Here is a 54,839-nt window from a genome sequence, read left to right as displayed (position 1 = left end):
GCTGCGCCAGCACGCCCAGCAGCGAGGACGACAGCAGGAATGGCTCGATGCCCATGTCCAGCAGGCGCGTCACGGCGGATGCCGAATCGTTGGTGTGCAGGGTGGCCAGCACCAGGTGGCCCGTCAGCGACGCCTGCACGGCGATCTGCGCCGTTTCCAGGTCGCGGATTTCGCCGATCATGATCACGTCCGGGTCCTGGCGCAGGATCGCCCGCAGCGCCTTCGCGAACGTCATGTCGATGCGCGAATTCACCTGCGTCTGGCCGACGCCGGCCAGGTCGTATTCGATCGGGTCCTCGACGGTGAGGATGTTCGTCGTCGTCGAGTTCAGCAGCGACAGCGCGGCATACAGCGTGGTGGTCTTGCCGGAGCCGGTCGGGCCGGTCACCAGCACGATGCCGTGCGGCTGGGCCAGCAGCCCGTTGAACTCGGCCAGCATCGGCTCGCTCATGCCCAGGTGCTGCAGGTCGAGGCGGCCGGCTTCCTTGTCCAGCAAACGCAGCACGGCCCGTTCGCCGTGGCCGGTCGGCAGCGTGGATACGCGTACGTCCACCGGCTTGCCGCCCACGCGCAGCGTGATGCGGCCATCCTGCGGCAGGCGCTTCTCGGCGATGTCCAGCTGCGCCATGATCTTGATGCGCGAGATCAGCGAGCCGTGGATCGCCTTTCTCGGCTTGACGATGTCGCGCAGCGCGCCGTCGATGCGGAAGCGCACCACGGAAATCTGCTCGAACGGCTCGACGTGGATATCGGATGCGCCATCGCGCAGCGCCTGGGTCAGCAGGGCATTGATCATGCGGATGACCGGCGCATCGTCCGATGATTCGAGCAGGTCCTCGATGGCCGGCACGTCCTGCAGCAGCCGGGTGAGGTCCAGGTCGGCATCGAATTCATCGGCCACCTGCGATACGTCGCCGCCGGCGCCGGCATAGGCCGCCGCGATCGCTTCCTCGAGCTGCGCGCGCGGCAGCGGTGTCAGCTGGATGCGGCCGAAGCGGCGCGACACCTCGGCGATCGCCGACGGTGCGGTGGCGTTCGACACCAGCACCTCGACCGTGCCATCGCGCTCGCCGCCTCTCGCCAGCACGAGGAAGTCGCGGGCGAATGCGTAAGGGAGAAGATTATCCATGATGCTGCCTGCTCATGTGCATGTTCATGTGAGCCAGCATCACTGCTGCGGCGTCGGCTGCTGCGTCGGCTGCTGCACCGACTCGGCCGCTCCCGGCGCGCCGGCCGGCACGGGCGCCGCCGGCACCGGCGCGGCCACTGTCGGCGAACCGACCGGCACGCCGTTGTTCAGCGCCGGCAATTGCGGCTGGCCCAGCTGGCGCATCAGGATCGTGTCGCTCGGCGTGAATTCGGCGCCGGAGGCGCGCATGTAGTCGTAGCGGTCCGCGGCCAGGCTCATGCTCTGCTCCTTGTTGCGGATCACCACCGGGCGCAGGAACACCATCAGGTTGGTCTTCTTGCGCGCCCGCGTGTTGTACCTGAACAGGTTGCCCAGCACGGGAATGTCGCCCAGGCCGGGCACCTTCTCCAGGCCGTCCGATGCGGTATCCTCGATCAGGCCGCCCAGCACGATGATCTGCCCGTCGTCGGCGATCACGTTGTTCTCGATGACGCGGGTATTCAGGATGATGCCGGAGGCGGCGGTCAGCGACGACTGGTCCACCGACGACGATTCGTTGTAGATCGCCAGCTTGATGGTGCCGCCTTCGGAAATCTGCGGCTTCACCTTCAGCGTCAGGCCCACGTCCTTGCGGTCGATGGTCTGGAACGGGTTGCTGTTGGTGCCGGAAGTGGTGGTGAACTGGCCGGTCAGGATCGGCACGTTCTGGCCGACGCGGATCGTGGCCACTTCGTTATCGAGCGTGATCATGTTCGGCGTCGACAGGATGTTGCCATTGCCTGTCGATTCCAGCGTGTGGGCCACCGCACCCAGGCCAAGCTTGCCGCCCGCCAGTTGCTTGAATATGCCGACGGTGAGGCCGTTGCTCGGTGCCGCATCGCCGTTGTAGACGTTGACCAGGTTGTTGCCGCCGCTGGAGAACGACTGCAGGCCGCCGATCCGGTAATCGCTGTTGCTGTTGCCGGATGCGCCAACCCACTGCACGCCGAATTCGGATGCCTTGTCGACCGAGACTTCGACGATCAGTGCCTCGATATAGACCTGGGAGCGGCGCACGTCGAGCTGGTCGATCACGGCCCGCAGGTTGCGATAGATCGCTTCCGGCGCCGTGATGATCAGCGTGTTGGTCGAGGCGTCGGCCTGGATGAAGCCGGCCGTACTGTTGCCCGCCGTGCCCTGCGTGCCCGTGCGGTTGCCGGACAATAGCGGATTGGTCGGGCCTGTATTCTGCGACGAGGTGCCGGTCTGGCCGATCGTGTTGTTGGCGCCCGTCTGCATCGTCGCCTGGTTGTTCAGCGCATTGCCCGACGTGCCGCCATTGGCCGGCGTTTCGCCCGACATCACGGCGCGCAGCGTTTCCGCCAGTTGCGTGGCGTCGGCGTTCTTCAGGTACACCACGTGCACGTTGCCCGACTTCGACGTCGGCAAGTCCAGCTTGGCGATCAGCGAGCGCGCCAGGTTGGCACGCGCCACCGACGGCGCGCGCAGCACCAGCGAGTTGGTGCGCGGGTCGGCCAGCACCGATACCTGCCCGCCGCCATCGCCGCCCTTGCCCGGCTCCATCAGCTTGTTGATCATGGAAGCGATATCGCTGGCGATCGCATAACGCACCGGGATCACATCCATATCCGCGCTGGCCGGGGTATCCATCGCCGCTATGATCTTCGACAGGCGCTTCAGGTTGTCGGCATAGTCGGTGATCACCAGCGTGTTGTTGCCGGGATTCGCGTTGATCGTGTTGTTGACGGAAATCAGCGGGCGCAGCACGCTGACGAGGTTCGACGCCGATTCATGATTGAGCTGGAATACCTGGGTGGCCACCTGGTCGCCCTTCGGCGCGGCCTGCCCTTTCACGATGGTGGGCGTGGCCTGCAGCTTGGCTTCCGCTTCCGGCACCACCTTGGCATAGCCGTCGCCGCTGACGATCGCATAGCCCTGCAGCCGCAGCGCGGAGGTCAGCAGGGCGAAAGCCTGCGACTTGCTGATGGATTTCTCCGATACCAGCGTGATCGTGCCTTTTACGCGAGGATCGATCAGGAACGTGATGTTGGTGTAGTGGCCCACCGCCTTGATGACGGATTCGATATCGGCACCGACGAAGTTCAGCGCGGCTTCATCCTGCGGTGCGGCCCAGGCCGGGCCCACGGAAGACGACAGCACGCAGCACAGCAGCGCACCGGCGGACAGGCGCCGCAGCGCGGGAAGTTGATATTTGCTTGCAGTTTTCATTATCTGAACTCGAGTGCGATGATGTTTTTACCGCCGATATTACGGCGCTGGCCCAGCAGGTTGAGCAGGTTGCCCAAGGTGTCTTCGTAGCCGGCGGCAGCTTCGGCCTGGCCGGAGAATTGCAGCCGGCCGTTGCGCAGCTGGCCGCTGCCGGACAGCAGCAACGGCCCTTTCGTGGAAGTGAGCGCCACGGCGGCCTGCTGGCCTTTCCAGTCCAGCGCCAGCTGGTAGCTGCCCAGCGGCCGGATCGGCGCCAGCCGCGACGATACGTCCTGCATCTGCAGCGTGGTCACGCCATTGACCAGGATGTTCCTGTTTTCCAGCGCCAGCGCCAGCGATGTCCACGCCAGCTGCAGCCGGCCGGACAGCGCCAGCGTGTTCAGCGGCGCGCCCAGGCCGGACAAGCCGTCCGCCGGCAGCAGCAATGCCGCCGGGCTCAGTTGCCAGGCGCGCCAGCTGCCCGTGAAGGTGACCGGCTGCGTCAGCGCTTGCGGATTCTCCAGCTCCATGCGCACGCTGCCCAGCAGCGACAGCGGCGACAGTTTCCACGCGAAGCGCCCCGGCAGCAGCGGCGTCACCGCGCTGTTGCCGCTGGCGGAACCGCCGACAAAGGCGGAGCCGCGCCACAGCGTGCCCTGCGCGTCGCCCAGCGTCAGCCGCCCGCCGGTCTGCTTTTCCACCAGCGCGGCGACCCATGTGGCGGGAAAGAACACGATCAAGGTCAGCATGGCCGTGGCCGCGATCGCCAGCAACCACAAGATGAAACGCTTCATCGGCTGCCCGCTTCCTGGCGCAATGTCAGCGTGGCGTCGACCAGGCCGGCACTATCCTCCTTGCCGCCCTGTGCGCTGATTTTCGCTTCCTGCACCGCCAGCCGCTCATCGCGCCGCGCGGCGTCCAGCCATGTGACGAGGCCGGCGAACTGCACGCCCTTGAAGTCCACTTTGACGTAGTCGCCGGTCACGGCCAGGTTTTGCGGGTTCAGGCCGCGGGCGGCCAGCGCCGCGTTCAGCGTCTCGCGCGACAGCGGCTGCACCTGCGTTGCCGGCTGCGCGCCCAGTTGCGCCGCCTGGGCCGCCAGCGCCTGCATTTCCGCCGTTTCCTGGCGCAGCAGCGGCAGGTCCTTGCGCAGCTGTTCGCGGCCCGTCAGCGCCGGGTCGATCAGCACCGCGTAGACCAGCGCCAGGCCGACGACGATGCCGCCTACGGCGAGGAACCGGCGCTCCTGTTCGGTGCGTGCGCTCCAGAATCCTTCAACCGATGCGCGCAGGCCGGCGAGGCGGTTGCCTGCCGTTCCCTTCAATGTTTCGCTCATGACTTGCCTCCCGTGCGCAATTCCCATGTTCCCGCGCCCGTTTCCGTCAGCGTCAACCCGCGCGGCGCCAGTTGCGCCTGCACCTTTGCCAGTGCCGCGCCATCGACGCTGTTCGGCTTCAGGCGCACGACCAGCGCGCGCTCGCGGTAGTCGAGCCCGGCCACGACATCGCGCCGTGGCAGCGCTCCCAGCGCCTCGCCGAACGCGGCGGCCAGCGCCGTGAAATCGTCCCCCGCCATCTCGCCGCCGCCCACCCTGGCGCGCGCAAGGTTGCTGCGCAGTTGCGCGGCCGGGTCGAGCACCACTTTTTCATTCGGGTAGGCGCCACGGAAAATCTGCACCATCGACAAGCGCAACGCTTCGGCCTCGCGCTTCATGCGCAGCCATTCCACGTTCAGGCCGACGATATTGACCAGCACCGCCAGCAGCGCCAGCCGCAGTGGCCAGCGCCATTGCTTCCAGGCGCGCGCGCGGGCGCCGCTGGCGGCGCCGAGGCCGGCCGCCAGGTCCAGCTGCACGGCCTTGCCGGCGGCGATCCGGTGCGCCCAGTGATCCTCTTCCAGTGCGATACCCGGCGCCGGCGCGGGTACCGCCGCCAGCAGCGATTCATAGTGCGCGCGCTGTGCGGCCGGTACGTACAGCGTGACGGGCGCCTCGCCGGCCAGCGCGCGCAGCACCTGCAGCGCGCCTTCCGGCTGTGCCGGCAATGCCAGGCCGATGCCTTCGTACTGGCCGGTGCGCAGGGTCAGTTCGATGCCGCCTTCGTCATTGGCCAGCAATGCCGACACGCCGCCGGGCGCCAGCGGCAGGCACAGTTGCGCCGGCAGTGCGGACACCGCGCGCGCGCCCTGCTGCACCAGGGCCTTGACCAGCACGTCCAGCCAGGCGCGCTGCACCACGGCCACCGTGCGCTCGCTGCTGCCCGGCTGCACGGGGCCGAGGGCGAACACGCAGTCGTCCGGGTCGCCCAGCAATTGCTCCTCGACGAGATTGGGGATGGCGGCCTTCAGGCGGCTGCCGGACAGCGGCGGCACTGCCACGCGCAGCAGTGTCACGTCGGCGGCCGCCAGCAGCAGCACGACCTTGCGGCTGGCCGCCACCAGGTCGCCCAGCTTGCCCAGCGCGCCGGCGCCCTGCTGCATCACGTTGCCGCCATCGCCCACCTGCGCGTAGGTGCACGCGGCGCCGATGTCGGCCGCGGCCGCGCGGGCCGGATAGTTTATGTAGAGAGTGGTCAAAACGGTTTGCTTTCCTTAGATTTCCCGGATCCACACGACCGAGGTCTGATAACCCCGCGACTGGTCCCCGCGGCGGATCAGGGACCATGATTCCAGTGCCGCACGGTCCAGGCGCACCTGGCTCAGCACGAGGAACCAGTCGCTGCGCGCGACCAGATCCGTCAGCACCTGCCGGCCCGGGTCCTGCTGCTTCACGCGTGCGATGAACTTATCCTTGTCCATCGGGTTGCGCTTGAGGCTTGCGACCAGCGACTGCGCCTCGGCAATGGACATGCCTTCGACAGCCGCGGCAAGCACCTCGGCCGACGCTGTATTCAGATTCACCCCGGTCGGCACCGGCAGCACGACCACATAATCGCGCAGCCGCTCGACCGCCGCCTGCGGGAAGCCCGCCGCCAGCAGGTCTTCCACGCGCTGGAACGCCATCGGCGCACTGCCCGCACCGGCCTGCTGTGCGGCGGCACGAGTGGCGTACTGGGCGGCCGCCTGCGCCAGGCCCGCGTCGAGCTGGAGCAGCGACAGCAGTTGCCCGAATGCCCTGACTTCCGTGGCGGACGTGGCGCCGGCCTGGCCCAGGTTCGTCAGATTGTAACGCGACTGTGCATCGAAAATCTGACCCTGCAAGGTCGCATCGTAGTCCTCCCCTTCGACCCGCTCGCGCTCCACGTACTGGTCCAGCCGCGTCTCGGCCAGCGGCGTGGCCCACACGCCATCGGCGCGCGTGATGCTTCCCTGGCTGTCGATACCATCCTGCCGCAGGATCAGCCGTGCCCAGTCCAGCGCGCCGCGCAGGATCCAGCGCGTCTGCAGGTGCAGGCGCTGGTTCTCCACCGAGCGCACCTGCACCTGCTGCTGCCAGAACAGGCTGGCGACGATCGTCACCGCCAGCGTTGTCAGCAGCAGCGCGGTGACGACGGCGACGCCGCGCTGGCGCCGTCCGGTTGGCGGCCGGCGCATCATGTCGCCCCCAGCAGCAAGACCTTCACCATCGGGTTCGGTTCGTTGATCAGTTGCAGCGACATCTCCAGGCCGGTCGGCTGAGTCACCCCGACGGTGCCGGTGCCTGTGCCGCTACCAGTGCCGGTGCCGGTGCCGGTGCTGGTCGTCGTGCCCGCATTATTTTGCGGCAGTGTCCAGGCACCGTTGGTCCACAGCCGCACGCCCATGCCCGCCACCCCGGCATGCAGGCCCACGCCGGGCACCGGATCGGCATCGGAGACGGCGACCTGCCACAACGCGTCGAGCTGCACGAGATCGCGCGTGGCGGGCGATTCGCGCCGCGTCAGCACGCCGTTGCGCAGGCGGTAGCTGACCACCACCAGCTGCGTGGGCCCATGGTCCGGCGCATGCGTGCGCACGAAGATCAGGCGCAGGTTGTCAGCCACCAGGTTCTGCCGCGGCCCGATCACATCGTTCCTGGCCAGCTGTTCCAGGTCGTTCTGCAACTGCGCAAAGGCGAGCTGGATGCCGCGCGTGTGTTCCATCTGCTGCGTCAACACCGCGCGCGACCGCAGGATGCTGTCCAGCCCGCGCCAGCCCAGCACGGCCACGATCGCCAGCACGGTGATCGCCACCAGCAGTTCGATCAGCGTGAAGCCGCCGGCACCGCGCGCGCGCCGCATCATTTCAGCACCAGCTGCACCAGCTTGATGATGCGGCGCTGCGGATTGGCGGTGTCGTAGACGGAAACTTCGACGCGCCGCAGCAGCGGGTTCGGCGAGATGATCACCTCTTCTTCGCACTGCAGCTGCAGGTCGCCCTGAGGGCAGGCGAACGAGGTCTTGCCGACCGATGGGAATACTCCCGCCAGGCGAATCTGCACGAGCCGGTTCTCGGCCGACCAGGTGGCCATCATGGTCGTGCGCAAGCCTTCGCTGTTGCGGGTCAGGCTGCCGATCGCCTGCAACGCCGCAACCAGGGCGGTGCCGACGATGAACAGCGCCACCAGCACTTCGAGCAGCGTGAAACCCGCCTGCGCCCTCTCCACCGTTCGCTTCATGTCACTCCACCGTGAAATGGCCGATGCCGTCGGCGCGCACCGCGGTGCGCACATCGCCGTAGGCCAGCGTCAGCACGAACGGCTTGTCGACCGGCTCGCGGCCGAACACGATGCGCATCGGCGCGCCGGGGAGATTGGTCGGGGGATCGAGCAGCAGGGTCATCGGGGTGCGCTTGAAGGCGCGTTCGCGCAGCATGTCGTCTTGCGGCAGCGTCTTCCATTCGCGGCCTTCGCGCACCAGGAAGCGGTAACCCTGCGCGCCGGCCTCGAAGGCGATCGGCCGGTTGCGCACGATGGCTTCGTCGCGCGCCAGCTGCAGCAGCAAGGCCACGCGCTGCGCTTCCTGCTGCATGGCCTGGCGACCGCTCGGCGCCATGTTCGCCATCACCAGCCCTAGCGTGAGGCCGATGATGACCAGCACCACCAGCAGCTCGATCAGGGTGAAGCCGCGCTGGCGCATGCTGCGATCCGCTGCTTAGTTTTCCCAGGAGCCGATGTCGGCATCCTCGCCGGTACCGCCCGGCTGGCCGTCGGCGCCGGTCGAGAACACGTCCACCTCGCCCTTGATGCCCGGCGACAGGTACTGGTACTGGAAGCCCCACGGATCCTTCGGCATCTTTTCCAGGTAGCCGCCTTCCTTCCAGCCGTTGGCGGCCGGGCCCGACGTGGGTTTCACCAGCAGTGCCTGCAGGCCCTGCTCGGTGGTCGGATAGCGGGTATTGTCGAGCTTGTACAGCTTCAGCGATTGCATGATGGTGGCGATGTCGACCTTCGCCGCGGCCACCTTCGATTCGCCGGTGCGCGACAGCAGTTTCGGCACCACGAGCGCGGCCAGCACGCCCATGATGACGACGACGACCATGATTTCAATGAGGGTGAAACCACGCGCGCGGCGCGTGAGATGGAGACCTTTTTTCATGAAGCTTCAGGACACGGTGAAAAAGCGAAAGTGCTGAAGTATAAGCCCGAATTGCTACACGACGGTGAAAAAGGAGGTAAAGAGAAGTTACCGGAAGCCCGCCCGCGGCCTACATGGCGCACACCGGGCAGCCGGCGGCGCGGCCTACACCGATACTGGTCCACTCCATGCGCAGGCCGTCGAGCATCAGCAGCCGTCCGGCCAGCGAATTGCCGATGCCCATCACGATTTTCAGCGCCTCGGCCGCCTGCATGGCGCCGACCACGCCCACCAGCGGCGCGAACACGCCCATCGTCGAACAGGCCACGTCTTCGAAGGCCTGGTCCTGCGGGAACAGGCACGAGTAGCATGGCGCATCCGCACTGCGTGGATCGAACACGCTGACCTGGCCGTCGAAACGGATCACGGCACCGGATACCAGCGGCACGCGTGCCGCCACGCAGGCGCGGTTGACGGCATGGCGCGTCTTGAAGTTGTCGGTGCAGTCGAGGACGACGTCGCTGGCCGCGGCCAGTTCGGCGAGACGCGCATCGTCGACGCGCTCGATCAGCGCGGTCACCTGCACGTCGGGATTGATCGCCGCGACCGCCTCCTTTGCCGAGAGGGCCTTGGATTGTCCGACGCGGGCGGTGGTGTGGGCGATCTGGCGCTGCAGGTTGGTCAGGTCGACTTCGTCGTCATCGACGATGGTCAGGTGGCCGATGCCGGCCGATGCGAGGTACAGCGCGGCGGGCGAACCGAGGCCGCCGGCGCCGATGACGAGCACGCGCGCCGCGAGCAGCTTCTGCTGGCCTTCGATGCCGATCTCGTCGAGGAGGATGTGCCGCGAATAACGCAGCAGCTGTTCGTCATTCATGGATTACTTCACCTGCGATGGCGGCGCCTTCTTGTCTTCCGGCTTGACCACGTCCGTCTTTGTTTCCGGCTTGACGAGGATCTCCTCGGCCCCCTTTTCCGCCGGCGTGTCGGCCTTGGCCAGTTTCACCGGCAAGCCCTTGAAGTGATTCAGGGCCTGGGCCAGCTGGAAGTCGTCCTTGCTGCCGAATTCGACCGGCTTCTGCTTTTTCGCCAGCGCCAGGATGCGCTGCTCTTCTTCCAGCTCGTCGTGGCGCACGGGGCGGGTTTCATTGTCGTCGCCGGACAGGTGCTTCTGCAGGTCCGCCTCGCGCAGCCGCAGGCTGTTCAGGCCATCGCCTTCGGCCGTTTCATCGACATGCACGTCCGGTTCGATGCCCTTGGCCTGGATCGCCCGGCCTTTCGGCGTGTAGTAGCGCGCGGTCGTCAGCTTGACGGCGGTATCGGCGGTCAGCTGGCGCAGGGTCTGCACCGAGCCCTTGCCGAAGGTGGTGCTGCCCATCACGATGGCACGCTTGTAGTCCTGCAGCGCGCCGGCCACGATCTCGGAAGCGGAAGCGGAACCGGCATTGACGAGCACCACCAGCGGCACGGTCTTCACGGCCGCCGGCAGCTTCGCCAGCGGATCGCCCGGATGCCGGCCGGCGTAGTACTCGGGGCGCGCGTAGAACGTCTGTTTCGAATCGGCCAGCTGGCCGTTGGTGGACACGACCACCGAATCCTTCGGCAGGAAGGCCGCCGACACGCCGATCGCGCCCGGCACCACGCCCCCCGGGTCATTGCGCAGGTCCAGCACGATGCCCTTGATATCGGGGTTCTTCTCGTACAGCGCAGCGAGCTTCTTGACCATCTCCTCGACGGTGGGCTCCTGGAACTGCGAGATGCGCAGCCACGCGTAGCCGGGCTCCACGAGCTTTGCCTTCACGCTCTGCACGCGGATTTCCTCGCGCATGACCGGCACGATCATCGGCTTGTCCTCGCCCTTGCGGGAAATCGTCAGCACGACCTTGGTGCGCGGCTCGCCGCGCATCTTCTTGATCGACTCGTCCAGCGACATGCCTTTCAGCGGGACGTTGTCGATGCGGGTGATCAGGTCGCCGGAGCGGATACCGGCCTTGAACGCCGGCGTATCCTCGATCGGCGACACCACCTTCACATAGCCATCCTCGGTGGAGACTTCGATGCCGATGCCGACGAACTTGCCCTGCACCGATTCGCGCATTTCGCGAAACGCCTTCTCGTCCAGGTACACCGAGTGCGGGTCGAGAGACGATACCATGCCGGCGATCGCCTCCTGCAACAGCTTCTTGTCATCCACGTTCTCGACGTAGTCGCTCTTGATCAGGCCGAATACGTCCGACAACTGGCGCAGTTCTTCCAGCGGCAGCGGGGCGTCGATCCGCTGCGCCAGCGCGGAAAAATTCATGGTGGCAGCCATGCCGGCCACCATGCCCAGGCCGATCAGGCCGATACTCTTGAGTTTGTTACCCATTGATGTTCCACTGAGGTACGACAGAGTTGCGGAGAGGCGCTGGTGCCGAGCACCTTCCCGGGCGTTTTCCCCGAAAGATGCCTGGCACCGGTCATGTTGTCAGAACTTCACCCACCCGGCGGGATCGAACGCCCGGCCCTGATGACGCAGCTCGAAGTATAAACCCGATTCCTCGTTGCCACCGCTGTTGCCGGCGGCGGCGATGACGTCGCCGCCTTTCACCACGTCGCCGACGCGCCTGAGCAGCGACTGGTTGTTGCCATAGATACTCATGTACTGGCCGCCGTGGTCGACGATGATCAGGTTGCCGAAGCCGCGCAGCCAGTCGGCGAACACGACGCGGCCCTGGGCCACGCTGCGGATTTCGGTGCCCTCGCCGGCCAGGATGAAGACGCCCTTCCAGCTCGGGCCATCGCCGCGCTTGCTGCCGAAGCGCGCTGCCACGCGGCCGGACACCGGTGCGCGCATCTGCCCTTTCAGGCTGGCGAACGCGCCGGCCGGCGCAGCCGGCGCCAGCGCCACGTCGGCAGGCCGGGCAGCGGCTTCCTCGCGCGGCTCGGGTTTCACCGGTTCACGCTGGGCGATCCTCGGTTCCGGTTTCGGCTCGGGCCTGGATTCGGGCTTCTGGGCGATCCTTGGTTCCGGCTTCTGCGTGGACTTCTGTTCCCGGCGCTCGCGCGCCAGGCGCTCGCGTTCGGCCTTGGCCTTTGCTGCCGCCAGCGCCCGTGCTTCGGCTTCCGCCTTGGCCTTCGCGGCGCGTTGCGCGGCCAGCCGTTCCTGGCGCGCCTTCTCGGCCGCGGCGGCGCGCGCCTGCTCCTCGATCAGCTTGTTGAGGCGGACGACCAGCGCGCCCATGCGCTGTTCGTCGCGCTCGATGCGGCCGACTTCCTTGCGCTGCGTATCGAGCTTTTGCGACAAGGTCGCCACCAGTGCGGCGTGCCTGGCTTTCTGCTGTTCCAGCAGCGTTTTCTGCTGGCCTTCTTCCTGGGCGATTTCCACCAGCTCGTCACGCGCGTTCTGCGCCTCGGCCTGATTGGTTTCCACGGCCGCCAGGTTGGTGCGCAGCGATTCGATCAGGCTTGCCTGTGCCTGCGACACGTAGGACATCAGTTGCAGGTCGCGGTTGATGCGGTTCGGATTGTCGCCGGAAAGCAGCAGCTTGATCCGGTCTTCGTTGCCGGCCACGTATTGTTCGCGCAGCAGTTTCGCCAGTTGGCCCTTCTGGCTGGCGATGGTCGCCGCCAGCCGTTCGCGTTCGGCGGACAGCTCGGCGATTTTCGACGTGGTGGCGGCGGTTTCGTCGGCCAGCTCGCGCAACTGGCGGTTGGCGTTCGAGATTGCCTGTTCGGATTCGGCCAGCGTGTCGGCGGCATCCTCGCGCGCGCTTTCGGTCTGGCCGATGTCGCGCTTCAGGGCATTGAGCTTCTGCTGCAGCGCGGCGCGCTCCGCCTCGGCGACGGCCTTCTGCTTGCTGCGGTTGGTCTGTTTGGCTGCGGCGAGGGCATCGCCCCCGCCGAATGCCAGCGCCGCGGCCACGCCGAGTGCGGCAAGCCAGGCGCCGGCGCGCCGCGAACGGTTGACTGGCATCGAGCGTTACTTGGCCTTGCCCTGGTTGGCCACCGCGGCTTGCGCGGCGGCGATCGCTTCCGCATCGCCCAGGTAGTAGTGGCGGATGGGTTTCAGGTCGGCGTCCAGTTCATACACGAGCGGCTGGCCGTTCGGGATGTTCAGGCCGACGATTTCCTCGTCGCTGATATTGTCCAGCATCTTGATCAGGGCGCGCAGGCTGTTGCCGTGGGCGGAAATCAGGATCTGCTTGCCGGCCTTGATCTGCGGCGCGATTTCCTCGTTCCATGCCGGCAGCACGCGGGCCACCGTGTCCTTCAGGCATTCGGTCAGCGGAATCTGCTCTTTCGGCAGGCCGGCGTAGCGCGGGTCGTTGAACGAGGCGCGATCGTCGCCCTCTTCCAGCGAAGGCGGCGGAATGTCGTAGCTGCGGCGCCAGACCAGCACCTGCTTGTCGCCGAACTTGGCGGCGGTCTCGCCCTTGTCCAGGCCCTGCAGCGCGCCATAATGGCGCTCGTTCAGGCGCCAGTCGTTCTTGACCGGCAGGTACATCAGGTCCATTTCATCGAGCGTGAGCCACAGGGTGCGGATGGCACGCTTGAGCACAGAGGTGTAGCACAGGTCGAACGTGTAGCCTTCGCGCTTGAGCACCTCGCCGGCGGACTTCGCTTCCTTGACGCCTTTTTCGGTCAGGTCCACATCGGTCCAGCCGGTAAAACGGTTTTCGAGATTCCATGTGGACTCGCCATGACGCATGAAAACAATTTTGTACATAGAGCAATCTTCTCAGGAGGGTAGGATAGGAAATCGTCGGCCAGGGCCGTTGTTCGTCTTCTATTTTATAATGCGCGGATTGACTTCAACCAATGGAAGCTAAGTGAAATTCATCATCGACCATATCTTTCTTGTTGGCATTGCCCTGTTGTCCGGCGGCGCCCTGCTGTGGCCCGCGCTGACGCAACGGGGTAAAAAGGCGAGCCCGCAGCAGGTAACGCTGTTGATAAACCGCGCCAAAGCCACCATTGTGGACGTACGCGACGCTGCTGCTTTTGGTGAGGGCCACCTGCCGGATGCCAGGAATATTCCGCTGGCCGAACTGGCCAAGCGTAGCAGCGAGCTGGACAAGCTGAAGAACAGGACGGCCGTGGTCGTCTGCCAAAAAGGGACGCGCGCCTATGGCGCCGCAAAGATTCTGGAAAAGGCGGGATTCGCCGATGTGGTCGTTCTCGACGGCGGCATCGAAGCGTGGAAAACCCAGGGGTTGCCAATCACCAAATAAAGAAAGGATTACCGCCATGACCGCTCAAGTAACCATGTACACCACCGCCATCTGCCCTTACTGCATCCGCGCCGAGCGGCTGCTGGAAAGCAAGGGCATCAAGAATATCGACAAGATCCGTGTCGACCTCGATCCGGAGCAGCGCCAGGTGATGATGCAGAAGACGGGCCGCCGCACGGTGCCGCAGATTTACGTGGGCGAGACCCATGTCGGCGGCTTCGACGACCTGTATGCGCTGGACCAGGCCGGCCGCCTGGATCCGCTGCTGAACGGCTGACGGATCGCGGATTAATAAAATCACAACGCTGGGCAAAAAAAGGCTGGCAGGCATATTTGTTTTGCTACAATTGCCCACGCGTTTGATCCAGGCCAGCACAACCGGCTCGGGGCGGACGACGATAATCATCTGTCCATTTCATTGAAAGCGTTCCATGTCTGACGAAAACCTGCAACCCGTATTCCAAATCCAACGCGTCTACCTGAAAGACATGTCGCTGGAACAGCCGAATTCCCCGGCGATCTTCCTGGAACAGCAAGCTCCGTCGATCGAAGTGGCCCTGGACGTGGGTGCCGTGCCCCTGCAGGAAGGCATCTTCGAATCCACGGTGACGATCACCGTGACCGCCAAGGTAGCCGACAAAGTGGCGTTCCTGGTGGAAGGCAAGCAGGCAGGTATCTTCGAAGCACGCAACATCCCGGCCGAACAGCTCGATCCGCTGCTGGGCATCGGCTGCCCGAACATCGTGTACCCGTACCTGCGTGCAAACATCGCCGACCTGATCACCCGTGCCGGTTTCCCGCCAGTGCACCTGGCCGAGATCAACTTCGAAGTGTTCTACCAGCAGCGCCTGCAGGCGATCGCTGAACAGCAGGGCAAGGCTGCCGAAGGCACCAACACCGTTCAGTAATCGGCTGAACCGAAGCGGCCCGGCGATCTCGCCTGCCGCTTTCCCCCATATCAAAGGCCCATTGCGGCCTTTGATCATTTTGGACGAAAGTTTTTTGCAATGAGTATTACCCGCTTGATAATAGGGGCCGCTCTGCTGCTGAGCACCGCCAGCTGGGCTGCCGATTTCAAGACGGTTGGCGCGGCTCCCGCCGTGCTGTACGACGCGCCTTCTACGAAGGGCGTCAAGCTGTTCATCGTGCCGCGCGGCGCGCCGCTGGAAATCGTGCTGACCTATGGCGACTGGGTCAAGGTGCGCGATGTGTCCGGCGACCTGGCCTGGACGCCCGCCCGCGGCCTTTCTTCCCGCCGCAACGTCATCGTGCGCGTGCCGAACGTCAAGGTTCGCACGGCCGAGGACGACACGTCCGCCGTGGTGTTCACGGCCGACAAAGGCGTGCTGCTGGAGCTGGGCGAGCCCGGCGCGAACGGCTGGATCAAGGTTCGTCACCGCGACGGCCTGGCCGGTTTCGTCCGCAGCAGCGACATCTGGGGTATTTGACATGCAAGAGAAACAACCGAGCCGGCGCCGTATTACCGTACTGGGCGCCGGTGCCTGGGGCACGGCCGTCGCGATCGCGGTGGCTGCGCGCCATGATGTGATGCTGTGGGGCCGCAACGCCGAGGCCATGGCCGAGATTGCCGCTGCACGCGACAACACGCATTACCTGCCGGGCTTCCCGTTTCCTCCCGCACTACAGGTCACGGCCGATTTCGACGCGGCGGTTGCCCATGCCCAGCGCGATAGCGACGGCCACGATGGCCTGCTGATCGCGGCAACGCCGGTGGCCGGCCTGCGGCCGCTGCTGCACAGCCTGAAAGGCCGGCCGATTCCCAACCTGGTCTGGCTGTGCAAGGGGTTCGAATACGAAACGGGACTGCTGCCTCACCAGATCTTCCATGAAGTGCTGGGCGACGATATCGCCGGCGGCGCGCTGTCCGGCCCATCGTTCGCGCAGGAAGTGGCCCGCGGCCTGCCGTGCGCACTGACCATTGCTTCCACCTCGGCTGCCTTGCGCGACTGCGTGGTGGCGGCAGTGCACGGCGGCACGATGCGTGTCTATTCAAGCGACGACCTGATCGGCGTGGAGGTCGGCGGTGCCGTCAAGAACGTGATGGCCATCGCCACCGGCTGCGCGGACGGCATGGGCCTGGGCCTGAATGCCCGCGCGGCGCTGATCACCCGTGGCCTGGCCGAAGTGACCCGGCTGGGAACAGCGCTGGGCGGCAATATCGAAACATTCATGGGCCTGACCGGCATGGGCGACCTGATCCTCACCTGCACCGGCGACCTGTCGCGCAACCGCCGCGTGGGCCTGGCCCTGGCGCAAGGCAAGGCGCTGGAGACGATCGTGGCCGAACTGGGCCACGTGGCCGAAGGTGTGCCGTGCGCCAAGGCCGTACGCGAACTGGCGGCCCGGCTGGGCGTGGACATGCCGCTCACCAACGGCGTGGCATCGATGCTGTTCGACGGCGTCAAGCCGGAAGTGCTGGTGGCCCGGATGCTGGCCCGCGATCCCCGCGATGAGACACTTGCCCCTGCTTCCAAGTAAGCTTTGATCCAATCGAAGTCGTTCGCTGAAAGGCATGGATAGACTTGACGGGTCCGCTTGCCCGTTTGTCATCCATGCCCACTCGCCTTTTCTCTGCCATGACCGGCGCCCGCGCCAATTTCTCGGTGCGCAGCCTGCTCGCCTTCCTGTGCGTCGGCGGTGCGTCCACGGCGGCCCATTACCTGGTCATGCTGTTGCTGATGCGCGCCGGCTTGCCGGCCGTGATTGCCTCCGGCATCGGCTTCACCCTGAGCGCGCTGCTGAACTACCTGCTCAACGAGCAGCTCACCTTCCACAGCGATGAACAGCGCCGTGTCACCGCGCCCCGTTTCGCGGTCGCGGCGGCGACCGGGCTGTTGCTGAATCACCTGTTGCTGTCCGCGCTGATGCGCGCTGGCCTCACCACCGTACCTGCCCAACTGCTGACCACCATGGGAGTGATCATATGGAACTACTGCATCCATGGCGCCTGGACTTTTCGAAGCCACCGGAACTGCGGCCGCAACTGAGGCCGGCGCCTGTCGTCAGCCTTGTACTGCCGTGTTTTAACGAGCAGGAGGTGCTGCCGGAAACCACGCGCCGGCTGGTTGCGCTGCTGGCCCGGCTCGAAGCCGGCGGCTGCGCCGCGCCGGGCAGCGCGATCTACTATGTCGACGATGGCAGCAGCGATTGCACCTGGCGCCTCATCGGGGAATATGCGGCGGCGTATCCCGCCGTCTGCGGCATCAAGTTGAGCCGCAACCGCGGGCACCAGAACGCGCTGCTGTGCGGCCTTCTGACGGCACCGGGCGAAGTGCTCGTCAGCCTCGATGCCGACCTCCAGGATGACCTCGAAGCCATTCCCCGCATGCTGGACAGCTATCTCGCCGGCAGCGAAATCGTCTACGCGGTGCGGCGCTGCCGCGCTGCGGACAGCTTCTTCAAGCGTACCAGCGCGGAAGCGTATTACCGGCTGCTGGGGCTGCTCGGGGTGCAGGTACAGTTCAACCACGCCGATTTCCGCCTGATGAGCCGCCGCGCGATCGAAACCCTGCGCGGCTACGAGGAAACCCATCTGTTCCTGCGCGGCCTGATCCCCCAGCTCGGGTACCGCACATCGGTGGTCGAATTCGAACGCGCGGCGCGCTTCGCGGGCACATCGAAGTACCCGCTGCGCAAGATGCTGTCGCTGGCGTGGCAGGGCGTGACGTCGTTTACCGCCTATCCGCTGCGCCTGATCACCGGCGTCGGCGCACTGGTGTCGCTGGGTAGTTTGCTGCTGGCTGCGTGGGCGCTGGGCATCCGCATGTTCACGCACGAGGCGCTGCCAGGCTGGGCTTCCGTCGTCATTCCGATGTACCTGCTGGGCGGCGTGCAATTGCTGAGCCTGGGCATCATCGGAGAATACCTGGCCAAGGTGTACGAATCGACGAAAAAACGGCCCCGCTTCCATGTCGAAGCCGTCTGCGGCAACAACTTCGGCAACAGCGTCGGCAACAGCGTCGGCAAGGATAAATCATGAGCCGGCTTTCCACGGCACTGGTGTCGAAAGTGCCGGCCGGTGTGTCGGCGTGTTCCGCCACCGTGTACTTCGCCTGCAGCGAGGGCATTCGCAACCACTTCGCAATGCTGTGGCAGGCAATGCGCGCGGTTGCGGAACACCTGCGGTGAGCGCGTTCTGCTACCTGCTGCTGGGCGCGTGGACCGCGGCGCTCGTGGCGCGGCGCTTTGGCAACGAACGCGATCTGGTGGCCGTAACGGTCTTCTTCGGCGCACTGCTTCTTCCTTTCCATGGTTTGGGCGTGCTGGAACTGTTGAACGGCCAGCCCGTCGCAAGCCTCGGCAATGCAATACTGTTGCTGCTGGCGCCGGCATTGGCACTGTCGTTGACGCTGTCGTTGACGCCATATCGGCTTCCCTCCACTTCCGCTGTACCTGCGCCGCCTCGCGTGCGCCCGGGCTTCCTGCCGTGGCTGACCCTGGCCGTTTTCGTACTGGCTGGCCTGATGCTGGCCTTTGGCCGGCCCCAGGGATACGAGGTGGCGGCCTACCACCTGCCGCTGTCCGTCAACCTGCTGCAGACGCATTCGCTGATGGCATGGGACAGCAACTTCCCCCATACCTTCCCTGCCAATGCCAGCGTGCTGTGGGCAGTATTGCTCGACGGGCTGCCGGAACGCCTCGTGTCGAGCGCGAACGTGTTGCTCCTGGTGCCGCTGCTCCTGGCCGTGTTTACCCTGTGCCGGCTGGCCAATGCGGATCGCAAGGCTTCGCTGTACGCCTGCTGCGGCTTGCTCGGCGTGCCGATGATCGCGTTTTCCTCGGTGGAGCTGGGCGCCGATATCGGCGGTATCGCCTTCGCGGCACTGGCGATGTGCTTCGTCCTGTCGCCGTTGCGCCCGGCGCCGTCGATGGCCCTGGCGGGGCTGTGCATGGGGCTGGCGATCGGATTCAAGAGCCTGCACCTGTTGAGCGCCGTGGCGATCGGTCTGGTGGCCTGCGCACGCGGCGGCAATGTGACGGGCGCACTGCGCAATGCGGCAGTGTTCGGCGTGGTGGCATTGCTGGCAGGCGGCTTCTGGCTGCTGCGTAACGCAATCGAGCTCGGCAATCCACTGCACCCCGTCGGCGTGCCGCTGGTCGGCAAATGGCTGGGCTGGCTGCCGTCGGCGGATTTCAATCCATCGCTGCGCAGCATCACCGAGCGCGAATGGGTCAGCGATGCATGGCAGTGGCTAATTTATCCATGGACGGAATCGCAGCACTTTGGCCAGAACTTCAAACACAGTTCGGGTTTGGGGGCCTTCGTTGCCGCAGCCATTCCGGGCACGGTGGTGGCGCTCGGCGCGGCGATGGCGCGCGACGGCCTGCGCTTGCATCGCGTGCCCCTGTCATTGTTGTTCGCGGTGCTGTTCATCGTGGCCGCGTGGGCGCTGCTGGGCGACCGGCAACCGCGCTACGTGCTCGCTGCGCTGCCGCTGGCGCTGCCACTGCTGGCATGGGCAGTCACGCAGGCAGCAGGCCAATGGCGGCGCGTGTTCGATATCGGCCTCGCCGTCTGCATCGTGGCGATGCTGGGCGTATTCCTGTCGCGCCAGGTGTTGCAGTTCGGCGACCGCATTGTGCTGTCCCGGCAGACGTCACGGCCGGCATTCTATGAATATCCCGCCCTTGTCGATTCCTTGCCGGCCGGGTCGACGATCCTGAATACCGCGGACCGGAGCTGGCACTATCCGCTATTCGGCGCGGCGCTGTCGAATCGCGTCGTCAGCATGCCGGAAGGCCGGCGCATGCTGGGTGTACCGCCAAGCCTGAGCGCGCCGCCCGAGCTCGGACTGGCAGCCGGACCTTTGCGCGCGGCCGGCGTGACGCATGTATTTGTGGCCGGCAGTCATGTCACGGCCGGCGATTGCCTGCAACTGGAAAACGTTGCCCAGGTGGACCGTAATCCCCTCAACGGCAAACCGCTCGGCAGTCCGCGCGTGCTGTACGAGGTACGCTATCTGTGCCCGTAGCGGCCGCAGGCGAATCAGCTCTTCAGCAAGATCGTCAGCAGCGCCACCGAATCGGCCACCGCCGTCAACGCGTGCGGCGTCGCGCCGGCAAGGTACAGCATTTCGCCGCCATGCAGCGTTGCCGTGCGGCCGTGCGCATCCACGGCGATTTCGCCGGACAGGCATTGCAGCGTGATTTCACCCTTGACCCAATGTTCGGGCATGGTTTTTCCGGCCGGCAGTACCAGGCGGATCAATTCGACGTCGTCGGTCTTGGCCAGGGCGATCGAGGAAAATTGCGAGCCGTCTTCATCGCTGCGCTGCAATGCGAAGACCTGGCCGGATGAGGCGTGTTGCAGAGCCATGAGCACTCCCGTGTGTGAACGTTGTGCTCATCTTATCAAACCGGCAGGCGATGCCGCGCTGCATTGAAAAGGGCTCAGGAACCGGGCTGTGCCAGCGCCCGGGCATTTTCCTTCAAGGCACCGCAGGCAATCAGCGCGTCGATATCCTTGGCCCGGCCGCGCAGCGACTGCGTCGACGATTGCGCCAGCACGTCGCGCCAGTGCGCCTCTTCCACTGTATCGCTTTGCTGCGCCGCGCCTGGAACGGCGTCGCGCGTGGCGTTCTGCCTGGCTGACGCGGCGGTGAATGGCCAGCGGGTTTCCCTGGGTACGTATGCGGTACGCTCCGTCAGCAATTGCTCCATGCGCCCGGCTGCCGCCTTCATCTGCTCCGGCGCCGGCGCGCCGCTGGCGTGCAACTGGAGAATTTCCCTGGCCACCGCCATTTCGGGAATGATGAAGTCCTTGAGCAGAAAGTAATACCGGTGCTGGGCTGTCACTGCCGCCACGCCGGCCTGCTTCACGACAGCGCCATCGCGATCGATTGACGCCCCTGGAGCGCATCCGTCTTTCATCGACTGCACCACCGCGGTATCGAACGCATGCGCCACCGATGTGACCGCCACCGATTCGCGCACATCCTCGTGGAAAATCGCCAGCAGCCGGGCCAGCTCGGCCTGTACCTGCGCATCGAATCCGGACTTCTGCCTGTCGACCTTCTTCGACAGCGCGGCGAGCTGGCTTGCCGCTGGATCGCGGCAGGTTTCCACCAGTTCGCCGGTGAACGTGAAGACGTTCTTTTCCAGCAGCGCCTGGCATTGCCGGTAGGTGCCGGTCAGTTCCTCCAGGTTGGCGGCGATGCTGCCGACGTTCGCCGCCGCGTTCGGCGGCTTCGCGTTCGACGCATCGATGGCATTCTTGCCGAGGAATAGCGAACCGGCGCCGCCGGCCACGATCAGGAAGGCGGCGGCCAGCAGGGCCAGCTTGCGCTTCGGCGAGGACTGGACTTCATGGCCATAGAAAACATTCCGTACTTTCGGCCGCTGCCCGAGGTGCAGGCAAATCGTCGGCCAGCCCCAGACCAGCACCGATGACTGGCCCGCGGCTTGCCGGCTGGCGCTCAGCGCGGCCGCATGCGCCTGCACCCGGGCATCGTCCGGCCCGGCCGACAGCACGATGAATGTATCGGCCGGATGGGGAAAGTCCGCCGCATCCGCCAGCGCGGCATCGATATCGGCCGGCGTCAGCGGCTGGCCGTAGCGCTCGGTCCGCCCCTCGATGCGCAAGGCGATCACCCGGCCGTCGGCTGACTTCGCCCATGCGTCCACGCCGTTTTTCCGCTGGCCGGCGCTACCCCAGCGGCGCATGCGGGTCTCATGGACGTCGGACAGCAGGGCGATGGACAAACGCTCGAAATCCTGCCAGTTCGACGGGCGGGAAAAGTCGTTCGCAGGAAGGGTCATGGGAACTCCGGTACGGCCTGTAAAGACCGCGATATTAGCAGGCAGCCGGACATTGGCAATGTGCCCGCGCGCATGGCTGCCACGCCAGGCCCGTGGCAACCATGAAAAAAAGCGGCCCGCGGGCCGCCAAAGCGAGATCGGGCAAGATGGTCCTTGACGCCGCCTTGCCCGTGGGACATCTCAAGAGGTCGGAAGCGGCACCTCAGAAGCGGTACATCACCGATGCTTCCCAGGTACGGCCGAACAGCGGACGCGCGTTGATCGGGCCGCTGCCGCCGGTGGTCAGGCGGGAATTGCCTTCGGTCAGGCCCAGTTCGTTGTTCAGGTTGCTGCCGCTGACACGCAGTTCGATCTTCTCGCCCAGCCGGTACACGGCGCCCAGGTCGACCGTTTTATAGGATGGCAGGTACTGCAGGTTGGCCTGGTCGGCCCAGCGCTCGCCGATATACGTGTAGGTGCCGTACAGCCGCAGTTCGTTGTCGCCCATCGGGATCCGGTACGACGGCGTGAAGCGCCCTTGCAGTCTCGGTTGCCGCTGCACCTGCTTGCCGGCCGTTGCCGGGTTGTCCTTGTACTCCGAATCCTGCCAGTTGCCGGTCAGCGTCAGGGTCAGGTCGCGCACGGGCCGCACGGCCAGTTCGAATTCGACGCCCTGCCCTTTCGAGCCGCTGGTGGAATTGAGGATGGTGCCATCGGCCAGGATCTGCTGGAACGCGATGCCGTCGAAATCGGTACGGAAGTAATTCACATAGGCGCTGTACAGCGGCGACGCGGTCTTGAAGCCCACCTCGAACTGCTCGACGGTCGGCGTCGGCAACAGGCCGCGGTCGTTCACACTGGCCTGCGTGCCGGCGTTGCGCAGGTCGTCGAAGGCGATGAACGTGTGGCCGCGGTTGGCGCGGGCGAACACGCTGGCGTCGCGGGCCAGCTTGAAGTTGCCGCCGATCGTGAACGAGTTGGCCGTGTCGGTACGGGTCAGCGCCGTGTTCGAACTGGTGGGCATCGACGTACCGTTGTTGTACACGGTCAGCGGATTGTTGTCGGTGTCGCCGGTGGTCAGGTTCGATACCGTGGCATCGAGCTTTTGCCGTTCGCGGCGAATGCCGCCATCGACCTTGATGCGGTCATTGATCTTCCATTCGTTGGCGATGAACAGCGCCGTGTTGCTGCCGTCGTAGGAGGCCACCGGCGCATAGTTGACCGGCCCTTCCTTGCCGCCGTTCGACACGACGACACCGTTATCCAGGCGCACGTCGATCAGCCGGGCATTCGGCGTGGCCGTCATCAGGTGGCTGTTGCCCAGGTACCAGACGTCGTCCGACGAATAATTGGCGAAGTAGCCGCCGATCGTCACGGTGTTGTCCTTCATCCACTCGCGGCTGACACGGAGCTCGTTGGTGGCCGATTGCAGCTGCTTTTCGACCGCCCACAGGCCGGCCTGCACCACCTGCTGCGTGTCGGCGACCGGCGTGCCATCGAGGTAGGTAGCGGTTGCCGTGGTCGCGACACTGCCCGCCACGGCATTCCGATACGAGGACAGTGCCCCGGCGTTGTATGCGGCCATCGCCAGCGGGTTATTCCCGGTGAACATGGCGATCGTGTTCAGGTCGCCGTCGAAATAATTGAACTTGTTCGACACATTCCAGCCGCCGATCGTCTGCGCGAAGTCGATGCCGAACACGGTCGACTTCAGGCCGCGGCCGTCGCCCAGGTCGTAGTTCAGCGTGCGGCCGGGGCCGGCTTCCACCGTGAAGCGGCGCATTTCGCCGCTCATCAGCGTGCCCGTCAGCGGATCGAAGCCGGGGAATTCCGTGATCGTGCGGCCTTCGTTCGACGAGATCAGCGGTACACCCGTATAGAAGGCGTTCTTGTCGTCGGTGCGGCGCGCGTAGAACGTGACTTCGCCGCCGTCGAGCTTGCGGGTCAGCGTACCGGTCAGCTGCGTGCCCTTGTCGGCCGGGAAGCCGGCGTCGCGCACGCCGTTGGTGTTGCGGTAGAAGCCGCCAATGGTGCCATACCAGTTGTCGGCGATCTTGCCGCCATAGAAGACGTCGACGCGGCGCAGTTCGCCGGTGCCGGTCGAGAAACGGATCGAGCCTTCCGGCGTGTCGGTGCCCTTCTTCAGGATGAAGTTCATCGTGGCGCCGGGCTGGCCGTTCGAGAAGATCGTGCTGGGGCCGCCCCGCAGCACTTCAACGCGCTCCACCGTGTCGTCGAGACGGAACGCCGACGAGCCTTCGAAGAACGACAATGTCGGCACCGGATAGATCGGGTTGCCCATCAACTGTACGGACACGAAAGGCGAATCCGAGCCGGACGGGAAACCACGCACTTCGATATTGGCGCCCGACTGCCCGCCGGTCGCTTCCGCGTACACGCCCGGCACCAGCTTCAGGATGTCGGCCGTGCTGCTGGGCGCCGCCTGCCGCAGTTGTTCCTCGGTGGCGGTGGTGATGGAGAACGCCGAGTCCAGCTTGCGCACGCCGCCGGTGGCAACGCCCGTCACCACCACCTGTTGAATTTCAGCCTGGACGGCCGCACCGCCTTCCTGGGCACCGCCGCCGGAGGCACCGGATGCGTCCTGGACCGCTGCGGCCGGCTGTGCCGCTTCCTGGGAAGCAGCCACCGGTGACGCCACTTCCTGCGGCGCCGCCGGTGGCGCCACTTCCTGCGGCGCGGCGGCGCGCGCCTGGCTTGCGAGCGCGAGGATGGCAAGGGAAATCGAGGACAGCAGGAACCTGTTGTTCATGGCAATTTTGCTTTCATTGTGAATTGTCGTCTCCGGACAATGCGCCCCGATGGCGCCGCCGCTGGTCTGTGTGACAACATTGAAGCGCACAAATGACATCGATGTCAATCGAAATGCTATCGATGTCATTTCGCGTGACAACAGTGTTGGATCTGTCATAATGCGTCCAACTTTTTTCAGGAAACATGATGCCCGCCGCTAAACCCGACACCGGATTGACGATGGAAGACCTGGCCGCGCTGGCGGGCGTCTCCAAGATCACCGTGTCGCGCGCGTTGCGCAACAGCCCGCTGGTGACGGAAGCCACCCGCGACAAGGTGCGCCGCGTGGCCGAAGAGCAGGGCTACCGCTTCAATGTGAGCGCTCGCAACCTGCGCATGGGCCGCTCGTACTCGGTGGCGGTTGTGGTGGAAATGACACCTGCGAAGGGCCGGCCGATGTCGGATCCCTATCCGCTGGAACTGCTGGGCGGCATTACGCAGGAATTGACGACGGCCGGCTACAGCGTCGTGCTGACGTCGAAACAGCTGCTCGACACGGCGCCGGTACGTGGCGCCGACGGCCTGATCCTGCTGGGCCAGGGCTCGCACGGCGAAGCCGTGACGGCGCTGAAGAAAGCCGGCCTGCCGCTGGTCGTCTGGGGCGCGCCGGAAGCGGAGTCCGATACCGTAGTGGTCGGCAGCGACAACCGCAAGGGCGGCATCAGCGCGGCGCACCGGTTCCTCGAACTGGGCCGCAAGAAGCTGGTGTTTCTCGGCGATGTCGACCACGCCGAGGTGCAGGAACGCTGTGCCGGCTTCATCGAGGCGATCGGCAGCCAGGGCAGCGTGCACATCATGCGCCCGAAAGCCTTCACGTTCGAGGCCGGCTTCGACTGCGTCTCGGCCCTGCTGAAAAAGAAAAACCAGGGCTTCGACGGCGTGTTTGCCGCCAGCGACCTGCTGGCGATGGGCGCGATCCGCGCGCTGGCGGAAAAGAACCTGCGCGTGCCGGAAATCGTGTCCGTCATCGGTTACGACGATACGCCCGGCGCCGCCAGCTTCGTACCGCCGCTCACCTCGGTTCACCAGTACCTGCGCGACGGCGGCGTGCTGCTGGCGAAAAAAATGCTGGACCTGATCAATGGCCAGCCCGTCAGCTCCGAAATACTGTCCACCACACTGATGGTGCGGCAGACCTGATTTCCCATCGAACGGCCCCGCGGGGCGATTTTTTACATGGTATTCAAACCGGTTTGAAGGAGACAAGATGCAAGCCCAGAAGCACCGCTTTCCCCCTGACCCCTGGTCGCTGCGCGAGGCGGCGCCGGACCCCGCGACCCACTTCCTGAACGAGACGCTGTTCGCCCTGGGTAACGGGTATATCGGCGTGCGCGGCACGGCGGAAGAAGGCTGGAGCGGGCCGGCCGGCACGTCGCGCGACGGCACTTACCTGAACGGCTTTTACGAATCCGAGCCGATCCATTATCCGGAAACGGCGCATGCGCTGGCCCGGACCAATCAGTTCATGCTGAATGTGCCGAATGCCAAGGGCATCGCGATCTGGCTCGACGAAGAATGCTTCGATCCGCTGCAAGGCGAACTGAAGGACTACCAGCGTTCGCTGGACCTGCGCCAGGGCGTGCTGGAACGCTCGCTGACATGGACGTCGCCATCCGGCCGGTCGATCGCACTGCGCAGCCGCCGGCTGGTATGCCTGGACAACCGCCACCTGCTGGCACTGGAAGTGAACGTCACGCCGCTGAACTTTTCCGGCACGCTGCGCATCGTGTCGTCGCTGGAAGGTGCCGTGCAGAACCTGGAAGCAGGCGACGATCCGCGCATCGGTTCGGCTGTCTCCGGCGCGTCGCTGCAATTACTGTCGGCGGAACAGGAAGGCGATTTCAGCGCGCTGGTGCAGCGCACCCGTAACAGCGGCTTCATGCTGGTCAGCGCCACGCTCACCGAAGCGCCAGCGGAGGCACGGTGCAGCCGCGACGACCTGCGGCTTGAACAGTCGTATGCGATGGCCGTGACGCCGGGCGAAAAGATCACCGTGCGCAAATACGCCTGCTATCACACGTCGCGCGACTATCCGGAAGCGGAACTGATGCCGCGCAGCTGCGAGCTGCTGGACGGGGCCAAGCGCGAAGGTTTCGAGGCGCTGGCCGCGCGCCAGGCCGCTTACCTGGCGGACTTCTGGCAACAGTCCGACGTGGAAATCGATGGCGACGACCTGCTGCAGCAGGGGATCCGCTTCAATCAATACCACCTGCTGCAATCGGTGGGCCGCGACGGCAAGACCAACATCTCGGCCAAGGGAGTCACCGGCGAAGGGTATGAAGGCCACTATTTCTGGGACACGGAAATCTACATCTTCCCCTTCTTCCTGTACAACAAGCCGGAAATCGCCCGGGCCCTGCTGGAGTACCGTTGGGCTGGCCTGGACTCGGCACGCCGCCGCGCGCGCCAGATGTCGCACCCGAAGGGCGCGCTCTACCCGTGGCGCACCATCGCCGGCGAGGAATGCTCGGCCTACTTCCCGGCCGGCACCGCGCAGTACCACATCAATGCGGACATCGCCTATTCGATCCGCCAGTACCTCGACGCGACAGGCGACGACGACTGGCTGCGCGCGCACGGCGCCGAGATCGTGATGGAAACGGCGCGCATCTGGACCGGCATCGGCGGCATCGACCGCCACGGCCGCTTCGTCATCAACGAGGTGACGGGGCCGGACGAGTACACGGCCCTGGTCAACAACAACTACTACACCAACGCGATGGCGCAGGCCCACCTGGAATTCGCCGCCGCCATCGCGGCCAGGCTTGCCGCGCAGTTCCCGGAAGACTACGCGCGCATCGCCCGATCGATGGCGCTCGACCCGGCCGAACCGGAAGAATGGGCCAACGCCGCGCGGCTGATGTTCCTGCCGTATGACGCGGAACTGCGCATCCACGAGCAGGACGACAGCTTCCTGTCGAAGAAGCCGTGGGACTTCGCCAACACGCCGCCGGCCAATTACCCGCTGCTGCTGAACTATCACCCGATGGTGATCTACCGGCACCAGGTGTGCAAGCAGGCCGACGTGGTGCTGGCGCTGCTGCTGCTGTCGTCGCGCTTCGGGCAGGACGACAAGCGGCGCGATTTCGACTACTACGAGGCGGTGACCACGCACGACTCGTCGCTGTCGTCGTGCATCTTCTCGATCGTGGCCGCGGAAGTGGGTTATGCCGACAAGGCCTACGACTACTTCATGGAAACCGCCCGCCTCGACCTGGACGACACGCACGGCAACACCTGCCACGGCGTGCACACGGCGGCAATGGCGGGCGCCTGGCTGGGCGTGGCCTATGGCTTCGGCGGCATGCGCACCGATGGCGGCAACCTGCGCTTCTCCCCCACCCTGCCGGCACGCTGGCAGGGCTACCGGTTCCGCATCCAGTTGCGCGGCTGCCTGCTGCAGGTCGGCGTGAGTGCTGCCGGCACCACCTACCGCCTGATTCAGGGCGAATCGCTGCAGTTCACCCACCATGGCAAGCCGGTCGCGCTGACCGCCGCCCAACCCGAACACCAGGAGGCCGCATGAGCCCATTGTCCCAGTTCAAAGCCGTGATCTTCGACCTCGATGGCGTGCTCACCGATACCGCCCGCTATCACTACCTGGCCTGGAAGCGGCTGGCCGAAGCGCAGCGCGTGCATTTCGACGAGGCGTTCAACGAACACCTGAAGGGGATCGACCGGATGGGGTCCCTGGAGCTGATTCTGGCGTCCGCCAAGCGCAGCTATAGCGATGCGGAAAAACTGGCGCTGGCCACGGAGAAGAACGAACATTACAAGGAACTGATCGCCACGATGACGCCGGCCGACCTGCTGCCCGGTGCCGTCGAGGCGCTCGACGGCGCGCGCGCGGCCGGACTGAAAATCGGCCTCGCCTCCGTCAGCCGTAACGCGTTCGAGGTGCTGGACCGGCTCGGCATCACCGGCAAGTTCGATTACGTGGTCGATGCCGGCACGATCGCGCGGGGCAAGCCCGATCCGGAGATCTTCCTCAAGGCGGCGCGTGAACTTGGCGTGGCGCCTGGCGACTGTTTCGGCGTGGAAGACGCGGTGGCCGGGGTGGCATCGATCAAGGCGGCCGGGATGTATGCGATCGGTGTCGGCGATCCCAAGGTGCTGGCGCAAGCCGACATCGTGATCCCGGACCTGGCGGCGTTCTCCCTGAGCTGACCAATATAAAAACAACCGGGAGGAGACACCATGCAACGCCGCCGTATCCTGTTCATCCTGTTCCTGATTTACTTTGTTTTCGCGATCCTGCTCAACAGCGTGGGGACCGTGATCCTGCAGGTCATCAACAACTACGGCGTGGCCAAGTCCGCCGCCAGCGTGCTGGAAGGGTTCAAGGACCTGCCGATCGCCGTCGTGTCGTTCCTGGTCGCGTCGTTCCTGCCGCGGCTGGGCTACAAGCGCGCGATGCTGGCCGGCCTGGCCATCGTCACCTGCGCCTGCGTGGCGATGCCGCTGGTGCCGGGCTTCGCCACCGCGAAGCTGCTGTTCCTGTGCGTGGGCGTGGCCTTCGCACTGGTGAAGGTGTCGGTCTACTCGACACTGGGCCTGGTCGCCACCAGCCGCAAGGAGCATGCCGGCATCATGAACACGCTGGAAGGCTTTTTCATGGTGGGCGTGCTATGCGCTTACTGGGTCTTCAGCTTCTTCATCGATTCCGCCGACCCGCGCTCGCAAAGCTGGCTGAACGTCTACTGGCCGCTGGCCGCGCTATGCGCGCTGACCTTCCTCCTGCTGCTGGGTACCCGCTTCGACGAACGGCTGGCGGCGCCGCCGGCAGGCAGCACGCCGGCGCAGGATTTCGCCGCCATGCTGAAGCTGTTCTTCAAGCCGCTGGTGTGCGTCTTCGTCGTCACCGCCTTCCTGTACGTGCTGATCGAGCAAAGCGTGGGCACCTGGCTACCGACCTTCAACAACGAGATCCTGCACCTGCCGGCGGCGATGAGCGTGCAGGTCACCAGCATCTTCGCGGCCTGCCTGGCGATCGGGCGGCTGTCGGCCGGCGTGGTGCTGCGCAAGCTGCACTGGTACCCGGTGATGAACGGCTGCCTGATCGGCATGGGCGCCGTGGTGCTGGTGGCGCTGCCGCTGACGCAGGGCGTGGTACCCGATGCCGGCATCACCTGGTTCAACGCGCCGGTGGCTACCTTCCTGTTCCCGCTGATCGGCCTGTTCATGGCGCCGATCTACCCAGGCATCAATTCGGTGATGCTGAGCTCCCTGCCGCAGCACCAGCATGCGCCGATGACGGGCTTGCTGGTGATTTTCTCGGCGCTGGGCGGCACCACGGGATCGCTGGTCACGGGCTACGTGTTCGGCGCCTTCAGCGGCCATTTCGCGTTCTACCTGACGCTGGTGCCGATTGCCGTGGTGCTGGTGATGCTGTTCCTGTTCCGCCGCGCGGTGGAGGGCGCCAACGGCGGCGGCACGCAGGGCTCCGCTATAATCGGCGGCGAATCGCCCCCGCTCGGGCACTGACCGCCGTCCCGCTCCACTGCCCTGCCGCCGCATGAACCTGAAAGCCCTGGCCGACACGCTCGGCATGTCGAAGACCACCGTCAGCCGCGCGCTGAACGGCTATCCGGAAGTGTCCGCGGCCACGCGCGAGCGCGTGCTGGCCGCGGCGGCGGCCAGCGGCTACCGTGCCAATCCGGTGGCGCGCCACCTCGCCGTCGGCCGCAGCAATGTGCTGGGCATTCTCTACCCGCTGCTGCCGGCCGACCTGGGCGACCCGATGTTCCTCGACGTGGTGGGCGGCATTTCCGCCGCGCTGGAAGCGGCCGGCATGAACTTCATTATCGCGCCGGTATCGCCGTCGAACGAACTGCCCTCTTACCAGCAGATGGTGCTGGGCCGGCGCGTCGACGGCCTGGTTGTCAGCCGCACGCTGGTGGACGATCCCCGCATCGCGTTCCTGTCCGAGGCAGGGTTTCCGTTCGTCGCGCATGGCCGCACCAACGCCAGCGAACACCATGCCTGGTTCGATTACGACAACGCCGCCGGCATCCGCCTGGCGCTCGATGCCTTGCTGGCGAAAGGACATCGGCGCATCGCCCTGCTCGGCTCGCCGCAAACCCTGAACTTTGCGCGGCAGCGGCGCGACAGTTTCATCGATCACCTTGCCAACGCCGGGCTGGCCGTCGATCCCCGTTACCTGATCGAATCGGCGATCGACCGGCGCAGCGGTTACCAGGCGATGCAGCAGTTGCTGGCCTGCGCCGAGCGGCCGACGGCGGTGATCGTCGACAGCCACCTGTCCGGCGTGGGCGCCGTTCGGGCCCTGCTCGATGCGGGGATCGACATCGGGCGCGACATGTCGCTGGTGGTGTGGGGGCGCATGGCCGATGCGCTGGCCGGGCTGGACGTGGCGACCATCGATCAACCCGATGCGCGGGCAGCCGGTGCGAAGATGGGGGCAATGCTGCTGGCGCTGCTGGAGGGGGTGCCGGCAGCGTCGCTGCAGGAATTGTGGCAACCGGTGCTGGTGCCGGGGACGACGATCGGGCAGCGCGCGTAACAATGCAGGCCATGGCCGGGCGAACCTGGGCGGGAGCAGTTCAGGGAACCTTGGCCCGTGCACCCGCCAGCCCTTGCCGGTTCGTCACTGCCCGGTCACATGCACCCGTTATGCTGATGTCGATTTTTTGTCTCGTTCCATACCGGAATTTCGAACGCCGCTCGTCTATCAATCAGAGATGCTCAACGACCTGGACGAATGGTTTACCCGAGAAGTGCTTCCGTTGGAAGGCATTCTGATGCGCTACCTGCGCCAGAACTGGCGCGACGGTTCGGAATGGCTCGACCTGCGCCAAGAGGTCTACGTGCGCGTGTACGAATCGGCCCGTGGCGGCCTGCCCGAGCGCACGGCACCGTTCCTGCTGGCGACCGCACGCAACCTGCTGATCGATCGCGCACGCAGGAGCCACGTCGTGTCGATCGAATCGTATGCCGAACTCGACGACCTTTCGGTTTGCGAACTGACGCCGGAACGCCATGCGAGCGGACGGGCCGAGCTGAACGTGCTGCTGGAGGCGCTCGAATCCCTGCCGCCGCGCTGCCGCGAGGTGGTGGTGCTGCGCAAGGTGGAGGGCTTGTCTCAACGCGACGTGGCAACCGAGATGGGCATCAGCGAAGATACCGTCGAAAAGCAGATCGCGAAAGGCATGCGCTACATTGCGGATCGCCTGTTCGGCCGCGGCATCGGCGCCGACATCGTCAAGCTGGAGCGCAAGCAGCGCAATCAGCGCAAGCAGGCCGGGTAAACGTCATTGGATGAACGAAGCGGAATGAACGAAGCGAACGAATCTGCGCAGGCGGTCGAGGCTGAAGCTGCGCAATGGCTGGCCCGCCAGCATGGCGAACGGTGGAACCCCGGCTTGCAACGGGAACTGGATGCCTGGATAAGCGCCGACCTCAGGCACCGGTTGGCCTACCTGCGGCTGCACGCTGCCTGGGAACGGGCCGATGCCCTGTCCGGCCAGGCCGTTGTGCGTCCCGTTGTGCGTCCCGTTGTGCGCCCCTTCCTGCAGCGCTTCCCGATCTGGCGCCAGGCCGCCGGCGTGCTGCTGGCCTGCGGCCTGGCCGCCACGCTGGTGCCCAGGTTCGACTGGCGGCAGGGCGAGCGCTACGCCACCCGCACCGGCGAGAATCGGACCATCGCGCTGGCCGACGGCTCGCGCCTCACGCTCAACACCGCCACCCGCCTGCGCACCGCACCCGACGGCCAGCGCAAGGTATGGCTCGATGGCGGCGAAGCCTATTTCGATATCGCCCACGATCCCTCCCATCCATTCGTGGTGGAAGCGGGCAGCAGCCGCGTGACGGTGCTGGGCACGCGCTTCACGGTACGGCGTGACGGCGACAGCACGCGCGTGCTCGTCGAACAGGGTCGCGTGGGGCTGAGTGAGCACAACGCCTCGGTACAGGTCGGCCGCAACCAGGAGGCCACTGCCGAGGCAGGCCGCATCACGCGCACCGAGGTCGGCGCGTCGCGGACCGCGCAGCGCCTGGCGTGGCGCCAGGGCCGCATCGTGTTCGACCAGACCACGCTCGGGGTCGCGGCCGCCGAATTCAACCGCTATAACGACCGGAAGCTCGTCATCGCCGATCCTGCCGCTGCCGGCATCCTTATCGGAGGCAGCTTCGCACCGTCAAACGTCGATGGCTTCGTGCGCCTGCTCGAACAGGGATTCGGCCTGCACGCAAAGCGCAGCAGCGACGAGATCGTCATCACTCAGTGACATGGATGCGCCGTGCATCGCCCGCACAGGGTGATGCACCATTTCAAGAACGCGTACCGGATTTTGCAGCCTTGTCCGTCTTACTGGGAGGCAGCACCAAATAGCCCTCGGCAAACCGCGGCGGGCTCCCCTACGCAAGGAACAAGGAAAATGGCGAATCCAAAACTGATCGGCGCACTGTGCGCCCTCACCTTCTGCGGCACCCTGCATGCCCAGATGCAGGCAATCGATATTCCCGCCGGCGAACTCAAGTCTGCACTCGACCGCTACGCGCAGCAGACCGGCGCACAACTGCTGTATCGCACCAGTGACGTGGCGGGCCGCCAGACGAGCGGCGCGCGTGGACAGCTGTCCTCCGATCAGGCGCTCGAAGCGCTGCTTGCCGGCACCGGCCTTGCGGTGCGGCGCGACAACGGTGCCATCGTGGTCTTTCGCGAAGGGGCCGGCTCGACCGCAGCAGCAGCAACCGATGGTGCAGCGGATCAGGACACGGAACTCAACACGGTGACGGTAACCGCCCAAAAGCGCACCCAGTCAGCCCAGGATGTGCCGATCGCGATGACTGCGCTGTCGGCGCGAACGCTCGACTCCCACCGCGTCCAGAATCTGCAGGATGTCGCTCGCCTGACGCCGGGCCTGCTGGTGTCGGCCTTCAGCCAGGCCAATCCGACCATTGCGATCCGCGGGGTCAGCAATACGTTCTCGCAGATCGGCGTCAACAAACCGGTTGGCGTGTTCGTCGATGACGTCTTCATCCCCCGTAACAGCGCGGCCAGTTTCGAACTGTTCGACCTCGAATCGGTCGCCGTCCTGAAGGGTCCGCAAGGTACCCTGTTCGGCCGCAATGTGACCGGCGGGGCGATCGTGATCACCACCCAGCGCCCGGATCCGGGCGCGCTTGGCATGGAAGCCGAACTGGTGGCCGGCAACCATGGCGAGCGCCACGCCAAGGGCCTGATCAACATCCCGCTCGGCGAGCGGACGGCCGTCAAGTTCTCGGCCTCGAGCCGCCAGCGCGACGGGATCGGGCACGACCGCCTGACCGGCCGCGAGCAGGACGACATCGACAGCCAGAACTTCCGTGCCCAGCTCCTGACGCGCCCCGCGCCGGGCCTGGAAGCCACCTTCAGCGCCGACTACGGCAAGGACAGCAATGGCGGCCGTACCCTGTCGTCCGACACGCTTGGCGACGACGGCGACATCCGCACCTCCGAATTGGGCGTCGAACAAGGCTACGAGCGCACCATCAAGGGCGCATCTGCCAAGCTGGCCTGGCAGTTGCCGGCCGGCGAACTGACTTCGATCAGCGCCTGGCGAAAGTCGGCGGCCAGCGAAGATTACTCGGGCGTCGGCGCAAACTACAGGTTCCTGACGAGTGGCAGCCAGAGCATCACCCGCGACGAAGACGAGATCTCGACTTTCTCGCAAGAGCTGCGTTACGCCAGCCCAAAATGGGCGCGAGGAAACTTCGTGGCCGGCCTGTACTACGCGGACGAAGACGGCGAGCGCCTGCTCGGCACCCGCGGCCTGGCTGCCCGCAGCGGTGCCCTGGCCACGTCCACCCTGGCTGAGCAGCGGGTCGACAGCCGCAGCGCCGGTGTGTTCGCCGACGGCGTTCTGCACCTGCAACCTTCGCTCGACCTGACGCTGGGCGCGCGTTATACCCGCGACCGCAAGACCGCCAGCCTCGTGCGCAGCGATGTGCTGCGCCCGGCCAGCAGCTTCAGCGTGCAAGACTTGAGCCACACCTGGAGCGAAGTGACCCCGCGCGCTGTGCTGACCTGGCGTGCGGCGCCCGGGGTGATGACGTACCTGAGCGCGACGCGCGGCTTTACCAGCGGCGGCTTCAACGCCGATGCGGCCACCGCGGCCGCCTTCCGCTCGCCGTTCGAGCCCGAAACTGTCGACAACTACGAGCTGGGCATGAAATCGCAGTGGCTGGAGAACCGGCTGCGCGTGAATGCCTCGTTGTTCCGCATGAAGTATCGCGACAAGCAGGAACTGGTCTTCAACAACCTGACCGGTTTGCTGAACATCTTCAACGCCGGCAAGGCCACCGTCGACGGCAGCGAAATCGAACTGGCCTGGAAACCGCTGCGCTGGCTCGACCTGTCGGCCAACTTCGCTTACCTGGACGGCCGCTACGACCACTTCGTGCTCGGCAACGTCAACAATAGCGGCAATCCGATGTCGAATTCACCGCGCCGCCAGGCCGGTGTCGCCGCCGACCTGCGCTATCCGGTGTCGTTCGGTACCCTTGTCGCGGCCGCCAGCTACGCATGGAAGGACACCTACAACAGCGGCGCCGCCAACGATCCGAACCTGCAGCTGGCTGGGTTCGGCCTGGCGAACCTGTCGGCCGGCGTGGAAACACTCGACGGCCGCTGGCGCCTGCTGGCCTGGGTCAAGAATGCCAACGATACCGAGTATTTCCTGACCCGCTCGACCCAGGTCGTGCGCGCCAGCTATGCCGGCGAGCCGCGCACGTACGGCGTGAGCCTGACGGGACGTTTCTGATGGCGATCATGAATAGCAAACGGCGCCTGCTGCTGGGCGCCCTGCTCCCGCTGGCGGCGGGCGCCGCACCATTCGGGGCGCGGGCCGCCCCCGAGCGCATCGGCACCGCGCTGGCGCCTTGGCGCCCGGGCTGGCTGGACATCCACCACCTGGCGACCGGGCGTGGCAACGCGACGTTCGTCATGTTCCCGGACGGCACCAGCATGCTGATCGATGCCGGGGCATCCCTCAACGGCCTGGATGTCTCGGTGGCGCCGCGTCCCGACGCCAGCCGCCGGCCGGGCGAATGGATCGCCCGCTACCTGCGCCGCCACCTGGCAAAGGCTGGCCTCGAGGGCCTGGATTACCTGCTGGCGAGCCACCTGCACCCGGATCACACGGGCGACGTCGATGCGCGATCGCCACTCGCGGCAGGTGGCGCCTACCGCCTCGGTGGCGTGACCGACGTTGCCGAGCTGGTTTCAATCGACACCGTGGTGGACCGCGGTTATCCGGACTATGATTACCCGCTGCGTTTCGATGCGCCGTTCGCAGACAACTACCGCGCATTCATCGCAGCCCGGCGCAAGGCCGGCAAGCAGGTCGAGGTTTTCCGGGTCGGCAGCACCGACCAGTTCACTGGACGCCGGCACTACCCCACCGGGGCCACCTTCGAAGTGCGCAATATCGCCGCCAGCGGCGAGGTCTGGACCGGGGACGGCAACACCACGCGCAAGCTGTTTCCTCCGCTGTCGTCGCTGCCGCGTGCCGATTGGCCGAACGAAAACCAGTGCTCGGCGGCGATCCGCATCGCCAGCGGCCGCTTCAGCTACTTCACGGCGGCGGACATGACCAGCTACACCCAGGATGACGCCTTGCCCTGGCAGGACGTGCTGGGGCCAGCCGCGCGTGCCGCCGGCCCGGTCTCGGTCGCGACGGCAGATCACCACGGGATGTTCGACGGACTGAGCGCCGCCGTCGTACGCACGCTCAGGCCGCGGGTGTGGGTGATCCCGTCCTGGCACATCGTGCATCCCGACATGCTGCAGCTCGAACGCATGTTCAGCGAACGGCTGTATCCGGGACCGCGCGAGGTGTTCGCCACCACGGTCATGCGCGAAAACCTGCTGGCCAACGGCCGCCTGACGCGCAGGCTGCACAGTCACGACGGCCATGTGGTGGTGAGGGTGCCGCCCGGCGGCGAGCGCTTCTACGTGGCGGTGACCGGGAACGGCAACGAAAGCGACACGGTGAAGCTGGTGACCGAGCAGTTCGCCGCCTGACCGGGCGCCGGGCAGAGGCGTACGGCAAAACTCAGAGGGACCGACAGCAAGCAGCCAGACTTTGACACGGGCGGGAAGTGCTGCCGTGTCAGTAAACGCTTAACGCGAGGCAGCGCGCTGTCGTCGGCGCGCTGCGAAGCCTACGAGACCGAGCCCGATAGCAGACATGGCAATACCTGAAGGTTCGGGAACAGAAGAAATAGAAACGACGGTAGACCTATTTGTACTCCACGGACCGCCAGTGGTGTTGTGCCATCCTGCCCCGGTAGCCGTTACATAAGCATACTCCGGCCAGTCTGAACTGCCGTCTGGAAAGTGGATCACGTGAGAAAGAACTATAACAAGATCGCTGTTGCTACGGTATTGAAAGTCGTGGATGTAGTATGTGTCTTGAGGCGTAGATGGACTAAGGAAATCGATTCCAATCCCTTGCAGCTTGCTAACTTCATCGACTGTAATCACCTGATCATTGTTCAGATCTTCTCCTGCAAAGCTGACTTCCAGCCTGGCTGAAGGGTCCCAGCAATGCCCATGCTCACCACACGCATAGTCTGCGCCTACAAAGGAAATTTCGACTGATACTGGCGCGGCGTAGCACGCAGCAGTAATTGCTGATAACAGCAAGCCTGCAAGAATCTTCTTCATTTTTCCCTACCTCAATTCAACAGAATGCTGGACCATATCCTATAATTGATTTTTTTTCAATATTACTATCCATGTGCAAGTTATGGAGGAGCGCCTCTGCGATCAGGCTTGCCACTTGCTGAGTCGGAGCTGCTAGGCGCACGCCTCCCGACAAATTGGCAGGGCCGGAAGCGACGATATAGAGGTGGCGCGGAAGTGGCGGGGACCACCTTCGCAGCGTGCATGGTTAAGCCATTTGCAGATTATTTAGAACATCGGATGTGGTCGTTGCGGTCGTTGCAATCTCTGTGTCGGGTGTTGTGAAAAGTCTACGCCGGAAGCCGTGAGCAATAAATTTCCACGACTATCAAGTTATATTACATATATAAGCCTAAAAGCACAGTGTATGCTGTCCTTTCAAATTTTTTTTGGAGAGATCACTATGCAAAAAATAATGCTTCCCATGCTATTGGCAGTTGCAACAACGGCGCAAGCTGCTTCGGTAACCGGCTCTATAACGGTCCAGGGAATGCAATTTCAATACTTTTTGGGGGACACCCCATGGGAGGGTGGTTGGCAGCCGTCAAATATATTGGTGGCGAATTTCACTGGCGACGATGTCGATGGGAACAGCATCATTACAAAGAATGAGCTGACCAGCCTCGTCGTCAATGGTGGTAATATCTTCTATGACATGAATTTCCTCGCGCCGGATGACGATCGGCACGCATACCGTATTACTGACTTCACATTTCGCGGGGCGCAAGAGTACTCCATCGTCGCCGAATATCGCTGGCAGTACGAAAACCCCCCAGAGGGGTCGGGTGGTAGCAGCCTTAACCTGACGCAGGACGGGCAGAAGTGGAGCGCTTTCAACTTCGATTATGATGAGTACAGATACAGTAGCACGAGTGAGACCGTCGTCACTGTGGTTTCATCCGTTCCAGAACCGACTACGATAGCTATGCTGGGGCTGGGACTATCCATCGTTGGATTGGGCGTTCGACACCGTAGGCGAGCTGTCATGCGTTGACGGCCTTATCCGCAGCTATCAGGTCAAATTCGCAACCGCCGAGTGCACACTAGGCGCTAGTGTGCGTCGAGCGCCATGTTTCCGCCATGCATCCTATTTCCCATATCCTCAGTTTTTAGCCCGAAAATCTCTGCTAAAGAACGTTTGCATAATCGCCAGTTTTCCGCTGCTGATTCCATGTGGCAGCGTCAATCCATCATACCGCTTTGCAACACTACTACTGCGCAGCAAGCATTCTACGTAATGTCAGCTGTCGTACACAGCCGATCAAGAACCTAAAGGAAGATCGATATCACTCGAAATAACCGTAATCGACTGGCGCGGAAGCGGCGCGGGACACTTTACCTTCGTACCCCGCATGGCAATGCGGTTTGCAGATTATTCGGGATCGTCCGCTTTCGTACGAACTCCGCCAGGTGCTTGGCGAGCGACTTATCGCTCGCTGCGCGAAAGACGGTCGGATGATGGCATTCGATAAGGCCGCACTGGTCCACCCGAAGTGGTGGTTCACCAATATAGGCCGCCCAATTGGACACAGCGACCAAGGTCAATATTCTTTCAGAATGGACAGTGCGGAAATGCTGGTGCCTGCAACAAATAGCCAAGCTGTGGCACGAGCATGGGAGGTCCTGCCGCGCAGGGACGGAAGCTCAATGTTGCGCAGCGCGCGCCCGGCGGCGTGACGAAAGGCCTGCTAGGCCAAGACCAATAACAGACATGGCCACTCCGGAAGGTTCTGGAACGGAAGAGACAATGGAAATGGTAGTTGCATACGGGTCTGTAGTCCATGACTTCATCTGCCCATTGTCGACATACCAATGCGCATCGGTAGCCGATAGGCTGATGAGTCGGTCCTCAGTCTCCGTTCCATCTGGTCGCGACTTCGTATAAACGAGGTACATGGTTAGATCTTCATTGCTGCGATATCGAAAGTCGAAAATTCTGAATTTTTCCTGAGAAGAGTTTGGTCTAAGAAAATCTATCTCGAACGCTTGCAGTTTAGTAAGCTCATCAAAAGTAATGAATTGGTCATTGTTTAGATCTTGTCCAGTAAAGCTGGCTTCCAGCCTGGCTGACGGGTCCCAGATCCCATCCCCTATAACGTTCTCGGTTATTGCCCCTTGGAAGCTAATTTCGACGGCAACTGGTCCGGCGTAGCACGTGACAGCACTTGCCGACAGCAGTAATCCAGCGATAACGTTTTTCATTTTACTCCCCTCGTGTCAACAGAAAGGTTGACGATATAAGGTTTTTTCTTATTTTGCAACATGGCTATCATTCTGGAAGTTGCAGGGTGAAACTCACAATAGGTGATATTTATAAATGCACTTGATCTACGTGACGCGAAAGTGGCGCCGTATGCATACGCAGGCACACCGGCATGCAGATTGCAGATTATTCGGGAACATCAGTACCGGCAGGGCGGCAAACTTTTTATAGGGAATCCTTTCCACCCGGCAATCTTCATTTGTTGATGCCGAGATAAAATGAAGACTGGTTTACCGGGGAGGAAAACCATGAACGATCGTCTGTTGAATCAGCTCTGCCTGGATTGGGCCCACTGGTACTACACGCGCCGCTTCTACAACGCACCTGGAGGAAAATCGCAGCTTGGCGTTATGCAGCCAAGCAACTGCGCGAGCCGCCGGATGCTCGCAGCAACGCCGATCTGCAGTTCTTCAACATGGCGGTGCACACGCTGGAGGATATGAAGGAGCACCACGATGCGATGGTGTACTTCAACCTGTATTACGTCGAGCAGGCCGACAACATCAAGCGAAAGGCCGACGAGCTGGGCATCAGCCGGCCCACGTACTACAACCGCGCCAAAGCCTTTGCAAGGCGTACGTACTGGCGTGGAGCCTGAAGGCCGTGCACAATGGCGGCGCTGGATCGCCAGTTATGCGGGCCGGCGTAGCAATGCAGGCCACTGTATAAAGATGCGGTTAGACAAATTAGTCCGTGACTCGCCTTTACACAATGGCCTAAAATCGCCTCAGTTTCGATAGTCTGAAAAATATCGCCGAAGCAAATTGCTACTTACGAGATACGTCTGAGCACCTGAACGCCCGCGCTTCACACCGCGGGCGTTTTTGCGTTTGGCGGCGAATTCTTCCCCGTTGATGTCGCCGAACCCACCCATTCCCGCGAGGCTCCATGACCACTACTACGCACCTGACGAAGGAATCGGTGCGCGCGTTCATGGAGCAGCGCATCTTGTCGCCCGACCCGCCGCCTACCCCGGACGAGATCCGCCGCGCGCTGGGTTGGGATCTGATCCCTGAAGCTCGACGCCCTGATCGGCCGGGCAACCTGAACGACATCGACGCCTGAGGATCCCATGCGCTTATCCGCCTACCACGGCCACCCGGACTATAAGCCGGAGTGGCTGCCCTGTTACGTCTTCCTGGATGGCGAGCCCCTCGACGGCTGCACGCACGCCGACGATGAGCGCGGCCAGGTGGCCGTGTGGGCGCGCGATCGCCACGGGAATACCATCCTCGACGGCGACCAAGTCGTCACCGAGATCCTGGCCGGCAAGGTTGTGTTTCGACGCGACTGGAAGCACGTCGAGGCGATCGGCTTTGACGCCTGGATGCGTGACCGCATCAAACCGCACATCAGGAATTTATGAAAAGGACATCCGCATGACGATTCGACTGCTCGCCAAACACGAGAAATACGCCGCAAACACTATCGTCACGCTCGATGCCGCAACTGAGGCAGGCTTGCTCGCGGTCAAGCTGACCACTGCGGATCTGACCGGCGGCGTACCATACCGCCGCCGACCGCTCCGAACCAGCTCTATCAGGTGCTCGTCGAGGTTGATGCCACCGGCAAGCCGGTCGGTATTGTAGGCGGCCCAGGGGGGCGGCCGCTCTCGCTGAACGACGCACTGCGCTTCGATATCCTGTCCGCGGGGTCACCTGGGGCGATTCGCTCGCCGATATCGCCACCGCAGATACGCACGACCTGACTCGGGCCGATGTCGTCTTGTGGAACAGCAAAGATCTGCGCTCCGCCCGGATGGGGGCGAACATGCTGATATAGTCTGGCGGCAAGCTGATCCCGGTGGCGAACTGCGGGCTGGGCGGCACCACGTCGACGCAGATCCTCGCGCGGGACGATGCAGCCCCCGGCGTGAACCGCCGCGGCGCCGCTGATGCCGCAGCGCTGCGTGCGCGGGTACAAGACCTTCGGGAAAAACCTACACAGTGCCTACATGACGTCCAGATAGCAAAAAGCCCAACCATAAAGGCTGGGCTGAGTGCTTTATTTTACTGGTGCCGGCTGCCGGTTTCGAACTGGCCACCTGATGATTACAAATCAACTGCTCTACCAAATGAGCTAAGCCGGCGTGATCTGAACAACAGCGAAATTATACGCTATTTGATGCGGGTCAGGGTGGGCCGGCCGCCCTTCTTGGGACCGTCGCCGCCATCGTCCGGCCCGTTGTCGTCGGACTTGGCCGGTACCGCGGCAGGTGCCGGCGCCGATGGCGATGGCACGGAAGACAAGGTCGGCGCGGGCGGTTCGGCCGTGGGCGCGGGAACCGGTGCGGAAGACTGGCCCAGCACGGGTTCGAACGCCATGCCCTGCCCGTTCTCGTTGGCGTAGATCGCCATCACGTTATTGACGGGAATAAAAATCTCGCGCGACACACCACCGAAACGGGCGTTGAAGCGGATGCTGTCGTTGTCCATCTTCAGCCCGGCCGTGGCGCCGTAGCTGATGTTCAGCACGATTTCGCCCTTCTTCACGTACTCCATCGGTACCGTGGTCGCGGAATCGACCTTGACCGCCAGGTAGGGCGTGTAGCCGCTGTCCGTGCACCACTCGTAAATGGCGCGCAGCATGTAAGGCTTGGTAGAAATTTCTGCCATGATTATTCTTGGAAAGCCGACGCCCCTGCTAGGGACGCCGGTACTGCACAAGCTTCCGCAAATCCGCCGAAGGCGAATTACCGGCGCATCACTTTCTCGGACGGCGTCAGCGCTTCGATGTAGGCCGGACGCGAGAAGATGCGTTCGGCATACTTCATCAGCGGCGCGGCGGTCTTCGACAGTTCGATGCCGTAGTGATCCAGGCGCCACAGCAGCGGCGCCACGGCCACGTCGAGCATCGAGAATTCGTCGCCCAGCATGTACTTGTTCTTCAGGAACAATGGCGCCAGCGTGGTCAGGCGGTCGCGGATTTCAGCGCGGGCCTTGTCGTGGCTCTTGTCGTTCGTCTTGTTGCGCTCGCTTTCCAGCGTGTGCACGTGCACGAACAGTTCTTTCTCGAAGTTGAACAGCATCAGGCGGGCACGGGCGCGCATCAGCGGGTCGGCCGGCATCAGTTGCGGGTGCGGGAAGCGCTCGTCGATGTATTCGTTGATGATGTTCGATTCGTACAGGATCAGTTCGCGTTCGACCAGGATCGGCACCTGGCCATACGGGTTCATCGTCGAGATATCTTCCGGTTTGTTGAACAGGTCAACGTCGCGCACTTCGAAATCCATGCCTTTTTCAAACAGGACCAGGCGGCAGCGCTGGGAAAATGGGCAGGTGGTGCCCGAGTAGAGAACCATCATGTTGGTAGTTCCTTAAGAAAACAAAGGGGGCGAGACCGCGAACGGTTCACCCCAGTTGGCCGCGCGGCATGGTTAACGCGCGGAGCAAAAACGAGACCTTACCAAAATCGGCAAGCAGAAATCAAATTTTTATTTGACTTCTTTCCAATACGCGGCATTTAACCGCCACGCCAGGAAGGCAAATACCGACAGGAACAGCAGCACGGCCACGCCCAGCCGCTTGCGGGTCTGCGCGGCCGGCTCCGCCATCCATTCCATGTAACCGACCAGGTCGGCCACGGCGGTGTCGAACTCGAGCTGGCTCATGGTACCGGGTGTCACCTGCTGGAAGCCGGCGAACTTGTGGATCGTCTTGGTGGCGTCGTGCGGATCCTTTTCATCGACCCACTTTGCCGCCTGGACGCCCTGCAGTTGCCACAGCACGTGCGGCATCGCCACGTTCGGGATCACCAGGTTGTTGAAACCGGTCGGCCGGGTATCGTCCTTGTAGAAGGTGCGCAGATAAGTATACAGATAGTCGCCACCGGTGCCTGCCGGACCGGATTTCGCGCGCGAAATCACGGAAAGATCGGGCGGCACCACGCCGAACCAGGCCTTGGCATCCTTGGCCGGCATGGCGGTGGTCATCAGTTCGCCCACCTTCTCGCCGGTAAACAGCAGGTTGTTGCGGATCTGGTCTTCCGACAGGCCGATATCGCGCAGCCGGTTGTACCGCATCGACGACGCGTTGTGGCAGTTCAGGCAGTAATTGACGAACAGCTTGGCGCCGTTCTGCAATGCCGCCATGTTCGTCGACCGGTCCGGCGCCCGGTCCAGCGGGTGGCCGCCCTCGGCCCCGACTGCCAGGGCCGGCAGCAGCGTCGCCAGCGAGAACAAGGTCGAGGCGAAAAACTTCTTGGTGAAATTCATCATTCGTGTCCTTTGCCGATGGCCGGTTCAGTGTGCATGGAAGACAACGCGATCGGGAACCTTCTTGAAGGTGCCCATCGTGCTCCACCACGGCATCAGCAGGAAGAACGCAAAGTAGTACAGCGTGGCCACCTGCGACACGATCGTGCCGATCACCGACGGTGCCTGCGTGCCCAGGTAACCGAGCGCCACGAACGCGACGGCCAGCAGCGCAAACAGGTATTTGTGCCAGGACGGGCGGTAGCGCATCGATTTCACCGGCGAGTGATCCAGCCACGGCAGGAACGCCAGGATCATGACGGAGCCGCCGAAGAACACCACGCCCCAGAATTTCGCGTCCAGCACCTGCGGCAGCATGCCGATGATCGCCACGATGGCGATGACGGCGATGATCACCTTGGTGAGGTACGCCAGCTTCGACTTCAGCCACAGGAAGCACACGTACGCGGCCACGGCAACCATCAGCACCCACATGAAGTCGGCGGTGGTGGCGCGCAATACCGAGTAGAACGGCGTGAAGTACCAGGTCGGCGCGATGTGCAGCGGCGTCTTCAGCGGATCGCCCGGCAGGAAGTTGTTGTACTCGAGGAAGTAACCGCCCATTTCCGGCGCGAAGAACACCACGGCGGAGAAAATCAGCAGGAATACCGAGACGCCGAACAGGTCGTGCACCGTGTAGTACGGATGCGACGGGATCGAATCGACCGGGTGGCCGTCCGGCCCCAGGTTTTCCTTCACTTCGATGCCGTCCGGGTTCGACGAGCCCACTTCATGCAGTGCGATCAGGTGCGCGGCCACCAGGCCCAGCAGCACCAGCGGGATGGCGATCACGTGGAAGGCGAAGAAGCGGTTCAGCGTGGCGTCGGAGACCACGTAGTCGCCGCGGATCCACAGCGACAGGTCCGGGCCGATCAGCGGGATCGCGCCGAACAGGTTGACGATCACCTGCGCGCCCCAGTACGACATCTGGCCCCACGGCAGCAGGTAGCCGAAGAAGGCCTCGGCCATCAGGCACAGGAAGATCGCAAAGCCGAACAGCCAGATCAGCTCGCGCGGCTTGCGGTAGGAACCGTACAGCAGCGCACGCGTCATGTGCAGGTAGACGACGATGAAGAAGGCCGACGCGCCGGTGGAGTGCATGTAGCGCACCAGCCAGCCCCACGGCACCTCGCGCATGATGTATTCGACGGAGTTGAAGGCCAGGTTGGCATCCGGCTTGTAGTGCATCGTCAGGAAAATGCCCGTCACGATCTGCAGCACCAGCACGAACATCGCCAGCGAGCCGAAGATGTACCAGTAGTTGAAGTTCTTCGGCGCGTAGTAGCGGCCCCACTGGTCGTTCCACAGCTTGGTCAGGGGGAAGCGGTCGTCGATCCAGCCCAGCGCCTTTTGTGCCGCCGGCGCATCGGCCGGCAGTTTCGTCTCCTTGAACGCGCCCATGTTATGCCTCGCCTTTCTCGTCTTTGCCGATCAGGATGCGGGTGTCGCTCAGGTACATGTGGCGCGGCACGACCAGGTTGTCCGGCGCCGGCTTGTTCTTGAACACGCGGCCGGCCAGGTCGAATGTGGAGCCATGGCAGGGGCAGATGAAGCCGCCGGCCCAGTCATCGGGCAGCGACGGTTGCGGGCCAGGGGTGAACTTGGTGGAAGGCGAGCAGCCGAGGTGGGTGCAGATGCCGATGGCGACGAGGTACTCGGGCTTGATTGCGCGCGCTTCGTTGATGCAGTACTCGGGAGTGAATTCGTCGGGATTGCGCTCGGAACCGGGGTCGGCCACCTGGCCGTCGGTCTTCTTCAGCGAAGCGAGCATTTCAGGCGTGCGCCGCAGGACCCAGACCGGCTTGCCACGCCATTCGACCGTGACCATTTCGCCGGGCGCGAGGGAGGAGATGTCTACTTCGACCGGCGCGCCCGCGGCCTTGGCGCGCTCGGAGGGTTGAAACGTACTGACGAGAACGCCTGCAGTGCTGAGTCCTACCACGCCGCCGGCGGCACAGGTGGCTACTAACAGACCTCGCCGGCTGGGATCGACCTGCTTCTCAATGCTCATACAAACCCCAATCTTATAAAAATTCGAATATTTGTAAAGCGACAACAGACCTACAGCAACACAAAATTATAAGTGAACATAAACACTCATCAAAGCGAAAAGCTTGCAATAGTAAAAATGGTCGCCATGTTGCGGCGCACTGTAAACGCCCACCCTCACCGCTTGGGCTCGGTATCGAAAAGACAGTATGATCCGGGAGTAACAACTACCATTCATAGAGGATCGCCATGGGCATGATGAACGAATTCAAACAGTTTGCGATGCGGGGTAACGTGATCGACCTGGCAGTGGGCGTGATCATCGGCGCCGCGTTCAGCAAGATCGTCGATTCGCTGGTGCAGGACATCATCATGCCGCCCATCGGCAAGCTGATCGGTGGACTGGATTTCGCCAACTACTACGTGGCGCTCAACAACCAGGATCCGAACCTGCCGCTGGCCGAAGCCAAGAAGCTGGGCGCGGTGCTCGCCTACGGGAATTTCCTCACCATCCTGTTAAACTTCCTCATCCTGGCGTTCGTGATCTTCCAGATGGTGCGGCTGGTGCATAAAGCCCGCCAGCGGCTCGAGGAACCGTCGAAGCCGTCGGAGCCGGCACCGCCGGCGGAAGACGTGCTGCTGCTGCGCGAGATCCGCGACGCCCTGAAAAAATAACCGAGCGGCTTCGAGCCGCCATCCCTGTAGGAACGCCATGCAACGACTGTGGTTATTGTTTGCGCAAGCGGTGACCATCGTGCTGGCACTGTATTTCGTTTATTCCGCGATGCGGCCCGACTGGCCGCCCGCGCGCCCCGGCACGATACAGCAGCTCGGCACGGCGGCTCAGCCGGCCTCGGCCATGGTGGCCGCCCCCGCGCCCACGCCGAACTCGTTCCGCGCCGCTGCGGACCGGGCGATGCCGGCCGTGGTCAACATCCTGACGTCGAAAGCAATGCCGGAAAAACATCCGCTGCTGCGCGATCCGTATTTCAAGCGTTTCTTCGGCGACCGCGGCAATGACGACAGCGAGGAAGAGGAAGACGATCCGAACAGCCTGGGCTCGGGCGTGATCGTCAGCCCGGATGGCTATATCCTCACCAATTACCATGTGGTGGAAGCGGCGGACGAGATCGAGGTCGTGCTGGCGGATGGCCGCAAGTCTTCCGCCAAGCTGGTGGGCACCGATCCGGAAACGGACCTGGCCGTCATCAAGATCGAGCTGAAACAGCTGCCGGCAATCATTCTCGGCAACGCGGATGGCGCCAGGGTGGGCGATGTGGTGCTGGCGATCGGCAATCCGTTCGGCGTAGGCCAGACCGTGACGATGGGCATCATCTCTGCGCTGGGCCGTAACAACCTGCACATCAACCATTTCGAAAACTTCATCCAGACCGACGCGGCGATCAACTTCGGCAACTCGGGTGGCGCGCTGATCGATACCAACGGCAACTTGCTCGGTATCAACTCGGCGATCTATTCGCAAACGGGCGGCTCGGTGGGCATCGGGTTCGCCATTCCGGTCAGCACGGCAAAGACGGTGATGGAATCGATCATCAAGAGCGGCCACGTGGTACGCGGCTGGATCGGCGTGGAATCGCAGGAGATCACGCCGGAGCTGGCGGACAGCTTCGGCCTGCAGCGCGAGAGCGGTGCGATCATTGCCGGCGTGGTGCGCAACGGCCCGGCCGACAAGGGCGGCATGAAGCCGGGCGACATCCTGCTCTCCGTCGATGGCAAGCCGGTGCGCGACACCACCGAGATGCTGAACCTGATTGCCCAGCTGCAGCCGGGCGGCAAGGCGAAGATGCGCGTGCTGCGCAAGAACCGCGAGTCCGAACTGGCGATCACCGTGGGCAAGCGCCCAGTCCCTAAAAAGTAGAGAAATCAATGCATCTGCGTGACCTGAACGGCTACCTGCAAGAGCTGGCCGAGAACAACAACCGTCCGTGGTTCGTGATGAACAAGCCGCGCTACGACATCCTCCGCGAAGAGTTCCTGGAACTGGTGACGCAGGTGATTGCCGAAACGGGCAAGTTCGACCGCGAGGTCAAGTTCTGCAATCCGAAGAAGGCGATCTTCCGCATCAACCGCGACGTGCGCTTCGCCCACGACAAGAGTCCCTATAAAACAAATTTCTCTGCCGCGCTGGCGCCCAGCGATTTGCGGCGGCCGAGCCAGTCCGGCGGGCCCACCTATTACTTCCAGCTGAACGGGCACGGCCAGTTGCAGTTCGGCGCCGGCGAATACATGCCGCCGCCGCACCGGCTGCGCGCGCTGCGCCGGCACATGGTCGACGATGCGGCGGGTTTCCGGAAAGCGTTGAACAGCCGGGGCCTGAAGGCCACCTACGGCACGATCCAGAACGAAGGAAAGCTGCAGCGCCCGCCGAAGGGCTTCGACCCGGAGCACGAGCACATCGAGTTCATCAAGCTGAAGAGCTTTTTCGTGTGGACCGACGTCGACCTGGACCTGAACGATCCGGATGCGCTGGTGCCGATGATCGCCGGCGGATTCAAGGATGCCCTGCCGCTGGTACAGTGGATGCGTGCCGCCAGGGTGGATGAAGAGGACGAAGCCGCCTGATCATCAGATCGCGGCAGCCTCCTGCTGGCTGCGCAGCCATTCCTCGAGGAACTCGACGCACACCCGCAGCCGTGCCGACGTCGACAGGCGCGATGGATAGATCGCCCACACGTCCGCCGGCTGCTCGTATTCCGGCAATACACGCACCAGTTCGCCGCTGGCGAGCGACGGGCCCACGTCCCACATGGAGCGCAGGATGATGCCGTGGCCTTCCAGCGCCCAGCCGTGCACCACTTCGCCGTTGCTGGCCGACAGCGGGCCGCTCACCTTCACCGTTTCCATCCCGCGCGGCCCCTGCAGGGCCCAGCGTCCGAAGTCCTCGTTGCGCTCGCGGATCACGATGCAGCGGTGCGAGGCGAGCTCCGCCAGCGTGGCGGGAACGCCATGCTCCGCGAGGTAGGCCGGCGCCGCGCACAGTACCCGTGCGTTACGGGCAATGCGGCGCGAAATCAGGTGCGGCTCGTGCGCCTGGCCGACGCGAATGTCGAGGTGAAAATCCTCGCCGATCAGGTCGACTGACCGGTCCAGCAGTTCCAGCTGGATTTCCAGGGCCGGGTAGCGCTTCGCCAGCGCGGACAGCGCGGGCGACACGCGGTTGCGGCCAAAGCCCGAACTGGTGCAGATCCGCAGCAGGCCGGCAGGTGCGATCTTTTCGGTCGACACCGCCTCCCCCATCTGTTCGACGTCCTCCAGGATGCGCAGCGCCCAGCGATGGACTACCTGGCCCTGTTCGGTCAGCGCCAGCTTACGGGTGGTGCGATGCAGCAGGCGCACCCCCATCACCGTTTCCAGCACGCCGATACGCTTGCTCACGAAAGCGTTCGACACACCGAGCGCATGCGCCGTGGCAGTGAAACTCTTCAGGCGCGTGACGGTGCAGAACAGCTGCAGGTCGTCCAGCTCGGGCATATTTTTCACGATTCGTGAACAGTCGAGTAACGGGAAGTCAGATTATATCCATTTCGTAAAAGCGATATGCTGGACGCATTCCATCAAAGGAGATTCCATGAAGACTCAACGCATCGCCGTCATCGCCGGAGACGGCATCGGCAAGGAAGTCATGCCGGAGGGCCTGCGCGCCTTGCACGCCGCGGCACGGCGCTTCGACCTGCCGCTGGAGTTCACCACGTTCGAATGGGCCAACTGCGACTACTACCGGCAGCACGGCAAGATGATGCCGGACGACTGGTTTGCCCAGCTGAAGGACTTCGACGCAATCTATTTCGGCGCGGTCGGCTGGCCGGACACGGTGCCGGACCATGTTTCGCTGTGGGGCTCGCTGATCCAGTTCCGCCGGCAATTCGACCAATATGTGAATTTGCGCCCAGTGCGGCTGATGCCGGGTGTACCGTGCCCGCTGGCCGGCAAGCAGCCGGGCGACATCGACTTCTACGTGGTACGCGAAAATACCGAAGGCGAATATTCGTCCGCCGGCGGGCGCTTGTTCGAAGGCACCGACCGCGAGACCGTGCTGCAGGAATCGGTGTTTACCCGCAAGGGCGTGGACCGCATCCTCCAGTACGCATTCGAACTGGCGCAGTCGCGCCCGAAGAAGCACCTGACCTCTGCGACCAAGTCGAACGGCATCTCGATCAGCATGCCGTACTGGGACGAACGCGTGAAGGCCATGGCGCCGTCGTATGCCGATGTGAAATGGGACCAGTACCACATCGACATCCTGTGCGCGCGCTTCGTACTGAGCCCCGAGCGCTTCGACGTGGTGGTTGCCTCCAACCTGTTCGGCGACATCCTGTCCGACCTCGGTCCGGCCTGCACCGGCACGATCGGCATCGCGCCATCGGCCAACCTGAACCCGGAGCGCACGCTGCCCTCGCTGTTCGAACCGGTGCACGGCTCGGCGCCGGACATCTACGGCAGGAACATCGCCAACCCGGTCGCGATGATCTGGAGCGGCGCGATGATGCTGGACTTCCTCGGCAATGGCGACGCACGGTTCAAGGCGGCGCACGACGCCCTCATGGCGGCGATCGAACAGGTGCTGCGCGACGGGCCGCATACGCCCGACATGCGCGGCCAGGCTTCCACCACGCAGATGGGCGAGGCCATCGCCGCGCTTCTCTGACAGTCCTCTCCGGGCGTCTTCTTCCGGCTCATCGGCAGGCACCGGCCGGCGCACCCACGGTGCGCCGGAAACGCAGTTCATCTCGCGAAAACCGCCGTTCGTCGCATCCGCATGGTGGACGAACCGCGGGCTCCCTATAGTTCAATCAACGCAGCACACAACCCCAACGCCGCACTGACTGAACACCTCAAAGGAGAGCATCATGAACATCGCCAAACACATGGAAACCATCTTCCTCGCCGCCGCCGTCATCGTCGGTGCGAGCAGCATGGCCAGTGCCGCCGTCGCCCGCATCAACCATGCGGCACCGGAGCCGAAGGTCTACGCGGTTGCCGTCGAAGGCGCGCCGATGGCAGTCGTCAAGGTCAGCGCAAAACGCCTGAGCGCCGCGGAAAAAGCCGCGCTGTAAGCGCCACGGCCACCTGAACGAACGGAGACCCTGATGCACAAGTTTGTCAACGCAACGATGATGGCCGTGGCCCTGTATGCCAGCGCAGGAAGCACGGCCCAGGCGGCCGACATCATCAGCGAGTCCCGCGCCGTCGATGCGCGCATCGTGAAGGTGGTCCTGGATGGCGTGATCGACCTGAAGCTCAAGCAGGGCCCGCAGGCGGCGCTGGTGATCTCGGGTGAGCGTCGCTACCTGCCGAAGGTCGTGGTGACCCAGCGCGGCGACACGCTGCGCATCGGCACCGACCTGCAGGGTATCCATCTCGGCCGCCCGGCGCTGCGCGCCGAACTGACGCTGCCGAACCTGGCCGAACTGGTATCGGCCGGCGTCGGGTCCGCCGAGGTGAACGGCTTCGCCGGAGAACGGCTGCGCGTTGCGCTCGATGGCGCGGGCACCGTGCACATGCAGGCGCAATACCGCAACCTCGATGCCAACCTGAACGGCGCCGGCAGCATGACCGTGAATACGGGGCTGGCGGAAAGCGTGGCACTGAACCTGCGCGGTGCCGGCCAGATGGTGGTCAGCGGTGAAAGCCGCAAGCTGCGCGCACGCCTCGGCGGCGTCGGCAGCCTCGATGCGCAGGGCCTGAAATCGGACAGCGTCGATGTCGACATGACCGGCCTGGGCGGCGCTACCGTGTTTGCAAGAACTTCCGCCAACCTGCGCCTGACCGGCCTGGGCTCGGCCACCGTGTATGGCCGGCCCGCAAGCCGCAGCGCCAGCGCGCGCGGCCTGGGCCACGTGAATTGGCACTGAGCGGGCACTGAGCCGGCACTGAGCCGGCATTCGCCGGCCCGCAACAACGGCACCGTTCCGTGTCAGGGGGCCTGCATGGCGCCTTGCGCGGGTATTTTCACCGCTGGCGCGGGAACCGCGCGCTGATCCCAGCCCAGCACGATGCGCAGGTCGCTGCGGGCAGCACCCTCGGCCAGCAACTTCGGCGCAGGAAGGCCGAGCCGACTGGCCAGCGCACGTGCCACCGCGCCCATTTCGGCATCGCCGCGGTACTCGATGCGCGTCATCGGCACCGCATACGGTTTTTCATTTGTCAGCCGTACCGATTGCCATGCGGGCCCGGCCAGCCGGCGTTTCCAGGCCGCCGCCATGCCTCGCGCGCCGTTGCCATTGCTGATCTCGAGCCGCACGCCCCGATAGCCGCCGTTGCCGTGGGAAACCTCCCCGTCATCGCGTTTGCCTTGTGCGAGCGGCTGCTGCGCAGGGCCGCCAGCAACAACAGGAGCAGCAGCCGCCATGGTGTGCACCTCGATCACGGCGCCGGTTTGCCGCAGTTCGGTGCGGGCAAGGCCCTCGGGCCACGGACTCGGCTCCGGTACCTTGTTCACCGCCACCGTGGGCGCACGCACGCCGGTCAACGCATAGTCGTGGCGGATATCGTGCATCCGCAGCGCGTGCGCCTGTTTCTTCATCTGCCCCGCACGTTCTCCCTGGCCTTGCGCTTCGAGCACGCTGGCCAGCTGTTCCCATGTGCGCGGCTGATAGGGATCCAGCACGCAGGCCTTCTCCAGCAGCGCTACCGCTTCGCCGCGTTCACCCTGGAGGTACAGCGCATAGCCCAGGTTCCCGAGCAGGAAAGCCTGTTCGACCGGCGGCAGCGCCTTGGCTTCTGCGACCAGCGTGCGCCACAAGGCGATCGCCTGGCGAAAGTTGCCGCGCTCGGCGAACAGCACGGCCATGCCGTTGCGCGTATCGGCATGGCGCGGGTCGAGCCGCAGCGCCGCGTCCCAGGCACGTTGCGCGGCATCGAGCCGGCGCGCCGCGTGCTCGGCGCGGCCGATCGCGTAGTACCCGTCCGCACCCACCGCCGGTACCGGCACGGTATGTTTCGTCAGCGCCGGCTGGCGGCCGCCACAGGCCAGCAGCAGCGCCCCGATACATGCGGCAGCCGCCATCCGGCCCGCGCGCGGTGTCCAGGGTTGTGTCTTGATGATGCCCATATCGCCTCCGTTGATTACTGGCCGGACATTGCCGGCAAGACCACTTTCACCATGCGGATACCTGCCGGCCCCATCAGCACCAGTATCAGTGACGGGAACATGCAGAAGATCAGCGGAAACAGCAGCTTCAGGCCGATCTTGGCGGCCATTTCTTCTGCCAGCAGGGTGCGCTTGTGCCGCAAGCTGTCGGCGTGCACCCGTAGCGAATCGCCCATGCCGGTCCCGAAACGCTCGGCCTGGATCAGCATCGCCACCAGTGTGTCGACATCTTCCACACCGCTGCGCAGCGCGAAATTGCGCAACGCCTTTTCCTTGGAAAAACCGGCCCGCATTTCCATCAGCACGAGCTGGAGCTCCTGCGCCAGCACGAAGCTCTTGACGTCGATCTCGGCCGCGACCTTCGTCAGCGCCCGCTCCATCGACAGCCCTGCCTCGACACAGACTGTCATCAGATCGAGCGCATCGGGAATGTTCTCGAAGATGTCGCGCTGACGCCGGCTGGCGGTACGAACCAGTACGATGTTCGGCAGGTAATAGCCCACCGCCGCGCTGAAGAACAGCACCAGCATGAAACTGTTGCGCGCATCCGCCATGCTGCCGACCAGCAGCAGCGCGAGCAGCGCCGGTATGCCGAGCGACAGCGCGGTCTTGGCGGCGAAATACAGGGTGGGTGCCGACGAGCCGCGCCAGCCCGCATTGATGAATTTCGTGCGCAGCGGCGAACGTTCCCACCCTTCCTCGGGCAATGACAGCTTGGTCAGCGGCTTGGCCACGCGGGCCACGCGCTCGACCCATTCGCCTTCGCCGCGCTTGACCGGCTCCTCGGGTACGCCGCGAAACGCATGCAGCCGCTCGCGCAACGGAACCGGCGAAAAAATCGCCAGCGCAGCCAGTACCAGGCCGGCCACGACGACGAACACGATCAGCAGGAATACGAGTTGGTGCCCGTTCATACGCGAATCCTCACGACGTTACGCATCCAGAAGGCGCCGGCCGCCATCGATCCGCCGGCAAACCACAACATCCTGATACCGAGCGGATCGGTCCACAACAGGCTGATATAGCTGTAGTTGGCCAGGCTCATCAGGAAGAGCATGGCGAACGGCAGCAAGCCGAGCACCCAGGCCGACATGCGCCCTTCGGCCGACAGCACGCGCACCTGCCCCTGCAGCTTCAGCCGGGAACGTGTCAGCCGGCTGACGTTGCCGAGCAGCTCAGCCAGGTTGCCGCCCGATTCACGCTGGATCAGCACGGCCAGCACGAAGTAGCGCAGGTCGGTCAGCGGGATTCGCGCGGCCAGGTTGTGCAGCGCCTCGCTCATGGGCGCGCCGTAGTTGACCTCTTCGTACGTGGCCTTGAACTCAGCGCCGATCGGCTCCGGGATTTCGTCGCCCACCATCTTCAGCACGTTGGAGAACGAGTGGCCAGCGCGCAGTGCGCGCGCCAGGAAGTCGGCCGCCTCGGGCAACTGGCTCTCGATCTTCCTCATCCGCTTGCCGCGGGCACGCAGCAGCAGCCAGTACGGTGCGCCGATGGCGCTGGCCACCATCACGCACGCCGGCAGCAGCGGCAGTTTCAGCACCAGCAGCAGCGTGAAACAGGGCAAGGCAAACGACCAGGCGAGGAATTGCCCGACCTGCCAGCGCCCGCCGGCCTGCAGCAGCAGCCGGTCGAGCAATGCCAGTTGGGGAATGCTGCGCAGCCAATGCTCCAGGCCGGGCGACGCGGCATAGCGGCGCTGCTTCAGGATGCTGATCCGCTCGCTTCCCTCGACGCGGCCGGACATCAGGTCGAGCCGGTGCGCGATACGCCGCGCGCTGCGGCCGTGGCTGGTGCCCCACCACATCCACGCCCCCTCCACCATGAAAATGACGGCAGCGAATACCAGGACCGCGAACGCGGTGAATAACATATCCATCGCCGGCTCCTATTCGAACACGCGGTCGGGATCGAACACATTGTCGGGCACCGGCATGCCGAACATC

The 54,839-nt window shown here is 64.2% G+C and carries 57 protein-coding genes and 1 tRNA gene (2 of these 58 running past the window's edge); 28 read left to right on the top strand and 30 right to left on the bottom strand.

What is annotated here, in order from left to right; all coding sequences use genetic code 11:
• The 14 genes from gspE to gpmA all read right to left on the bottom strand — a co-directional run.
• Nucleotides 1-1,129, bottom strand: partial view of a type II secretion system ATPase GspE gene (gspE, locus tag ACY34H_RS01815; RefSeq protein ID WP_464975768.1) — the 5' portion only. The gene continues 290 nt to the left of window position 1, outside the view; 1,129 of the gene's 1,419 nt are visible here — the first part of the coding sequence; it begins with the start codon at nt 1,127-1,129; its stop codon lies off the left edge, out of view.
• Nucleotides 1,130-1,168: 39 nt separating this feature from the next.
• Nucleotides 1,169-3,358, bottom strand: coding sequence for a type II secretion system secretin GspD (gene gspD / locus ACY34H_RS01810; RefSeq protein WP_464975767.1), 2,190 nt, complete (start codon nt 3,356-3,358; stop codon nt 1,169-1,171).
• The gene (gene gspN, locus ACY34H_RS01805) at nt 3,358-4,131 is read right to left on the bottom strand and encodes a type II secretion system protein N (RefSeq protein ID WP_464975766.1); all 774 of its coding nucleotides are present in this window, start codon (nt 4,129-4,131) and stop codon (nt 3,358-3,360) included. The genes gspD and gspN overlap by 1 nt, the downstream gene beginning before the upstream one ends.
• Entirely contained in the window at nt 4,128-4,673 is a 546-nt protein-coding gene (gspM, locus tag ACY34H_RS01800) for a type II secretion system protein GspM (protein WP_464975765.1), read from the bottom strand. Before gspM ends, gspN begins: the two co-directional genes overlap by 4 nt.
• Complete coding sequence (gene gspL, locus ACY34H_RS01795) at nt 4,670-5,911, bottom strand: type II secretion system protein GspL (RefSeq protein ID WP_464975764.1); 1,242 nt, start codon at nt 5,909-5,911, stop codon at nt 4,670-4,672. The genes gspM and gspL overlap by 4 nt, the downstream gene beginning before the upstream one ends.
• A 15-nt stretch (nt 5,912-5,926) precedes the next feature.
• Complete coding sequence (gene gspK / locus ACY34H_RS01790) at nt 5,927-6,871, bottom strand: type II secretion system minor pseudopilin GspK (protein WP_464975763.1); 945 nt, start codon at nt 6,869-6,871, stop codon at nt 5,927-5,929.
• Nucleotides 6,868-7,536, bottom strand: a complete 669-nt coding sequence (locus ACY34H_RS01785) for a PulJ/GspJ family protein (RefSeq protein WP_464975762.1) — start codon at nt 7,534-7,536, stop codon at nt 6,868-6,870. Before ACY34H_RS01785 ends, gspK begins: the two co-directional genes overlap by 4 nt.
• Complete coding sequence (gene gspI / locus ACY34H_RS01780; protein ID WP_464975761.1) at nt 7,533-7,910, bottom strand: type II secretion system minor pseudopilin GspI; 378 nt, start codon at nt 7,908-7,910, stop codon at nt 7,533-7,535. The genes ACY34H_RS01785 and gspI overlap by 4 nt, the downstream gene beginning before the upstream one ends.
• Before the next feature lies 1 nt (nt 7,911).
• Entirely contained in the window at nt 7,912-8,370 is a 459-nt protein-coding gene (gene gspH, locus ACY34H_RS01775; protein WP_464975760.1) for a type II secretion system minor pseudopilin GspH, read from the bottom strand.
• 15 nt (nt 8,371-8,385) lie between these two features.
• Nucleotides 8,386-8,829 (bottom strand): type II secretion system major pseudopilin GspG, encoded by a 444-nt coding sequence (gene gspG / locus ACY34H_RS01770; protein WP_130186645.1) that lies wholly within the window; start codon nt 8,827-8,829, stop codon nt 8,386-8,388.
• Nucleotides 8,830-8,938: 109 nt separating this feature from the next.
• Nucleotides 8,939-9,685 (bottom strand): HesA/MoeB/ThiF family protein, encoded by a 747-nt coding sequence (locus ACY34H_RS01765; RefSeq protein WP_464975759.1) that lies wholly within the window; start codon nt 9,683-9,685, stop codon nt 8,939-8,941.
• Between the two features lie 3 nt (nt 9,686-9,688).
• Nucleotides 9,689-11,176, bottom strand: a complete 1,488-nt coding sequence (locus tag ACY34H_RS01760; protein WP_464975758.1) for a S41 family peptidase — start codon at nt 11,174-11,176, stop codon at nt 9,689-9,691.
• A 99-nt stretch (nt 11,177-11,275) separates the two neighbouring features.
• Nucleotides 11,276-12,763, bottom strand: a complete 1,488-nt coding sequence (locus ACY34H_RS01755) for a murein hydrolase activator EnvC family protein (protein WP_464975757.1) — start codon at nt 12,761-12,763, stop codon at nt 11,276-11,278.
• A 6-nt stretch (nt 12,764-12,769) separates the two neighbouring features.
• On the bottom strand, nt 12,770-13,516 hold the full coding sequence (gene gpmA, locus ACY34H_RS01750; protein ID WP_464975756.1) for a 2,3-diphosphoglycerate-dependent phosphoglycerate mutase: 747 nt from the start codon (nt 13,514-13,516) through the stop codon (nt 12,770-12,772).
• Nucleotides 13,517-13,619: 103 nt separating this feature from the next.
• Here gpmA and ACY34H_RS01745 point away from each other — a divergent pair, with 103 nt between their 5' ends.
• The 9 genes from ACY34H_RS01745 to ACY34H_RS01705 all read left to right on the top strand — a co-directional run bounded on the left by ACY34H_RS01745 (nt 13,620) and on the right by ACY34H_RS01705 (nt 20,014).
• Nucleotides 13,620-14,021, top strand: a complete 402-nt coding sequence (locus tag ACY34H_RS01745) for a rhodanese-like domain-containing protein (protein ID WP_464975755.1) — start codon at nt 13,620-13,622, stop codon at nt 14,019-14,021.
• Nucleotides 14,022-14,037: 16 nt separating this feature from the next.
• Nucleotides 14,038-14,298, top strand: a complete 261-nt coding sequence (grxC, locus tag ACY34H_RS01740) for a glutaredoxin 3 (RefSeq protein WP_464975754.1) — start codon at nt 14,038-14,040, stop codon at nt 14,296-14,298.
• A 154-nt stretch (nt 14,299-14,452) separates the two neighbouring features.
• Nucleotides 14,453-14,929: a protein-export chaperone SecB gene (gene secB, locus ACY34H_RS01735; RefSeq protein WP_464975753.1), complete on the top strand. Its 477-nt coding sequence runs from the start codon at nt 14,453-14,455 to the stop codon at nt 14,927-14,929.
• 99 nt (nt 14,930-15,028) lie between these two features.
• Nucleotides 15,029-15,469 (top strand): SH3 domain-containing protein, encoded by a 441-nt coding sequence (locus ACY34H_RS01730; RefSeq protein ID WP_464975752.1) that lies wholly within the window; start codon nt 15,029-15,031, stop codon nt 15,467-15,469.
• A gap of 1 nt (nt 15,470) precedes the next feature.
• Nucleotides 15,471-16,520 carry an NAD(P)H-dependent glycerol-3-phosphate dehydrogenase gene (locus tag ACY34H_RS01725; protein ID WP_464975751.1) on the top strand — a complete coding sequence of 350 codons (1,050 nt, stop codon included), beginning with the start codon at nt 15,471-15,473 and terminating at the stop codon, nt 16,518-16,520.
• 44 nt (nt 16,521-16,564) lie between these two features.
• On the top strand, nt 16,565-17,029 hold the full coding sequence (locus ACY34H_RS01720) for a GtrA family protein (protein WP_464975750.1): 465 nt from the start codon (nt 16,565-16,567) through the stop codon (nt 17,027-17,029).
• The gene (locus ACY34H_RS01715; protein ID WP_464975749.1) at nt 16,966-18,021 is read left to right on the top strand and encodes a glycosyltransferase family 2 protein; all 1,056 of its coding nucleotides are present in this window, start codon (nt 16,966-16,968) and stop codon (nt 18,019-18,021) included. Before ACY34H_RS01720 ends, ACY34H_RS01715 begins: the two co-directional genes overlap by 64 nt.
• On the top strand, nt 18,018-18,170 hold the full coding sequence (locus ACY34H_RS01710) for a hypothetical protein (protein ID WP_464975748.1): 153 nt from the start codon (nt 18,018-18,020) through the stop codon (nt 18,168-18,170). The genes ACY34H_RS01715 and ACY34H_RS01710 overlap by 4 nt, the downstream gene beginning before the upstream one ends.
• A complete protein-coding gene (locus ACY34H_RS01705; RefSeq protein WP_464975747.1) occupies nt 18,167-20,014 on the top strand; it encodes a hypothetical protein in 1,848 nt (615 codons plus the stop codon). Before ACY34H_RS01710 ends, ACY34H_RS01705 begins: the two co-directional genes overlap by 4 nt.
• Nucleotides 20,015-20,028: 14 nt before the next feature.
• On the opposite strand, the gene ACY34H_RS01700 is transcribed toward ACY34H_RS01705, so the two are convergent.
• The 3 genes from ACY34H_RS01700 to ACY34H_RS01690 form a co-directional block, all read right to left on the bottom strand.
• Complete coding sequence (locus tag ACY34H_RS01700; protein WP_464975746.1) at nt 20,029-20,358, bottom strand: cupin domain-containing protein; 330 nt, start codon at nt 20,356-20,358, stop codon at nt 20,029-20,031.
• A gap of 74 nt (nt 20,359-20,432) precedes the next feature.
• Nucleotides 20,433-21,800 carry a hypothetical protein gene (locus ACY34H_RS01695; RefSeq protein ID WP_464975745.1) on the bottom strand — a complete coding sequence of 456 codons (1,368 nt, stop codon included), beginning with the start codon at nt 21,798-21,800 and terminating at the stop codon, nt 20,433-20,435.
• Between the two features lie 202 nt (nt 21,801-22,002).
• A complete protein-coding gene (locus ACY34H_RS01690; protein ID WP_464975744.1) occupies nt 22,003-24,549 on the bottom strand; it encodes a TonB-dependent receptor in 2,547 nt (848 codons plus the stop codon).
• 188 nt (nt 24,550-24,737) lie between these two features.
• Here ACY34H_RS01690 and ACY34H_RS01685 point away from each other — a divergent pair, with 188 nt between their 5' ends.
• The 9 genes from ACY34H_RS01685 to ACY34H_RS01645 all read left to right on the top strand — a co-directional run bounded on the left by ACY34H_RS01685 (nt 24,738) and on the right by ACY34H_RS01645 (nt 36,615).
• Nucleotides 24,738-25,730, top strand: coding sequence for a LacI family DNA-binding transcriptional regulator (locus ACY34H_RS01685; RefSeq protein ID WP_464975743.1), 993 nt, complete (start codon nt 24,738-24,740; stop codon nt 25,728-25,730).
• 67 nt (nt 25,731-25,797) lie between these two features.
• Nucleotides 25,798-28,116 carry a glycoside hydrolase family 65 protein gene (locus tag ACY34H_RS01680; protein WP_464975742.1) on the top strand — a complete coding sequence of 773 codons (2,319 nt, stop codon included), beginning with the start codon at nt 25,798-25,800 and terminating at the stop codon, nt 28,114-28,116.
• Nucleotides 28,113-28,757 carry a beta-phosphoglucomutase gene (pgmB, locus tag ACY34H_RS01675; RefSeq protein WP_464975741.1) on the top strand — a complete coding sequence of 215 codons (645 nt, stop codon included), beginning with the start codon at nt 28,113-28,115 and terminating at the stop codon, nt 28,755-28,757. The genes ACY34H_RS01680 and pgmB overlap by 4 nt, the downstream gene beginning before the upstream one ends.
• Nucleotides 28,758-28,787: 30 nt before the next feature.
• Nucleotides 28,788-30,074: an MFS transporter gene (locus ACY34H_RS01670; RefSeq protein ID WP_464975740.1), complete on the top strand. Its 1,287-nt coding sequence runs from the start codon at nt 28,788-28,790 to the stop codon at nt 30,072-30,074.
• A 31-nt stretch (nt 30,075-30,105) separates the two neighbouring features.
• Entirely contained in the window at nt 30,106-31,113 is a 1,008-nt protein-coding gene (locus ACY34H_RS01665) for a substrate-binding domain-containing protein (RefSeq protein WP_464975739.1), read from the top strand.
• Between the two features lie 178 nt (nt 31,114-31,291).
• Complete coding sequence (locus ACY34H_RS01660) at nt 31,292-31,858, top strand: RNA polymerase sigma factor (protein WP_464975738.1); 567 nt, start codon at nt 31,292-31,294, stop codon at nt 31,856-31,858.
• 24 nt (nt 31,859-31,882) lie between these two features.
• A complete protein-coding gene (locus tag ACY34H_RS01655; RefSeq protein ID WP_464975737.1) occupies nt 31,883-32,836 on the top strand; it encodes a FecR family protein in 954 nt (317 codons plus the stop codon).
• Nucleotides 32,837-32,986: 150 nt separating this feature from the next.
• Nucleotides 32,987-35,353, top strand: a complete 2,367-nt coding sequence (locus tag ACY34H_RS01650; protein ID WP_464975736.1) for a TonB-dependent receptor — start codon at nt 32,987-32,989, stop codon at nt 35,351-35,353.
• A gap of 8 nt (nt 35,354-35,361) precedes the next feature.
• Nucleotides 35,362-36,615: a ComEC/Rec2 family competence protein gene (locus ACY34H_RS01645; protein ID WP_464975735.1), complete on the top strand. Its 1,254-nt coding sequence runs from the start codon at nt 35,362-35,364 to the stop codon at nt 36,613-36,615.
• 99 nt (nt 36,616-36,714) lie between these two features.
• Here the strand turns inward: ACY34H_RS01645 and ACY34H_RS01640 are convergent, their stop codons facing one another.
• Nucleotides 36,715-37,260 (bottom strand): PEP-CTERM sorting domain-containing protein, encoded by a 546-nt coding sequence (locus ACY34H_RS01640; RefSeq protein ID WP_464975734.1) that lies wholly within the window; start codon nt 37,258-37,260, stop codon nt 36,715-36,717.
• A 385-nt stretch (nt 37,261-37,645) separates the two neighbouring features.
• On the opposite strand from ACY34H_RS01640, the gene ACY34H_RS01635 reads away from it, so the two are divergent.
• Complete coding sequence (locus ACY34H_RS01635; protein ID WP_464975733.1) at nt 37,646-38,272, top strand: PEP-CTERM sorting domain-containing protein; 627 nt, start codon at nt 37,646-37,648, stop codon at nt 38,270-38,272.
• 650 nt (nt 38,273-38,922) lie between these two features.
• Here ACY34H_RS01635 and ACY34H_RS01630 read toward each other — a convergent pair.
• Nucleotides 38,923-39,480 carry a PEP-CTERM sorting domain-containing protein gene (locus ACY34H_RS01630; protein WP_464975732.1) on the bottom strand — a complete coding sequence of 186 codons (558 nt, stop codon included), beginning with the start codon at nt 39,478-39,480 and terminating at the stop codon, nt 38,923-38,925.
• A gap of 500 nt (nt 39,481-39,980) precedes the next feature.
• Here ACY34H_RS01630 and ACY34H_RS01625 point away from each other — a divergent pair, with 500 nt between their 5' ends.
• From ACY34H_RS01625 to ACY34H_RS01615, 3 genes are all read left to right on the top strand, one after another.
• Nucleotides 39,981-40,139, top strand: a complete 159-nt coding sequence (locus tag ACY34H_RS01625; protein ID WP_464975731.1) for a hypothetical protein — start codon at nt 39,981-39,983, stop codon at nt 40,137-40,139.
• 290 nt (nt 40,140-40,429) lie between these two features.
• Nucleotides 40,430-40,606 carry a hypothetical protein gene (locus ACY34H_RS01620; protein ID WP_464975730.1) on the top strand — a complete coding sequence of 59 codons (177 nt, stop codon included), beginning with the start codon at nt 40,430-40,432 and terminating at the stop codon, nt 40,604-40,606.
• A 7-nt stretch (nt 40,607-40,613) separates the two neighbouring features.
• Entirely contained in the window at nt 40,614-40,907 is a 294-nt protein-coding gene (locus ACY34H_RS01615; protein WP_464975729.1) for a hypothetical protein, read from the top strand.
• Nucleotides 40,908-41,554: 647 nt separating this feature from the next.
• Here ACY34H_RS01615 and ACY34H_RS01610 read toward each other — a convergent pair.
• The 6 genes from ACY34H_RS01610 to petA form a co-directional block, all read right to left on the bottom strand.
• Nucleotides 41,555-41,630, bottom strand: a tRNA-Thr gene (locus ACY34H_RS01610).
• Between the two features lie 28 nt (nt 41,631-41,658).
• On the bottom strand, nt 41,659-42,156 hold the full coding sequence (locus tag ACY34H_RS01605) for a ClpXP protease specificity-enhancing factor (protein ID WP_464975728.1): 498 nt from the start codon (nt 42,154-42,156) through the stop codon (nt 41,659-41,661).
• 77 nt (nt 42,157-42,233) lie between these two features.
• Nucleotides 42,234-42,845, bottom strand: coding sequence for a glutathione S-transferase N-terminal domain-containing protein (locus ACY34H_RS01600; protein ID WP_090436157.1), 612 nt, complete (start codon nt 42,843-42,845; stop codon nt 42,234-42,236).
• A gap of 129 nt (nt 42,846-42,974) precedes the next feature.
• Nucleotides 42,975-43,754, bottom strand: a complete 780-nt coding sequence (locus ACY34H_RS01595) for a cytochrome c1 (RefSeq protein ID WP_464975781.1) — start codon at nt 43,752-43,754, stop codon at nt 42,975-42,977.
• 27 nt (nt 43,755-43,781) lie between these two features.
• A complete protein-coding gene (locus ACY34H_RS01590) occupies nt 43,782-45,194 on the bottom strand; it encodes a cytochrome b (RefSeq protein ID WP_464975727.1) in 1,413 nt (470 codons plus the stop codon).
• 1 nt (nt 45,195) lies between these two features.
• Complete coding sequence (gene petA, locus ACY34H_RS01585) at nt 45,196-45,804, bottom strand: ubiquinol-cytochrome c reductase iron-sulfur subunit (RefSeq protein WP_464975726.1); 609 nt, start codon at nt 45,802-45,804, stop codon at nt 45,196-45,198.
• Nucleotides 45,805-46,031: 227 nt separating this feature from the next.
• Here petA and mscL point away from each other — a divergent pair, with 227 nt between their 5' ends.
• Genes mscL through ACY34H_RS01570 form a run of 3 tightly spaced genes read left to right on the top strand, consistent with a single transcriptional unit; the run spans nt 46,032 to nt 48,365 of the window.
• Nucleotides 46,032-46,457 carry a large conductance mechanosensitive channel protein MscL gene (mscL, locus tag ACY34H_RS01580; protein WP_464975725.1) on the top strand — a complete coding sequence of 142 codons (426 nt, stop codon included), beginning with the start codon at nt 46,032-46,034 and terminating at the stop codon, nt 46,455-46,457.
• 37 nt (nt 46,458-46,494) lie between these two features.
• Nucleotides 46,495-47,661, top strand: a complete 1,167-nt coding sequence (locus ACY34H_RS01575) for a Do family serine endopeptidase (protein WP_464975724.1) — start codon at nt 46,495-46,497, stop codon at nt 47,659-47,661.
• An 8-nt stretch (nt 47,662-47,669) separates the two neighbouring features.
• Nucleotides 47,670-48,365, top strand: coding sequence for a DUF2461 domain-containing protein (locus tag ACY34H_RS01570; protein WP_464975723.1), 696 nt, complete (start codon nt 47,670-47,672; stop codon nt 48,363-48,365).
• A gap of 3 nt (nt 48,366-48,368) precedes the next feature.
• Here the strand turns inward: ACY34H_RS01570 and ACY34H_RS01565 are convergent, their stop codons facing one another.
• Nucleotides 48,369-49,283: a LysR family transcriptional regulator gene (locus ACY34H_RS01565; protein WP_464975722.1), complete on the bottom strand. Its 915-nt coding sequence runs from the start codon at nt 49,281-49,283 to the stop codon at nt 48,369-48,371.
• Between the two features lie 88 nt (nt 49,284-49,371).
• On the opposite strand from ACY34H_RS01565, the gene ACY34H_RS01560 reads away from it, so the two are divergent.
• The 3 genes from ACY34H_RS01560 to ACY34H_RS01550 all read left to right on the top strand — a co-directional run bounded on the left by ACY34H_RS01560 (nt 49,372) and on the right by ACY34H_RS01550 (nt 51,655).
• Nucleotides 49,372-50,448, top strand: coding sequence for a tartrate dehydrogenase (locus tag ACY34H_RS01560; RefSeq protein ID WP_464975721.1), 1,077 nt, complete (start codon nt 49,372-49,374; stop codon nt 50,446-50,448).
• A 202-nt stretch (nt 50,449-50,650) separates the two neighbouring features.
• Nucleotides 50,651-50,857: a hypothetical protein gene (locus tag ACY34H_RS01555; RefSeq protein ID WP_464975720.1), complete on the top strand. Its 207-nt coding sequence runs from the start codon at nt 50,651-50,653 to the stop codon at nt 50,855-50,857.
• 33 nt (nt 50,858-50,890) lie between these two features.
• Entirely contained in the window at nt 50,891-51,655 is a 765-nt protein-coding gene (locus ACY34H_RS01550; RefSeq protein ID WP_464975719.1) for a GIN domain-containing protein, read from the top strand.
• Nucleotides 51,656-51,717: 62 nt separating this feature from the next.
• Here the strand turns inward: ACY34H_RS01550 and ACY34H_RS01545 are convergent, their stop codons facing one another.
• The 4 genes in view from ACY34H_RS01545 to ACY34H_RS01530 are tightly spaced (at most 14 nt apart) and all read right to left on the bottom strand, a layout consistent with a single transcriptional unit that may run on beyond the window.
• Nucleotides 51,718-52,854: a LytR C-terminal domain-containing protein gene (locus ACY34H_RS01545; RefSeq protein WP_464975718.1), complete on the bottom strand. Its 1,137-nt coding sequence runs from the start codon at nt 52,852-52,854 to the stop codon at nt 51,718-51,720.
• Nucleotides 52,855-52,868: 14 nt separating this feature from the next.
• A complete protein-coding gene (locus ACY34H_RS01540) occupies nt 52,869-53,807 on the bottom strand; it encodes a type II secretion system F family protein (protein ID WP_464975717.1) in 939 nt (312 codons plus the stop codon).
• The gene (locus ACY34H_RS01535) at nt 53,804-54,772 is read right to left on the bottom strand and encodes a type II secretion system F family protein (protein WP_464975716.1); all 969 of its coding nucleotides are present in this window, start codon (nt 54,770-54,772) and stop codon (nt 53,804-53,806) included. The genes ACY34H_RS01540 and ACY34H_RS01535 overlap by 4 nt, the downstream gene beginning before the upstream one ends.
• Nucleotides 54,773-54,781: 9 nt before the next feature.
• A protein-coding gene (locus ACY34H_RS01530; RefSeq protein ID WP_464975715.1) for a CpaF family protein crosses the window boundary here: on the bottom strand, nt 54,782-54,839 show its end. Its footprint extends 1,289 nt past the window's final position; 58 of the gene's 1,347 nt are visible here — the last part of the coding sequence; its start codon lies beyond the right edge, outside the window; it ends in the stop codon at nt 54,782-54,784.

The organism is Pseudoduganella sp. jia 9, from assembly GCF_055502615.1.
This window is presented reverse-complemented; position numbering and strand designations above follow the sequence as displayed.

What these genes read in the sequence shown, in the direction of transcription:
- gspD (WP_464975767.1), bottom strand. Translation starts at nt 3,358, where the DNA reads ATGAAAACTGCAAGCAAATATCAACTTCCCGCGCTGCGGCGCCTGTCC.
- gspN (WP_464975766.1), bottom strand. Translation starts at nt 4,131, where the DNA reads ATGAAGCGTTTCATCTTGTGGTTGCTGGCGATCGCGGCCACGGCCATG.
- gspM (WP_464975765.1), bottom strand. Translation starts at nt 4,673, where the DNA reads ATGAGCGAAACATTGAAGGGAACGGCAGGCAACCGCCTCGCCGGCCTG.
- gspK (WP_464975763.1), bottom strand. Translation starts at nt 6,871, where the DNA reads ATGATGCGCCGGCCGCCAACCGGACGGCGCCAGCGCGGCGTCGCCGTC.
- ACY34H_RS01785 (WP_464975762.1), bottom strand. Translation starts at nt 7,536, where the DNA reads ATGATGCGGCGCGCGCGCGGTGCCGGCGGCTTCACGCTGATCGAACTG.
- gspI (WP_464975761.1), bottom strand. Translation starts at nt 7,910, where the DNA reads ATGAAGCGAACGGTGGAGAGGGCGCAGGCGGGTTTCACGCTGCTCGAA.
- gspH (WP_464975760.1), bottom strand. Translation starts at nt 8,370, where the DNA reads ATGCGCCAGCGCGGCTTCACCCTGATCGAGCTGCTGGTGGTGCTGGTC.
- gspG (WP_130186645.1), bottom strand. Translation starts at nt 8,829, where the DNA reads ATGAAAAAAGGTCTCCATCTCACGCGCCGCGCGCGTGGTTTCACCCTC.
- ACY34H_RS01765 (WP_464975759.1), bottom strand. Translation starts at nt 9,685, where the DNA reads ATGAATGACGAACAGCTGCTGCGTTATTCGCGGCACATCCTCCTCGAC.
- ACY34H_RS01760 (WP_464975758.1), bottom strand. Translation starts at nt 11,176, where the DNA reads ATGGGTAACAAACTCAAGAGTATCGGCCTGATCGGCCTGGGCATGGTG.
- ACY34H_RS01755 (WP_464975757.1), bottom strand. Translation starts at nt 12,763, where the DNA reads ATGCCAGTCAACCGTTCGCGGCGCGCCGGCGCCTGGCTTGCCGCACTC.
- gpmA (WP_464975756.1), bottom strand. Translation starts at nt 13,516, where the DNA reads ATGTACAAAATTGTTTTCATGCGTCATGGCGAGTCCACATGGAATCTC.
- grxC (WP_464975754.1), top strand. Translation starts at nt 14,038, where the DNA reads ATGACCGCTCAAGTAACCATGTACACCACCGCCATCTGCCCTTACTGC.
- secB (WP_464975753.1), top strand. Translation starts at nt 14,453, where the DNA reads ATGTCTGACGAAAACCTGCAACCCGTATTCCAAATCCAACGCGTCTAC.
- ACY34H_RS01730 (WP_464975752.1), top strand. Translation starts at nt 15,029, where the DNA reads ATGAGTATTACCCGCTTGATAATAGGGGCCGCTCTGCTGCTGAGCACC.
- ACY34H_RS01725 (WP_464975751.1), top strand. Translation starts at nt 15,471, where the DNA reads ATGCAAGAGAAACAACCGAGCCGGCGCCGTATTACCGTACTGGGCGCC.
- ACY34H_RS01715 (WP_464975749.1), top strand. Translation starts at nt 16,966, where the DNA reads ATGGAACTACTGCATCCATGGCGCCTGGACTTTTCGAAGCCACCGGAA.
- ACY34H_RS01710 (WP_464975748.1), top strand. Translation starts at nt 18,018, where the DNA reads ATGAGCCGGCTTTCCACGGCACTGGTGTCGAAAGTGCCGGCCGGTGTG.
- ACY34H_RS01700 (WP_464975746.1), bottom strand. Translation starts at nt 20,358, where the DNA reads ATGGCTCTGCAACACGCCTCATCCGGCCAGGTCTTCGCATTGCAGCGC.
- ACY34H_RS01695 (WP_464975745.1), bottom strand. Translation starts at nt 21,800, where the DNA reads ATGACCCTTCCTGCGAACGACTTTTCCCGCCCGTCGAACTGGCAGGAT.
- ACY34H_RS01690 (WP_464975744.1), bottom strand. Translation starts at nt 24,549, where the DNA reads ATGAACAACAGGTTCCTGCTGTCCTCGATTTCCCTTGCCATCCTCGCG.
- ACY34H_RS01685 (WP_464975743.1), top strand. Translation starts at nt 24,738, where the DNA reads ATGCCCGCCGCTAAACCCGACACCGGATTGACGATGGAAGACCTGGCC.
- ACY34H_RS01680 (WP_464975742.1), top strand. Translation starts at nt 25,798, where the DNA reads ATGCAAGCCCAGAAGCACCGCTTTCCCCCTGACCCCTGGTCGCTGCGC.
- pgmB (WP_464975741.1), top strand. Translation starts at nt 28,113, where the DNA reads ATGAGCCCATTGTCCCAGTTCAAAGCCGTGATCTTCGACCTCGATGGC.
- ACY34H_RS01670 (WP_464975740.1), top strand. Translation starts at nt 28,788, where the DNA reads ATGCAACGCCGCCGTATCCTGTTCATCCTGTTCCTGATTTACTTTGTT.
- ACY34H_RS01665 (WP_464975739.1), top strand. Translation starts at nt 30,106, where the DNA reads ATGAACCTGAAAGCCCTGGCCGACACGCTCGGCATGTCGAAGACCACC.
- ACY34H_RS01660 (WP_464975738.1), top strand. Translation starts at nt 31,292, where the DNA reads ATGCTCAACGACCTGGACGAATGGTTTACCCGAGAAGTGCTTCCGTTG.
- ACY34H_RS01655 (WP_464975737.1), top strand. Translation starts at nt 31,883, where the DNA reads ATGAACGAAGCGAACGAATCTGCGCAGGCGGTCGAGGCTGAAGCTGCG.
- ACY34H_RS01650 (WP_464975736.1), top strand. Translation starts at nt 32,987, where the DNA reads ATGGCGAATCCAAAACTGATCGGCGCACTGTGCGCCCTCACCTTCTGC.
- ACY34H_RS01645 (WP_464975735.1), top strand. Translation starts at nt 35,362, where the DNA reads ATGAATAGCAAACGGCGCCTGCTGCTGGGCGCCCTGCTCCCGCTGGCG.
- ACY34H_RS01640 (WP_464975734.1), bottom strand. Translation starts at nt 37,260, where the DNA reads ATGAAGAAGATTCTTGCAGGCTTGCTGTTATCAGCAATTACTGCTGCG.
- ACY34H_RS01635 (WP_464975733.1), top strand. Translation starts at nt 37,646, where the DNA reads ATGCTGTCCTTTCAAATTTTTTTTGGAGAGATCACTATGCAAAAAATA.
- ACY34H_RS01630 (WP_464975732.1), bottom strand. Translation starts at nt 39,480, where the DNA reads ATGAAAAACGTTATCGCTGGATTACTGCTGTCGGCAAGTGCTGTCACG.
- ACY34H_RS01625 (WP_464975731.1), top strand. Translation starts at nt 39,981, where the DNA reads ATGAAGGAGCACCACGATGCGATGGTGTACTTCAACCTGTATTACGTC.
- ACY34H_RS01620 (WP_464975730.1), top strand. Translation starts at nt 40,430, where the DNA reads ATGACCACTACTACGCACCTGACGAAGGAATCGGTGCGCGCGTTCATG.
- ACY34H_RS01615 (WP_464975729.1), top strand. Translation starts at nt 40,614, where the DNA reads ATGCGCTTATCCGCCTACCACGGCCACCCGGACTATAAGCCGGAGTGG.
- ACY34H_RS01605 (WP_464975728.1), bottom strand. Translation starts at nt 42,156, where the DNA reads ATGGCAGAAATTTCTACCAAGCCTTACATGCTGCGCGCCATTTACGAG.
- ACY34H_RS01600 (WP_090436157.1), bottom strand. Translation starts at nt 42,845, where the DNA reads ATGATGGTTCTCTACTCGGGCACCACCTGCCCATTTTCCCAGCGCTGC.
- ACY34H_RS01595 (WP_464975781.1), bottom strand. Translation starts at nt 43,754, where the DNA reads ATGAATTTCACCAAGAAGTTTTTCGCCTCGACCTTGTTCTCGCTGGCG.
- ACY34H_RS01590 (WP_464975727.1), bottom strand. Translation starts at nt 45,194, where the DNA reads ATGGGCGCGTTCAAGGAGACGAAACTGCCGGCCGATGCGCCGGCGGCA.
- petA (WP_464975726.1), bottom strand. Translation starts at nt 45,804, where the DNA reads ATGAGCATTGAGAAGCAGGTCGATCCCAGCCGGCGAGGTCTGTTAGTA.
- mscL (WP_464975725.1), top strand. Translation starts at nt 46,032, where the DNA reads ATGGGCATGATGAACGAATTCAAACAGTTTGCGATGCGGGGTAACGTG.
- ACY34H_RS01575 (WP_464975724.1), top strand. Translation starts at nt 46,495, where the DNA reads ATGCAACGACTGTGGTTATTGTTTGCGCAAGCGGTGACCATCGTGCTG.
- ACY34H_RS01570 (WP_464975723.1), top strand. Translation starts at nt 47,670, where the DNA reads ATGCATCTGCGTGACCTGAACGGCTACCTGCAAGAGCTGGCCGAGAAC.
- ACY34H_RS01560 (WP_464975721.1), top strand. Translation starts at nt 49,372, where the DNA reads ATGAAGACTCAACGCATCGCCGTCATCGCCGGAGACGGCATCGGCAAG.
- ACY34H_RS01555 (WP_464975720.1), top strand. Translation starts at nt 50,651, where the DNA reads ATGAACATCGCCAAACACATGGAAACCATCTTCCTCGCCGCCGCCGTC.
- ACY34H_RS01550 (WP_464975719.1), top strand. Translation starts at nt 50,891, where the DNA reads ATGCACAAGTTTGTCAACGCAACGATGATGGCCGTGGCCCTGTATGCC.
- ACY34H_RS01545 (WP_464975718.1), bottom strand. Translation starts at nt 52,854, where the DNA reads ATGGGCATCATCAAGACACAACCCTGGACACCGCGCGCGGGCCGGATG.
- ACY34H_RS01540 (WP_464975717.1), bottom strand. Translation starts at nt 53,807, where the DNA reads ATGAACGGGCACCAACTCGTATTCCTGCTGATCGTGTTCGTCGTCGTG.
- ACY34H_RS01535 (WP_464975716.1), bottom strand. Translation starts at nt 54,772, where the DNA reads ATGGATATGTTATTCACCGCGTTCGCGGTCCTGGTATTCGCTGCCGTC.